We start from the raw sequence: 40,475 nt of genomic DNA, 5'->3' as shown, positions 1-40,475 counted from the left end.
CAGGTCGCCGTGTGTCACCCAGATGTTTCGCCCATCGGCCGTGGTGTGAATCGCGTCCTCCACCACTTCAATGCCACCAAACTGGTGTCCGATGAAGCCACGGGCAAACTCATCGTGGTTGCCTGGCACGTAGACGATGCGACAGCCTTTGCGCGCCCGGCGCAGCAGCTTCTGTATGACGTCGTTGTGTGATTGTGGCCAATACCACCGGCGACGCAATTGCCAGCCGTCCACAATGTCGCCCACCAGGTACAGGTAGTCACTGGGATGGTGTCTCATGAAGTCCAGCAGCGCACTGGCCTGACAACCGGGGGTTCCCAGATGCAGATCCGAGATGAAGATGGCCCGGTATCGCTTGCCTGCCAGGTCATCGTCAGCATCATCGGTGGCGGCGGGGATCATGCCACCGACCCACGGACCCATGGCATCGAAGGCCGCCCGCATCACGTCCCCAAAAAGTGCTTGCGGTAACGGGGAGGCAAATCATTGATGCGCATCATCATGGGAAGGTCTGCGCTATTGAAATCCGGGTCCCAGGCCGGGGCACCCAGAATCTTGGCGCCCAGACGCAGATAACCTTTGATCAACGGGGGGGGCTCCACTTTCAGGCTGCCGTCCAATTGGTCAACTGGCAGCGGCAGGCGCGGGTGCACGTGATGTTCGATTGGCGCGAGGTGGCTGGCCTTGAGCTGGTGCCAGATGCTGGCCGCCACGTCACCGCTGACGATGCCGTTGTGCAGCATGGGGATGCTGGCGCAGCCAATCATCGTGTCGAGCTTGTTGCGCACCATGAACTCAGCCAAGGCGCCCCACAAGGCCATGATCACCCCGCCGTGGCGATAGTCCGGGTGCACACAGCTGCGTCCCAGTTCGACCATGCGCTCGCGCAGGCTGCGCAGACGGGTGAGGTCGAACTCCAGATCGCTGTATGTGCTGCCCACGCGCCGGGCCTGTGCCGGTGTCAGAAGGCGGTACGTCCCGACAACCTCCTTCGTGATTTCATCGCGCACCAGCAGGTGCTCGCAGTAGTTGTCAAACAGGTCAACGTCGTGGCCGGGCGACATCGTATCCAGCCGGGCGCCCATTTCCTGGGCAAAGACTCTGAACCTGAGGCGCTGCGCCTGGCGGACCTCGTCTGTGTGTTTGGCCCACGACACGGAAAGACCACCTTTCTCTATCGGACGGGCTGGTACTTGAATCGGGTTGTCGAAATGTGGGTGCGGCCGGTGAAGCAAGCCTCGCGGCAACGACAAAGGGGACAAGGCGAAGGTGGGGTTTGGCAGTTCTTTCATTTCGTTCTCCTTTGTTGCGTTAGTGAATATTGGCGGCCTTTCGTGACGGCTCCGTGGCAGCTTCATGGCATTTCAGTGACAGATGAATAACCCCACAGCGCTGAGCACCCGGTAAAGGCACCGCCTGCGCCTGCGATTCGACTACCACAGGTACGAAACTTCCGCCTCCGCGTCAATCTTGCTAGACTGGCAGCAGATGGCCCCAACCTACCGTCAATACCGCTTACGCCAATGGTCAGTTGGGGTCGGCGTCTTTCTGCTTAGCGGTGTCATTGCTGCAGTTTTGATATGGAACTCGGAAGAGCAGGATCTGACTGAAGCCCGAGCCCGTGCCGCTGATCTGGCGTCAGATCACGCCCAGACACTGCAACGGGGTATCGAGCGCGCCCTGTCCGCGACCTATGCGATGGCCGCCCTGGTCCGACAGGGTCACGGAAATATCGTGGGTTTTGAAGCCGTCGCCACTGAAATGCTGCCCTTCTATCCAGGCATCGCGGCACTGGGGCTGGCGCCGGACGGCATCATTCGAAACGTGGTGCCACTGGCCGGCAATGAAAAAAGCCTTGGCTTTGACCAGTTGAGAGACATCACCCAGAACAGGGAAGCCATAAAGGCACGTGATACGGGCGAGTTGACACTGGCAGGACCCTTCGAGCTTGCGCAAGGTGGCCTGGGCGTGGTTGGCCGCCTGCCCATTTTTCTGGATGACGCGCAGGGACGCGCCGTCTTTTGGGGATTCACGTACGTGACTCTGCGGTTTCCAGAAGCCCTGGCCTATGCGCGCCTGCCGGTCTTGACCGAGCGCGGCTACGCTTACGAACTCTGGCGAACCGTACCCGATACCGGGGCGCGACAAGTCATTGAGGCATCCGCCAATTCGACACTCGATTCGCCGGTAGAGCGCCGGTTGAAACTTCCCAACGGCGAATGGACACTGAGCGTTGCGCCCATCCAGGGCTGGGGCGATTCAAGCCGCGTCTGGGTCAAGGCCGTCTTTGGATTTTTGATCAGCCTGCTGATGGCCTATCTGGCCTGGCTGTTGCATGAGATGAGAATGCGCGACGCGAGACTGGAAGTGCAGGTCAACGAGCGCACTGCAGAGATCCTGGCGGCGCAAAGACACCTCGAAGCCACCATGGGCGCCATTCCGGATCCGCTCTTTGAATTGGGACTGGACGGTCGCTATTACAGCGCACACTCGCCGCGGGCAGAATTGCTGGCACAGCCTGCCCAGGATCTGGTTGGCAAAATCATAACGGAGGTGCTGCCGCCGGATGCTTCCAAAGTCGTCCTGTCGGCCTTGCAGGAAGCCAATGAAAAAACATGGTCAATAGGCAAACAGTTCGCACTGCCGCTGGCCATTGGGACGCACTGGTTTGAATTGTCGGTTTCACGCAAGTCGGCGGCGTCTGTCGAAGACCCCCGCTTTCTGGTGTTGTGCCGGGACATCACACAGAACAAGCACGCTGAGGAAAAAATCCAGTGGATGGCCCACTTTGATTCACTCACGGGCCTGCCGAATCGGGTGTTGCTGACGGATCGAGCCAACCTGGCCCTGAGCGCTGCACAGCGCAACGGCACTTCGCTGACGCTCATGTTTCTGGACCTGGACCATTTTAAAAATGTGAACGACTCACTCGGGCACCGGGTGGGCGATGAATTGCTCGTCGCGCTGGCCGGGCGCCTCAAGACGGTCGTGCGCGACCAGGACACTGTTTCGCGCCTGGGTGGGGACGAATTCATCCTGGTGCTGCCCGACACGGATGCGGTGGGGGCCGCGCACGTCGCCGACAAGTTGCTGCATTCGGCTTTGGTGCCCTTCGAGCTTGAACAGCATGAACTGACGGTGACGCCCAGCATCGGGATTGCCATGTTTCCCACAGATGGCGCCGACTTTGACACGCTGTCCCGGTGTGCCGATGCCGCCATGTACCGCGCCAAACAGGACGGGCGTAACAACTACCGCTTCTTCACCGCGGAAATGCAGGAACGTTCCGACCGCACCCTGACGCTGGAAAACGCGCTGCGCCGGGCTCTGGAGCGCGACCAGTTGCAGTTGCATTACCAGCCACAGATCTCGCTGGCCGATGGCTCCGTCATTGGCGCAGAGACTCTGCTGCGATGGAATCATCCCGAGTTGGGTAGCGTCTCCCCCGCCGAATTCATTCCCGTGGCCGAAACCAGCGGTCTGATTCTGCCGATCGGCGAGTGGGTGCTGCGAACGGCGGTGCAACAGCTCAAGGTCTGGATGGCCGCCGGGATGGTGCCCATCACTGTTTCTGTCAACCTGTCGTCTGTGCAGTTCCGCCATGCCGATCTGCCCGAGCTGGTGACCACGATCCTTGACGAAGCGCGGCTGCCGCCCAATCTGCTGGAGCTTGAACTGACCGAAGGTGTCGCGATGACAGACCCGCTGGGTGCCATTGCGGTAATGAACAACCTGCACGAGCGTGGCATACGCATGTCGATTGACGACTTTGGCACGGGTTACTCGTCGCTGAGCTACCTGAAAAAGTTTCAGGTGTACAAAATCAAGATCGATCAGTCCTTCGTTCGTGACATCACCATAGACCCCGACGACAAGGCCATTGTGGGCGCCATTATCAGCATGGCAACGAGCCTGGGCATGCAAACCATAGCCGAAGGCGTGGAGACCGAAGGGCAACTCGAGTTTCTGCGGGCAAAAGGCTGTACCGAGGTCCAAGGCTACTATTTCAGCAGGCCGCTGCCGCCCGCGCAGTTTGAGGACTACATGCAAAGAAAATCACTGGAAATCTGAACGATGGAAACGAACTTCGCTGACGCCCTCAACCATGGCTGCATCTGCCGCACACTGGACCCACACAACCTGCAGCAGCAGCTGGAAAGCGATCCGGGGCTGACCGGGTTGGCGCAGTCCATCGCCCAGACCCGCCCCAACCTCTTTTCCTCCACCGTTGTCTTCCTGTCCAGCGGCACCTTTGATGCCATCGTGGCCACTGTCGCAGCGATTGAACGCGTGATGGCACTCCCTGCCTACCAGTCCACAGCACTGGCGCGCGCGCCTGCCATTGCGCAACACGAGTTTGGTCCGGCAGGGGTCTACATGGGTTACGACTTCCATGTGACCGCCGAAGGCCCGCAGCTGATAGAAATCAACACCAACGCCGGCGGCGCGCTGCTGAACGCGGTGTTGGCGCGGGCCCAGAAGGCGTGCTGCGAATCGATGAGCCAGGCCATTGCCGCTTACACCCCGCTGGAGGCTTTTGAGAAGATCTTCTTTGACATGTTCAAGGCGGAGTGGCGCGCCCAGCGGGGCGACCAGCCTCTGCGCTCCATCGTCATTGTGGACGAGGACCCGCAGGCGCAGTATCTTGCACCGGAGTTTGAGCTGTACCGGCACATGTTTTTGCAGCGTGGCCTGAGCGCGTCTATTGCCGACCCGCGGGCGCTTGAATGGCGTGACGGCAACCTGTGGCACGACAAAACGGTCGTCGACATGGTCTACAACCGGTTGACTGACTTCTATTTCGCTGAACCGGCGCACCAAGCCTTGCGCGAGGCCTATCTCGCCGGTGCAGTGGTCGTCACACCCCATCCTCGTGCGCATGCATTGATGGCCGACAAGCGTAATCTGGTGACGCTGAGTGATGACGAACTGTTGGCATCATGGGGCGTCAGCGCGTCGGACCGGCATTTGTTGACTTCCGCCGTGCCCCCCACGCAGCTGGTTACGCCCCAGCGCGCAGATGCCCTGTGGGCTCAGCGCCGCCAGCTATTTTTCAAGCCAGTCGGCGGCTATGGCGCCAAGGCGGTGTATCGCGGTGACAAGCTGACGCGCCGGGTTTGGGACGAGATTCTTGCGGGCGAGTTCATTGCCCAGACGCTGGTGCCTCCCGGCCAGCGCATGGTGGTGGTGGATGGCGTGCAGACGGATCTGAAGTTCGACGTGCGCGCCTACACCTATGCCGGACAGGTTCAGTTGCTGGCAGCCCGCACCTACCAAGGTCAGACCACCAATTTCCGCACGCCGGGCGGCGGCTTCTCACCGGTTGTGGTGGTGCCAAAACTCGGGGAGATTTCGAGTCTCTTTTCCAGCATTGACAGCACCGCCCATGTCTGCTGACAGGCTCGCCATTTCCTTGCGCCTGTCGCAGTTCCGGCAGAAAAATCGAGACAAATTTACAATTTTTCACCGAATGGTCATGTCCAGCTGACACTGATCGCGCAGACTTTTTATCCATCTTTCTGACAAAGGAATTCACCATGTCCTGCCGAATCATTCGCACCATAAGCAGTGCAACATTTGCCATTGCACTATGCGCAGGATCCCAGGCGTTTGCCGCCGACCCGGGTACTGACGCCATGCAGGAAGCCTATGCCCCCTACCGCGTAGCCCTCTTCAAGACCAATGGAAAATCCCAAGCTGAAGCGCAACAGGCGGCAACCCAGGCGCAACGGGCTTGGAACCAATTGATGGAGCAGTTTGGAGCCAAGCCACCGGCGCCCTATGACCGTGATCCGGCGTTTGCCAAATCATTGACTGAAGTCGCCAGGATCTACACCAAGGCATCCGACGAGATCGGCGCCAACCAGCTCACCGCAGCCCACGAAACGCTGGAAAAAGCCCGGGACATCATGGCGGATATGCGTCGTCGCAACCAAGTCATCGTATACAGCGATCACATGAATGCTTACCACGCCGAGATGGAGCGTTTACTGATTGACGGAAGCCAAGCGCTGTCACAGCCCAATGGCATGCTGCAGGTGACAGCAATGGTTGGTGCACTGAATTATCTGGCTACGAAATTGTCCACAGAGGCACCGGCCAGTTTGAGGCAGGACGAGGAGTTTCGAAGTCTTCTCAAGGCAGTCAACAAGTCAGTCAGCGATCTGCAGACAGCGTTGTTCGCCCAGGATCCGGTGGCGGTCAAAGACGCTATGAGAAAGATCAAGTCGCCGTACAGCAAGCTCTTCCTGAACTTTGGTTGAAACACGCCTCATTGGACGCACTTGCCATGCGCAGGGTTACGTTGATTGCGGCCGCTGTTTGTAGGCATCTCGGACTCCTTCTTGGAGAAGCAATATGGTTTCCGCGAAATGGTGTCGCCTTCAGCCAGATGCCTATGCCTGCGTGCTTGCCCTCGGGGTCTGGATGGTGCGGGTGAGGCCCGGTATATCCTGGCCATGAAGCCTCATGCATCAAGCGCGTTCAGAAGCTGCAGGCCATGCAATATGAGCGCCGCGCAGCCCCAACCCGGTCGGTCTCCATTAGTTGGATAGCGGCGGCCCGGTCGGGCCGTCGCGGGACTTGGCATTTTCCGCCTTCGTCCTATTGCATCAGGGTTTTGTCTTGAGTTGCAGAGTCAGCCCGCCTTTGCTGCGTGCATCAGCAATCTCTGCCGTCACCTGCCTGGCATCACTTGAACCAGGTTCAAGCACCTTGAGTACCATTTCCCAATGAGCCACGGCCTGAGCATAGTCGGCGCGCCGATAGGCGGCAGCACCGGCCATCATCAGGGCCATGGGATGGGTGGGGTTCAAGGCAAGCGCCTTGTTCACCAGCGCCAACGGACGACCTTCGAGATTGTTGCCTGCACGTATGGCCAGCACGTCGGCATACTGGGTTAACAAGTCGGGGTTACCCTCCACCAGTGTCCCCGCCTTGACGTAGGCCTGTTCCGACTCGGCCAGACGGCCCTGCACCTTGTAGGCCCGAGCCAGCCGGGCCCAGCCCGCGAGATCCTCCGGATTGGCCTTGAGACGCTCCGCCAAACGCTCGACCATCTGTTTGATTTTTTCCGCGGTCATTGGACCCGCTGTGGCTGCGTCGGCTGGCAGCGATGTGGCTTTCGCAGAGGCGGGCATTCCTGCCTTGGCGCGAGCTTCTGCAATGTCGACTTCCACTTGCTGGGCATCGGGCGAACCGGGCTCCAGCACTGCCCGTAGTTTTTCCCACTGTGCCACCGCACCCGCGAAGTCATCGCGGCGGTAGGCGGCCACGCCGGACATCATCAGCCCCATGGGATGCTGCGGGTTCAGCGCCAGAGCCTTGTTGATCAAATCCAGTGGTTTACCTTCCAGACTGTCTCCGGCACGGGCCGCCAGCAAGTCGGCATAGTCGGCCAGCAAGTCCGGGTCGCTTTCCAGCAAAGGTCCGACTTCGGCGAACGCTTGCTCCGCCTCCTGCAGGCGTCCCATCACTTTGTAGGAACGCGCCAGCATAGCCCAGCCTTTGGGGTTGTCAGGATTTGCCTTGAGGCGTGCCGCCAGACCGTCTACCATTGTCGCGACCTTGTCAGCCTCCGGTTTTTGCGCACTGACCGGTTCAATGGCTTGAGGTGCTCCCAACCACCAGTACATACCTGCCGCCCCCAGTGGCAACAGCCACACAATCACCGCCGCGGTGCGTCGGGCGGTCCAGAAAACGGCGCCGCTCTTCAACGGCGCCGGTAGCAGCTCTTCGGTGTCGTCCAGCAGACGCAACTGCAATTCATCCCGCGTGGCTTCATAGTCCGCAGGACTGATGACGTCGCGGGCCAGGTCTCGCTCTAGCGCCTTCAGTTGGTCGCGGTAGATGGCCGCGTTCAGTCGCTGGCTGGATACACCGGCCTGCGGTGCGGGACGCAGCAGCGGACGCACCACCCAGGCCAGCACCAGCAGCGTCAACAGCGCTGCGATTGCAATAAAAACAGTCATGAGGGGAGTTCCGTATCTTTGAGAAGAGACTGGGCTTTCTCGCGTTGGGCCGCATCAAGTACTTTCGGCGCAGCGCCACGCTGGCTGCCGCGCACCATGCGCACCAGCACCACCAATGCGCCGATCAGCAACAAGAAAGGGCCAAACCACAGCATCCAGGTAATGGGTTTGACGGGCGGGCGGTAACGCACAAAGTCGCCATAGCGACTGACCATGAAGTCCATGATTTCCGCGTCGGTTTTTCCGGCCTTGATGAGAGTGCGAATTTCACGCCGCAAGTCCATCGCCAGATCAGCCCGCGACCCGGCCAGCGACTCGTTCTGGCAGACCAGACAGCGCAGTTCTTCTGAAATGACGATCAGGCGCTGCTCTACCACTGGGTCTTCGGCCAATGACGTGGCCTCGCCCGCGTAGGACCATATGGCGCACTGCAACGCCAGAAAAAGTGCTAGCCAGTACTTCATTTTTGCAGCTCCCGTATCAGCGGCAGGATTTTTTCCTTCAGGGCTTCCTCGGTCACCGGGCCAATCTGCTTGTAACGAATCACGCCGGCCTTGTCGATCAGAAAGGTTTCGGGCACGCCATAGACACCGTAGTCAATGCCGATGCGCCCATCTTTGTCCGTCACCGAAAGATCGTAGGGATCGCCAAAGCGGGCCAGCCATGTCAAGCCGTCCGCCGCCTGATCCTTGTAGTCCAGCCCGACAATGGGCAGCGTCTTGGTCTTGGCGAATTCCATCAGAATGGGATGTTCCAGCCGACAGGCTACGCACCAGGACGCCCAGGTATTCAGCAGCCAGACCTTGCCAAGCATGTCTCTCGCTGAAAACTGCTGCCCGGGCGCATGCAGTAGCGGTGCGGTGAATGCCGGCGCCCCCTTGCCGATCAAAGGTGACGGGATTTCGTGCGGGTCACGGGTCAGGCCAATGGCCAGAAACACCACCAGCACGATAAAAATCCCCAAGGGGATCAGGGCCTTCTTCATGCGACAACACCCTTTGCTACACCTGCCCGGGCGCTTGCAGCGATCTTTTTGCGATAGCGCCGGTCCAGCGCGGCAATCGCACCGCCCAAGGCCATCAGCAGGCAGCCCCCCCAGATCCAGCTGACAAAAGGTTTGTGATAGACCCGCATCGCCCAGGCAGGGCTGGCACCGCCCTCAAGCCGCTCACCCAAGGACACGTATACGTCGCGGGTCAAGCTCGTGTCAATGGCCGCTTCGGTCATGGGCATGGTGGATGAAAAATAGGTTCGTTTTTCCGGGTGCATGGTTCTGAGAACCCGGCCGTCGCGGATCAACTCCACGTCGCCCACATCGGCGTTGTAGTTTGGTCCCTGCGCTTCACGGATGCCCGTCAAACGGAAGGTGTAGCCCCCCACTGACACGGTATCCCCCAGCGCCATGCGCACGTCTTTCTCAGTCTCGTAACCCTTGACCATGGTGATGCCGACCACGCACACCGCAATACCGATATGCGCCACGTGCATGCCCCAGAACGACATCGGTGTGGATTTCCAGTTGACCGTGTCCTTGAGCTGGCGGTAAATCTGCAGCAGGGACGCCAGCACAATCCAGAATACCAGCGTCAGGCCCAAGGCCACCAGCGTCGACCAGGCCCCGGCCAACAGCGTTGCGCCGCAGCCCAACAGCACTGCGAGTATGGCCACGGGTCGCAATTTTTTCGCCAGTTCCGCCACACTGTCGCTTTTCCAGCGCGCCCAGGAACCAATGACCATGAACAGCAGCACCGGCACCATGATGGGCGCAAACACCGAGTTGAAATAGGGTGGGCCCACCGACAGCTTGCCCAGGTTGAGCGCGTCCACAATCAGCGGGTACAAGGTGCCCAGCAGCACGGTGGCAGCGGCCGTAGCCAGCAACATATTGTTGACCAGCAGAAAAGTCTCGCGCGACACCAGTGCGAACGCGCCGCCCGAGCGCACTTTGCTGGCGCGCATGGCAAACAGGGTCAACGAGCCCCCCACCACGACAGTCAGGAACAGCAGGATGAACACGCCGCGCTTGGGGTCGATCGCAAACGCGTGGACCGAGGTCAGCACGCCGGAGCGCACCAGGAAAGTCCCCAGCAAGCTCAGCGAAAACGCGGTGATGGCCAGCACGATGGTCCAGTTTCTGAACAGTCCGCGTTTTTCCGTGACTGCGAGCGAATGGATCAGCGCGGTGCCCACCAGCCAGGGCAGGAAGGAGGCGTTTTCCACCGGGTCCCAAAACCACCAGCCGCCCCAGCCCAGTTCGTAATAAGCCCACCACGAACCCAGTGCAATGCCCAGCGTCAGGAAGATCCACGCCGCCGTGGCCCAGGGCCGCGACCAACGCGCCCAGGCGGCGTCAAGACGGCCATTGAGCAGGGCCGCAATGGAAAAGGCAAACGGCACGGCCATGCCGACATAGCCCATGTACAGCATGGGCGGGTGAAACACCAGACCGGGGTCTTGCAGCAACGGGTTCAGGTCGCGGCCGTCGGCCGGAATATCGCTCAGGCGCAGGAACGGGTTGGAGGTGATCAGCATGAACAGCAGGAAACCGACCGCCACCAGCCCCAGAATGCCCAGCACCCGCGACACCATGGCATCCGGCAACTGCCGGGAAAAAATGGACACCGCCAGCATCCATGAGCTGAGCATCATCAACCACAGCAACAGCGAGCCCTCGTGCCCGCCCCAGACCCCGGCAATGCGGTACAGCCCCGGCAGCTTGGAGTTGGAGTGTTGCGCCACGTACGATACCGAGAAGTCGTTGGTATAAAAAGCGTAGGTGAGGCAGCCAAAGGAAAAAGCCGTCAGCAGCCACAGCGCCTGTGCGCCAGGCCGGGCCAGCGCCATCCAGTCGCCGCGCCCCTGCTGACCGCCCACGACGCTCAATACGCCCAGGGCCAACGCCACAAACAGGGCAAGGATCAGGGAAAAATGACCAATTTCGGGAATCATGGGGTAGATCTCATTTGGGATATTTCACTTCAGGGTCTTGATTGTCTTCTGGGCTTGGGCTTGGTCCATGGCATGCTGGGCCTCGGGCGGCATGTAGTTTTCGTCGTGCTTGGCCAGCACCTCGCTGGCCATAAATCGGCCATCGGCGCCGAGCTTGCCTTGGGCTACGACGCCCTTACCCTCGCGAAACAAGTCAGGCAGGATGCCGGTGTAGGACACGGGAACTTCCTTTGCTGTATCGGTCACCACAAACGCGACCGTCAGGTTTTCTCTATGGACAGTTCCCGCCTTGACCATGCCGCCAATGCGAAAGGTCCTGTTGACGGGCGCCTCGCCCGACGCCACCTGACTCGGCGTGAAGAAAAAGACCAGATTACTCTGGAAGGCGTTCAGTACCAAGTAGGTTGCCAAGCCCAATGCGGCCAGCCCCCCAGCAATGAGGGCGGCGCGTTTGTGTCGAGGTTTCATGAAGAGTTTCTTTCGGACAACAGTTCGTTGCGGAGATTGCGTAGAAGCTCAGTCCGTTGGCTGCGAATCAGCAGCGTCTCAAGCACCATCACCGCTGCGGTCAGCCCAAAGCTGCCCCAGACATAGAAGGCGTAACCGCCCATGGCAAAAAAATCGGAAACACTATTCCACTGCATGTTTCACCCACTCCGTATGACGTTCACGTTCGAGAATGATGTTGCGTACTCGCGCCAAAGCCACCGCAATCGTGTACATCCAGAAAGCCGCCACCATGGTCAACATGCCCAACAACATGGGAGTGGCCATGGACGGCGCGCTATTCAAAGATACCGAGGCACCTTGGTGCAAGGTGTTCCACCACTTGACCGAGAAGTAAATGATAGGCACGTTCACGACGCCCACCAGCGCCAACACGGCACAGGCCTTGTCGGCGCGGCGCGGGTCGTCAATGCTGGATTGCAGCGCCAGGAAGCCCAGGTACAGAAACAGCAGGATCAACTCGGAGGTCAGGCGCGCATCCCACACCCACCAGGCGCCCCACATCGGCTTGCCCCACAAGGCCCCCGTCACGAGCGAAAGAAAAGCAAACAGGGCGCCGGTGGGGGCCAGCGCCGAAGCCATCATGCCGGACAGCCGGGTATTGAAGGCCAGACCCAGGCCCGCCCAGGCCGCCATGACCAAATAAATGAACATTGACATCTGTGACGCCGGCACGTGAACAAAAATGATGCGGTAGCCTTGACCCTGCTGGGCGTCCGTGGGGGCCACAAAAAATGAAATCCAAAGGCCCACCGCCATCAGCACCGCCGCCACCGCGGCAAACCCGGGCCATAGGCGGCCGGCCAGGAAATAGAAGCTTTGGGGCGAGGCAAACTTGAACCAGTGAATCACGCGTGTAGTCATTCCAGGGAAATCCTCAAGGCGGCCGACGTGGCCAAGGGCGCAAAAAAAGCCGAGAGCACGAGCAGCGCCGCCAGCAGCGATAGGTGGCCACCGGCACCCAAGCCTGCCGCATCGGCTTCCACCGCACCGGCGCCAAATATCAGCACTGGAATATACAAGGGCAGGATTAAAAGCGACAGCAATACCCCTGCGCCGCGCACACCCAGGGTCAGGGCCGCGCCGATGCTGCCGATCAGGCTCAGGCTGGGTGTCCCCAGCAACAAGGACATCATCAGAATGCCCAGGCCCCGCCCCTCCAGTCCAAACTGCAAACCCAAGAGGGGTGCCATCAGCACCAGTGGCAAGCCGGATAGCAGAAAGTGCGACAGCGCCTTAGCCAACACCAACAAGCCCAGCGGCGTGCTGGACAGAGCCATCTGCTCCAGCGAGCCATCGGCATAGTCGGTGGCAAACAGGCGCTGCAAGGAGAGCATGGCCGCTAGCAAAGCACTGACCCACAGGACGCCCGGAGCCATCCGCAGCAGCAGCGCCGATTCGGGCCCAATACCCAGCGGGAACAGACTGGCGATGACGACAAAGAATACCAGCGGCGTAAGCACTTCGCCTTTTTGCCGCAGCGCCAGCGACACCTCGCGCCGCAGCACCGCCCGCATGACGCCTGCAATTCCAATTGGCAGGAGTTCCAGCTGTTTCATGCGCGCAACTCCAGCACCTGGGCCGGCACAGACCCAATGGGCACTAGTTGATGGCTGGTCAGCACCGCCAGCCCGCCCTGGGCCAGATGCACCGCAATCAGGTCGGCCAGCATGCGAACCCCGGCCTCGTCCATGGCGACAAAGGGTTCGTCGAGCACCCACAGCCGGGCCTGGCTCAAAGCCAGCCGGGACAGGGCAACGCGGCGCTTTTGTCCCTGCGACAAATGCCGCACCAATTGTTGGCCGCGGCCGTGCCCGCCCAGGCCAAAGCGCGCCAGCACCGCCTGCGTTTGCGCGGTGTCGGGGGCGAAGCCGCCCAAGGCGGCGGCAAACGCCAGGTTCTCCGTGACGGTCATGGATTCCTGCAGGGCATTGAGGTGGCCCAAATAGCACAGGTCCTGACGATAGGCCTCGCGCTGCGCATGGATGGGCATGCCATTCCAGCAGATGTCACCCGATTCGATCGGCGCCAGACCGCACACCATGCGCAACAAACTGGTCTTGCCTGCGCCATTGGCCCCGGCCACATACAGCCAGCGCCCGGCCTCCAAAACGCAGTCGATATCCTCAAACAGTTGCCGCCCACCCCTGCCACAACCGAGCTTGGAAAAAGACAGTGTTGGCGCAGTTTTCAAGGGATGGCATCGCAAATTGGGGAGGGTTGATCTTACGATACGCGCATGCTGCGACACGCAATCGCCCTTGATCGCGAAAGGCGGCAAAGTCATCGCATCTATTCGTGCTGGCCCGCCTGCCAGACCATGGCAGCTGCCGCCGGGTGTGGCAGACAAAGAATATTGGGGGACGTCTTTGTCTTTGATTCAGGGCATGTCATGCAAACAACCGGTGGCATTTCTGAATTCCCTGTCAATCGTTGATATACCTCAAGGTGGATGAGGCCCACAGGGACCAGGATTACACGTTCTAAGAATTGAGCTAGCACAATGGCGTTACTTTATCGATTGGTTATTTTTTTTCTGACCTTGCCAGTGTTAATTTTCAGCGACCAGTTGCTCGCGGAAACATCGACATCACGCGTGAAAACAACAACAAAAGAAAATCGCGCGAGCAGCAGCGGTACGCCACAATCGCCCAGCCTGAAATGCGTGGACTGTCATGCGGAGATCAAAGGCACAAGAGCCCGACCCGAACACGATCACGGAAAGTGCGAATCTTGCCATACGGGTGGCACAAGCCATCTGCAGGCGATGCTAAAGGCGGCACCAGCGAAAGGCTCAATCTCAATCCCGGAAAGCAAGACGTGTTTGAGTTGCCATGGCAATGACAAGCAGTTGATGAACTGGCATTTCGGCGCGCATGGCAAGGCGGATGGGACTTGCAAGGATTGCCATTCAATTCACAGTTCACCAACAGGTGAACGCCCGAACATGACATCCAACAAAACCGACAAAACATCGACGCTGTGCATCAGCTGCCATCAGGATGTCAAGTCGCAGTTCAACATGGCATCGCATCACCCGGTGAAAGAGGGGGGCATGTCATGCACGAGTTGTCACGACCCGCATGGCGGCAATCAAACCGTGCTGAAAAGCAAAAATGAGCAATGTCTCTCTTGTCACCAGGCGCTCCGTGGGCCCAAGGTTTTTGAGCACGCGCCGGTCGCAGAAGACTGTATGAGTTGTCACTCCCCGCACGGATCAACGAATCGCAGATTACTGACCGTGGCACAACCCGCGGCTTGTCTGCAGTGCCATGCCATCGCCCAAGGCAAGCACGGATACGGTACCGCCGTTGAGCCTACAGCGACATCCGGAACCAGAACGACAGGAGGCGCTGTGCTCAGGAGTTGCACCAACTGCCACAGTGCAATACACGGCAGCCATCAAGATCCTCTTTTGCGCCACTGAGAGAGGGAGTCGCCATGAAACAGTTTTCCCGGAATAGACTTTCCATTGCGTTCAGCCTCGCCTTCTCTGGCAGTACCTGCTACGGCGAGTCGCCGGCGTCACCGCCGGTTCAGAGCGAGGTCGGCGCAGCCGAAAGTGGCGATGCGGGTACCGGAGGCATCACGCTGCAAGGCTTGATAACGCCAAAGCTTGGTTACTTCAGCACTTCTGGTGGCGCCGGTGCTGGCAAGACGCACTTCCTCGAGCGCTACGACTACCGCGAGAATACTTTTGGCAACAATACACGCGACGGCCTGATTGCCGACATCGACTTCAGCCTGCTTTACTCTGATGATCTCCATGATTTGTTGCTGCTGGAACGCGAGGGGTTTGGCGGCAACAATCAGCGTACTCGCCTTGCGGGGAATACTGACTTGGTGAAATTCAAAGCCCACTACTCTGTTTTCACCACAGCGACTGGTGGCATTGACTATCTGTATAACCCGGACGTGGTGCCAGGTGGAACGGACCCAAACTATAAGGCGGCCGGCGTTACCGGTGAGTCGCAGCACGTTGGTTATTTTCACAACGATAGCCTTGGCACCACGGCTTACAAAGTAACCCGGACGAATTATGGTGTCAGCATGGCTCTTAAGCCGGTGGCCTTTGAGGGACGGGGCTCAGTTGAACTCAGTTATAACGGTTACCAGCGCGATGGCAATCAGGTGACAAACTATGTTCTGCCTCAGTCAGTTATCTCGGGTAGCCAGAGCGAAGCGAATCAGTGGCGCGGTTACAGCAAAGCAATCAATGAGCAAGACAGGAATCTGGCCTTCAGCCTGACGTATATTCCTCGGGAAAGCTGGCTTGTTGACTATGAGTTCAGTGTCGACAAATTCGAGAACAATGCCTCACCGGTCACGCTCAGTACGCTCAGCCAATGGACCGGAATTCCCATTGGAAGACGCAACCCCCATTTCAATGGGAGTGCCGACCTGCCGTTTCACTTTGACGCCGATTCGACCCAGCTCACCAACAGCCTGCGCTTGAGCAAACAGTTTGACGACTCCGCCGTTTTGGGTGCGGGTGTGAGCGTGTCACGCTTGCAGCAGGACAACTTCACCGGGCCACAGTTGACATCGGGCTATGACACGGGAAAGATAGGCACAGACAGCGCCTACCTGACTGGCAAATTCAATGTGTCCCAGTATGTCGGATTGGAGGCTTTTTGGCGATACAGCAAGCGGGAGAACGGCTCGTCCTATCCCGTTACCGGCTTTTATGCGCCAGTATCTGTCCGTTCTGAGGAGCGCATGGTGGCGCCCCGCATCAACAATGTTGAAACGAAGACCTATGGCCTGGAGGCCAGGCTTTACCCGAGCCTCCTGAAGACCCGCTGGACGGCCGGCTGGACGCATGTGGATACCGATCGCGACCTGACCTACGGTGTGGTGCCGGTGGTGCCTGCTGAAATGTCGCTCTATGGTGTACGCAGCAGTTCCGACGAGGTCTTTGTCAAGCTGGTTGCCCGTCCAGCGAAGGGGTGGTCAATTCGTGTGACGCCATCCTATCTCTGGTCCAATCAGACTGGGCTGGTGACGGAGCCGGAAGAAGCGCTGAAACTGAGAACGCAGCTCACCTATACCAAACCGGAATTGAATGAACTCCTTGTAAGTGGTTACTACAACTACACGGACAAAAAGAATGGCTTGCTGGGTCATTCTGACTTCAACGTGACAGGAGCTGGCGGCGCTGGTGTCTCAGGCGCTACCCAAGCCGGTGTTTTCGGCTCCCCCAAAATGCAACAGGTCCGCAACACCTTCCAGTCCGGAGGGATAAATCTGAGTCTGGTCCCCGCAGAGGATGTGAAAGCAAATTTCGGCTACGACTGGAACCAGACGGACATCAGCACTTACTACTTCTCAAGCAACCGGCTCCGCTACCATTACCTTTCCGTGCCGGGAAGCAACATTCTCACATCCACGGATGTCCTGGCGCTGGATCGAGCAAAGAGCAAGATCGATACCCATAGTCTGTCCGCCAATGTCGAGAAGCAATGGAGCCAATATTTGCTCGCAGCCAACTACAGCCTGAGCTGGTCCAAAGGCCAGACCGGTGGCGGTCTGGCAGGGCAGACGCTGCCCGCCGTGGACGATGCGGTAGACAACTTGCTGCACTCTCTGTCACTGGGCATGGAGTATCGCGTGAAGAAGAATGTGTCCGTTTTCGGCGGCTTGGTCGTTGACTACTACAAAGACAATGTGTACGGGGAGTTGAGTGGTGGTCGCAAAACCTTGGTGGCGGGTTTGAGCTATCGACTCTAAGGTTGATGCCGCGCAGTAGCGTTCACTGGCGAACAGCACTTCTGGATGCAACTCATCACCGCGGCGCATAGGCCCATCCCAGCGGGCCACCTGCCGGATTGATTGTCGAGCGTCCAAGAATATGCCCTAGCACTTATGCTCATTTAGCGGGGAGTTTCGAACTCAGCCGGGCGTGAGCGATCGTCGGCGTTATCAAGCGCGTTGTTGATATGGATCATGTCCTTACGCATGTTATGGCTGAAACTTCAACTTGAGTATTGTTGTATTCGAATTCAAGGAGAACGGTAATGAGGCGCTACATCCAGGCCATGGCATTCATGGCGTTTTGCATCCTTTTCGGTGGTTCGGCAGTAGCGGCCCAGGACCACTCAAGTCTTGTCAAAGGGCCGTTCACGACTGGACCCGAGGTCACCAAGACCTGTCTTGGGTGCCACGAGCAACAGGGCAAGGACTTCATGAAAACGCGGCACTGGACTTGGAGCGTGCATCAGGAGATCCCGGGCAGAGGCAAGGTTGACTTGGGCAAGAAGAACGCGGTGAACAATTTTTGTCTCGCGCTACCGACCAACAATCAACGCTGTACCAGTTGCCATGCAGGTTATGGGTGGAAGGACGCCACCTTCGACTTCAACAAGGCCGAGAACGTCGACTGCCTGGTCTGCCACGACACCACCGGCAGCTACAAAAAACTCCCGGCAGCAGCCGGCCATCCGGCCTATCAGGACACCGAGTTCCCGCCCAAGTCCGGCAAAATCTGGAAGGCGCTTGATCTCGAAAAAATTGCCAAAAGTGTCGGACCGACCAGCCGCGCGACCTGTGGTTCGTGCCACTTCTACGGCGGCGGCGGTGACCATATCAAGCATGGCGATCTCGACACGTCGCTGGTAGCACCCAAGCGTTCAGCTGATGTGCACATGGCCGTCGACGGAGCAAACATGAACTGCAGTTCCTGCCACAGGGCGGAAAAGCATGCGATTCCCGGCAAGGCGCTCTCGGTCTCGGCTACGGGTAGCGGTACCACGCTCAGCTGCAACGACTGTCACGCTGGTACGCCGCATAAGCAGAACGTCATGTTGAACCGGCACGCTGAGAAAGTCGCATGCCAAACTTGCCATGTATCAACTTTTTCACGCACGTTGCCGACCATGGTCTGGTGGGACTGGTCGACCGCTGGCAAGGACACTCCGGTCACAAAAGACCAGTACGGCCAGCCGCTTTACGACAAGCAGAAGGGCGACTTCAAATGGGCGAAAGACGTGAAACCGACTTATATGTGGTTCAACGGCTCGGTTGATCGTTATCTCCTCGGTGACAAGATGGATCCGTCCAAGGTCACACACCTGAGTTACCCGCGTGGTGACCGTAAGGATAAGACGGCGCAGATTACGCCGTTCAAAGTGATGGAAGGCAAACAGCCGTACGATTCCGTCCGCAACGTTTTTGCGGTGCCGAATCTGTGGGCTGGATATTGGGCGCATTGGGACTGGAACAAAGCCATTACCGATGGCATGAAAGAAGCGGGTCAAGACTACAGCGGTCAATATGGCTTCGCACCTACCGACATGCACTGGAAAGTGAACCACATGGTTGGGCCAAAAGCAGAGGCGCTGAAGTGCAATGACTGCCATGCCAAGGACGGCAGGATGGACTGGAAGGCGCTAGGTTATGCCGGCGATCCCCGGTCAGGAAAGAAATAAACGCCTGGGACAATCGGAGCCATGTGCGCGGGCGAAAGCGCCCTCGCTCTGGTTCGCTGGATCATTGACGGGGCCAAGTGATGTGCCCGGAGCGCGGGCTCAACGCCCCGGCAAATCGCTGTGTGACACCTCGAAGCCATCGGCCACGTAGGCGGGGCCTTTCATCAGCCACACGATGACACAGCCAATACTCACCGTGACCGCCAGGGTCCAGATGAAGATCACCAAGCCGATCATCACAAAATCAAACAGTTGAATGTGTCGCGCCAACTCGGCAGCGCTGCCCGCCGTGATGAAAAAACGCGCGGCCACCGACATCAGGCCAGGCAGCAATGTACCCGCCACGCACACCGTCGGCATCAGGCGCAGCACTCGCCACTCCAAGCCATAGGGAGTCTGCTGGAATCCGGGGAGTTTTCGAAGCCAGTTCATTCGATCCATTTTAGGGTGACAGCGGATTTCTTGCTGCCTTCAACGCGCGCAGCGCCACCAGCGCCACGACCACCCAGAACACGAGCCGGAGCGCCAGTGCGCCCACGGTGCGCATCTCATAGGCTCCGCCACCCATGACATGCAGGCCGAAGGCTGCTGCCACCAGCGCTGTGGCCAGGGCCAGCAAGCTGGCCGCGCGTGCCGCCCAGCGCCGACCCTGCCAGAGTCCGACGCCAGTCAGCACATAGGCAAAGCCCGCGCAAAAGTTGAACCACAACACAAAGCCCACGGCATTGCCGACGCTGGCGCGCGCCTGCGCATCACCGAACAGCGCGCGGCCACCACTGACGACCGTGAGTGCACCGAAGACAATGGCCACGACGGCCAGGACTTTGAGGATTCGGTGGGTGTTCATGCGAGGTCTCTCCAAAATCGATGTGTGCGAAAAACCGGACGCTAGAGGCTGAGGCCCTGACCGGCTTCCTCATAGGTGCGCCCGTCACGAATGTGATAGATGCGCTTGAAGGTCGGGATGATCTTTTCGTCGTGCGTCACCACGATGATGGCAGTGCGGTACTGCTGCGCCATCTGGTTGAGGATGCGCATCACGCCGAGTGCGCGTTCGCTGTCCAGCGGGGCCGTGGGCTCATCCGCCAGGATCACGGGGGGCTGGTTGGCCAGCGCCCGCGCGATCGCCACGCGCTGCTGTTCGCCGCCCGACAGTTGCGACGGCTCGGCCCTGGCGCGGTGGCCGACATCGAGGGCATCCAGCAACTCACGGGCGCGCGCCCGCGCCTTCGCGTTCGGCTGGCCCGCCAGCATGGGCAGCAGGGCCACGTTGTCGGTCACGTCCAGAAACGGAATCAGGTACGGTGCCTGGAACACAAAACCGATGCTGTCGCGCCGCAGGGCACGCAAATCGGCAATCTTCCAGCCGTTGTCATAGATCGACTCGCTGCCCAGCGTCATGCGCCCCGAGGTGGGCTCAATGACGGCGCCCAAGCATTTGAGCAGCGTGCTTTTGCCCGAACCAGAGGGGCCGATCAGGCCGACCACCTCGCCTGGCGCCACGCTCATGTTCACATCCTTGAGCGCATCGACCGCGGCATCGCCTTCGCCATAGCGCTTGCTCAAACCTTCGATCCGGATTCCCAGTTCACTCATGAGGCCACCCTATCCAATCGCCGCGGCCGGATCGACGCGCAGCGCCACACGGATGGCGAGCGTACTGGCCAACGCGCAGATGATCATGACCGCGACAAAGCCGCGCAACGCATCGCCGGTTTCCAGCAGGACGTATTTTGGAAAGATGGGCGCCCAGATGGTGGCGGCAACCTTGCCGACGATGAAGCCGATCAGCCCGAGGCCCAGCGCCTGCTGCAGGATCATGCTGGCAATAGTGCGATTGCGCGTGCCGATGAGCTTGAGCACCGCAATCTCGCGCAGCTTGCCCAGGGTCATGGTGTAGATGATGAAGGCGACGATGGCCGCGCTCACGATGGCCAGGATGACGAGGAACATGCCGATCTGCTTCGCGGACGTGGCAATCAGCTTGGCCACCAGGATGTCTTCCATCTGCGCGCGCGTGAACACCTGAAGGTGCTTCCAGCGGCGGATCGGTTCGGCCACCTGCTCAGCCTCAAACCCGGGCTCGATCTGCACCAGCACCGCGTTGACATTGTGGTTGCTGCTTTGCGAGGCCTGAACGGCCTCCAGCAGGCCGGGCACGCCCGGGCGATTCAGTGCGGGGTTGGCGGCGGTGCGGGCACGGTCATTTTGAATAGCGTCGTTGTCCTTCAGGAACTGCGCCTCCTGCGCGTCGGCCAGCGGAATGAAGACCATGGGGTCGCCGCCTGAGGACACCATGCGTTGCGTGAGGCCGACCACGCTGTAGTCATGCCGGCGAATCTTGATGACGTCGCCGACCGAGAAGCCCGTTTTCACGTCGGCCACAGCCTCGTAATGGTTGCGTGTGATGTGACGGCCCGCAATCAGATAGCCCGGCTCGCCGGGCTGGCCCGGCTCCACGCCCACCACCATGGCACGCACGTCGGTGGCGTCGCGGCGCACCTGCATCGTGAGGTAGGTCACATTGGCAGCGCGCGCCACGCCTGGCATGCCCAGCAGTGACCGGTACACGTCATCGCGCAGGCTCGATGCTTCAGCGTACGGACCCTGGGTGTCTTTCTGCACTACCCAGAGGTTGGCGCCACTGTTGTTCAGCAACATGACCGCGTCGTCCACCATGCCACGGTACACGCCGGCCATGGTCAACGTGACGCCGATCAACAGGCCCAAACCGATGCCCGTGAAGACGAACTTGCTCCACGAATGCAGGATGTCGCGGCCGGCCAGGCTGATCATGGCTTGCCCGGTGCGAGGCTTTGCACTACCTGGATGCGGCTGCGCGCATCGATTTCCTTCTCGCTGTAGACCACAACCCGGTTGTCGGGCTTCAAACCATCCAGCACCTGCACCTGTCCGTCCAGGCTGACCTGGCCCAGACGCAGCGGCGCGAAGCGCAGGCCCCCGTCATCCTGCACCCAGACCCCCGTCTGACCCGCTTGCCGTCTGATGGCGGCATTGGGCAGCAACAGGGAACCCGGCGTAGCGGGCAGTTTGAGAGTGACCTCGGCCAGCTCACCCACCGAAAGGCCCGCTGGTTGCGCGTCAAATGCGATCTGTGCCACGCGCTCCTCCGTCACGCTATCGCCCTGCAGCTCCACGCGGACCACCTTGCCGCGCAGCGTGGTGGCGGCGCTGGAACGCAGCACGATGTCGGCGGCCAGTCCGGGCGCCAGACCGGCCGAGCGGCCCTGGTCGAAGCGCGCCTTCACCCACAGGCTGGCGGGATCGACCAGCTTGAGCACTGGCTGCCCGGCCACAACGGTGGAGCCGGGCTCGGCGTCGCGCGACAGGACCACGCCGTCCTGCGCGGCCACCAAGCGTGCGTTCTGACGCTGCTGCACCAGACCGGCACGTTCAGCTTTGAGCCGCAAAAGGTCTTGCTGCGCAGCCGACAGGTTGGCCTTCGCTGCGCGGTTCCCGGCTTCGGCCGACGTCTGCTCCTGCACTTTGGCTTCTACAGCGCCGGGACTGACAAAGTTTTGCCGACCCAACTCGACGTAGCGCCGTGCATTGATGGCGGCCAGTTCCCGGCGGGCTGCCGCATCGGCCGTTTGTGCATCAGCGGCGGCGATACCACTGCTGGCCCGCGCCATGGAGGCGTCCAGCGCAGCCAAGCGGTTGTCCAGGTCAACGGGATCCATTTCGGCGAGCAGCTGGCCCGCCTTGACCGTGTCACCCGCGTCCACCAGCACCCGCAACACGCGACCGGCGGCGGTCGGCCCAATCAGGTAGCTGCGGCGCGCCTCCACCGTGCCAATCCCGAACAGGGCGGGCGTGATCGAGCCCTCAAACGCCTGCACCACCGTCACCCGCGCGGGCGCCAGCGGCCCGGCACGGCGGATGACAAACACGATGGCGACCAGCAGCAGCACGCCCAGCAGGCCGAGCACGAGCACTTTGGAGGATGGGGCTTTGAGCTTCATGATGGGCTGCGGATACCGCACAGGTAAAGGTGAAAGACGCGTGGCGCTTCCGCGCGCATGGTGGCGATGTGCCCGCTCAGCATCGACTGCATGACCAGGCCCTGCACGATGCCGACGAAAAGCGTGGCAGCGGCAGGCGCATCCAGGTCAGCCGCTGCGTCGCCACGCTGCACCGCCGACTTCAGCAGGCCCAACAGCAACTGGCGATAGCCTTGCATGAGGCCGCGCACCTGCTGTTTGAGAGGTGAGTCCGCCGCCTGCTGCAGTTCATGAAAGATGACGCGCGGCACACCGGGATAGGTCACGACGAAATCCACGTGCGCATCGAACACGCGACGAAGGGCATCCACGGGAGTGGTCGCCTGCTGCGCCGCGTCATTCAGCGATTGCAGCAGGTGCTCGGCCACCCATGCCATAGCGGCCAGCCAGATCGCCTCTTTCGAGGCAAAGTGCTTGAACAACGCCCCCTGGCTCAAGCCCACGGCGCTGGCCAGATCGGTGGTGGTGATGGACGCAGGGCTGCCGTCTTGCGCCAGACGCAGTGCCGCGGCCACGATCTCAGCCTGGCGTGTTTCAGTCGGAAGACGGGTGGCTACGAGTTGCACAGACATTCTTTTGAGTTGGTAAGTGTTTAATTACTTCCCATGTTAATCGACATCTTCTTGCCCGTCAAATGCGTGCGTCAAGTCACCGCTACCACGGCGATGCCGACAGATGCGTCAGGAGCGACACCCAAGGTTTTCCCCATTCATTCGCCTGTGATCGTGGCTATGATCGTCTGCCCAAAGCAACACGCCAGACGAGACCCGCCCCATGCCCACCTTCAGCACCCTGCGCATCGACAAAGACTCCACCCATCCCCGCATCGCGCGTCTGCTGCTCAACCGGCCCGAACGGCTCAATGCCATCAATGAAGAGATGCCGCGCGAGATTCGCGCGGCCATCGACTGGGCGGCCGCCGAGGACGAGGTGCACGTCATCATCGTGGAAGGCGCGGGCAAAGGATTTTGCGGTGGCTACGACCTGACCCAGTTCGGCGAGGGCCAGCTGGAGCATCCGTGCCAACAGGAAAAGACACCGTGGGACCCGATGGCCGACTACCGCTACATGAAGCAAAACACGGAAGATTTCATGAGCCTGTGGCGCAGCCCCAAGCCGACCATTGCCAAGGTGCACGGCTATGCGGCGGCCGGTGGCAGCGACATTGCCCTGTGCTGCGACCTGCTGGTGATGGCCGACGACGCGCGCATCGGCTACATGCCCACCCGCGTGTGGGGCTGCCCCACCACGGCCATGTGGACTTACCGCCTGGGCGCCACACGTGCCAAGCAGCTGATGTTCACCGGTGACACCATCGACGGCAAAAAGGCCGCTGAATGGGGTCTGGCCAACGAGAGCGTCCCCGCCGACCAGCTGGAAGCCGCCACCATGGCGCTGGCCCAGCGCATTGCCGGTGTGCCAAACTCGCACCTGGCGATGCACAAGATGGTGGTCAACCAGGTGATGCTGACCATGGGCCTGGAGCAGACCCAGATGATGGCGACCGTCTTTGATGGCATTACCCGGCACAACCCCGAGGGCATGTGGTTTCGCCGTTATGCACAGCAGGAAGGGTTCAAGGCGGCAGTCCAGTGGCGCGACAGCGGCCAACCCATTCCTGAAGGCGATGAGGCGCGGGAAATGATTCGTCAAATGGAAAAGAACCGGAAAAACAATGACTGAAGGGTCGACCCATGCTTAACTTCTTGCCCCCTTTGTTGGTGGGCCTGATAGCGACACTGCTGATGGCGCTCAATGCGCTGTTCTGGGTGCCCATCCTGCTGCTGGTTTCCCTGGTGAAATTGATCATTCCCATCAAAAAGATGCGCTTGGTGATCGACCCGATTCTGCTGCGCATCGCCGAAGCCTGGATTGCCGGCAACAGCGGCTGGATGCGGCTCACCCAACGCGTCACCTGGGATGTGCAGGGTATTGAAGGGCTCAACTACCGCAGCTGGTACCTGGTGAACTGCAATCACCAGTCCTGGGTGGACATTCTGGTGCTGCAGCACCTGTTCAACCGGCGTATTCCGCTGCTCAAGTTTTTTCTCAAGCAGCAACTGATCTGGGTGCCCATCATGGGGCTCGCCTGGTGGGCGCTGGAATTTCCATTCATGCGCCGTCACAGCGAAGAGTTCCTGAAAAAACACCCCGAGATGCGGGGCAAGGACCAGGAGACCACACGCAAGGCCTGCGAGAAGTTTGCGCTGATTCCCACCAGCGTGATGAATTTCCTGGAAGGCACGCGCTTCACGCCGGCCAAACACCAGCGGCAACAATCACCCTACAAGCACCTGCTCAAACCGAAGGCGGGTGGCATCGCGCTGGCGCTCAACGCCATGGGCGACAAATTTCAGGCCATTCTGGATGTGACCATTGTTTACCCGGACGGTGCACCGGACTTCTGGCAGTTCCTCACCGGCAAGCTCAAGCGCGTCATCGTCCGGGTGCGATCGTTGCCGGTTCCCGCGCACCTGGCGCAAGGCGATTACGCCGGCGACCCGGCCGTGCGCGAGGCCTACCAGAAATGGGTGCATCAGATGTGGCTGGACAAGGACGCGCAGATTGAGGCACTAATTCGGCCTTTAGCCCCCGCAGATATTGCGTAAGAAGCTATTAAATAGATAGCAAAAACATCGCAGCATGGCGCATTGATGGACGCCTCCAAGTATCTTGTGTCGAGTTCACCCTACGCTCGACGCAATCTAGCTACCATTCTTCGTCGCAGCTAGCGGGAGAGAGACATGGAATCCGACTCCCCGGCCCTTCAGTCCACCGGAAATGGCAACACTTCCCCCCAACCTGAGAGCGGCTTGTTTGACAATTGCCAAACCAAGGCCAGAGCCGGGTGCCTGCTGCCCTGCACCTCGGTAGAAGCGCTCAAAAACGAGGGGGCGTTCGGCAGCGGCAATGCCGGGCCCATCATCTTCAACTGACAGCGCAAGGCCGCCACCATTACCGTTCAGCGCGACGGCCACTTGACCTCCATCGTTCACGTAGCGCAAGGCGTTATTGAGCAGGTTCTCCAGAATCGACTGCAGCGCCGGCACGTCAATCCTCGTCATCAAGGAGTCGGGGGCCTCAAGCGCCATGTCGATTCCGCGCGCAAAGGCATTCGGTGCGGCCTGGGCAATGATTTGCCGCACCAATTGCGCTGCATCGATCCACTTGGGTGCAGGCCGCTGCGCATCATCCAGCGATGCGAGTTCGAGCAACTGCTGGGTGAGGTGCGAAGCCCGTGCAATCGCATGCTCCAGGTGGGCTTGCGCACTCTCACGGTCCAGGCGATTGCTGGCACCCGACAAAGCATGCGCCTGGGCAACGATCACGGCCATGGGTGTTCGAAGTTCATGGGCCGCATCTTGCACAAAGGCACGTTCGCGCGCAGCATTCTGGCGCAGCTGCATCAGCATGGCATCCAGCGCGTTCACCAGGGGTTTGAGTTCGCGGTGCCGGGCCTCGAAGTCCACCGGATTGAGATCATTGGCATCGCGCCTGGCGATACGCGCGGCCAGTTGCTGCAGGGGGCGCAGGCCGTATCGCACCGAAAGCCAAACCGGCAGCAGCACAAAAGGCAGGGCTAACAACAGGTAGGGCAGCAAAAAACGACTGTTGTACGCCAGCAAGTCGGCGTCGCTGCGCTTGGGTTCTGCGATACGCAGTGTCCAGCGCGCGGTATCGCCCTGGTACACGAGGTAGGGCTGCCCTTGCAGCGCCTGCTCCACCAGTTGCCCCGGTATGCTGTTCAGTATCTGCCTACCCAGCGCCGCAGACGCATAGATCCGTTGTTTGTCGCGGTCCAGCAGTTCAAACAACACACTTCCCGGCAATCTGCCAAATTCACGGCGGCGGATGTTGGTCCAGGTGGCGGTCGCAGCGACCACCGAGCCGGCTTGTGCGCGGTCATCCACATCTGACAGGGCGACGGTCACCGCATTGCCAAAGTATTGCAGACCCGAGTTGTTGGCCATTGTTTGCTTGGCCTGAAAGTATTGGTACCCCAACAGCACGGCCCACACGAGAAAAAACGCGAGCAGCACTGACGAGATACTGCGCCGCACCAAGGTCGGCTCGACCACCACTGCGTGGACCCGTTTCAGCAATTGGCTCATGACGTCAGCATGTAACCCACACCGCGCACGGTGCAGATGCGTTCAGCTCCAATCTTGCGGCGCAGGTTGGAGACATGCACCTCAATGGCACTGAAGTTCACCGGCTCACCCAGCGGATCGAGTTTTTGCGCCAGCACGCCCTTGGCCACGACCGCGCCAGGTTCGCGCGCCAGTTCGAGTAGCAACTGGAACTCACGCCCGGACAGGTCGATCTGCTCGCCGCAAAGCTGGGCCTGGTGTCGGCGGGGTTCGATCACCAGGTCCCCCAGCGTCCAGGTTTCGCTCGCCTGGCGCGCGCAGCGGCGCAGCACGGCGCGAATGCGCGATATCAGCTCCGCGATGGCAAAGGGTTTCACCACAAAGTCATCGGCACCGCCATCAAGGCCTGCCAGGCGGTGGTCCACCGCAGAGCGCGCGGTGATGACAATGATGGGCACCTGAATGCCCTCCCGCCGCCAGCGTGCCAACAGATCAAAACCACTGCCATCGGGCAATGTCAGGTCCAGCAACACGCAGTCCACCAGGCTGGCCTCGACAGTGCGGGGGGCATCACCTGCCCGCCGACGCCATTCGCTGGTCAGCCCCTCGACCTTGAGTGCAGACTGCAATGCTCGCCCCAAGTCAAGGTCGTCTTCAATAAGCAAGATGTGCATCAAAGGATTGTGCCCGCTGAAACCTGTGTCAACCTGAAAGACCCGTTCCCGCGTCGCCCACAACACGCGATCTTTGGGATCGCTTAAGGTTCGGTGCCGCACAATTCCATTCATTGCTCCAACGCGTGGGGGCATTTTTTCGAAAGATGCAACCATGAGATCGAAGATATGAAAAACATGTGGAGCAATTTCAGCGGAAAGGCCCTGCGTGGCTGCGTCGGCGCAGTAGCAGGGCTGTGGCTGAGCTGCACGGCGGCGCAACAACTGACGTTTGGCTCCGATCCCACGCTACTGGCCAAAACCGCGCTGGGCGAGGAGCAGGGTTCGGTGGCCGTCGGGGTATGGCGGGACGGGCAAGCCACGTACGCCTTCCGGCAGAATGGCGCCGCGGATCGAGACTCGGCGAGCGCACCTTCGGCTGTCCAAGCCCAGCAGTTGTACGAAATCGGATCCATCAGCAAGGTCTTCACTGGCCTGCTGCTGGCGCAAGCAGTCGAGAAAGGCGACCTGACGCTGGAAGACAAGCTGGGCGCGCTGCTGCAGGGCAAGGCCACATTGACCTCACCCGAGGTGGCATCCATCACGCTGCGGCAACTCATCACGCACAGCGCCTGCGTGCCGCGCCTGCCACCGGATTTCTCAGAGAACTATGTGGAGGACAACCCTTATGCCACTTATGACCGACGTCGACTCTGGTTTGCGTTGTCCAGCCTGAAACTGAAGACTTCACCGCCCTGCGCAGCCGCGTACAGCAATTTCGGCTTGGGTATGGTCGGTGAAATTTTGTCTGAACGCTATGGCAAGCCCTGGCATGTACTGGTACGCGAGAACATCACGTCACCCCTGGGCATGTCTGACACGGTGCAACTGCTGGGCGATAAGGCCGCCCGTATGGCGCAGGGCTTCAACAATAAAACTCCAACTTCACTATGGGACTTCCAGGCCCTTGCGGGTGCCGGTGCTTTGCGCTCCACTGCGGCAGATATGCTTATCTTCAGTCGCGCCATCATGGCCGGCCCCAGTGGACCGCTTGGCCCCGCCGTGGAGCGCCTGCTAACACCACTGGGGCGCTACCAGAGCGGCCAGATTGGCTACGCGGTGATGATGCGTGGCCCGGCTGAACGGCGAACTTTTTTCCACGGGGGCGGCACCGGAGGTTATCGCACGTTATGGATGGTTGCGCCTGACACCCAGGAAGCAGTGGTAGCTTTCACCAGCAATGCGCACGCACAGGCGAACAAGATTCTTGTGAGTCTCACCGCGACCCGCTATCCGGTCGTAGCGACCACCACTGTACTTGGCCCTGATCAGTTGGCCGAGTACGCTGGGGTGTTCCGCATCGACGAGGCGACGGCCTTCACTTTCGTGCTGCAGGATGGCGCGCTCTATCGCCGCATCACCGGCGGTGGTTTTCGGCCCCTGCTGCCAGCAGGGCCAAATACCTTCACTGACGCCGAGTTGGGCGTGCAGTACGTGTTCACTCGTCAGGCCGGCGTCGTGACGGGGGTGGACTACACCCACGGCGGTGGCAGCATGTCGGGCACTCGCACCAACGAGCCGGTGCCGGCCGCCGCCGTGGTGCCCATCGAGCAGCAACAGGCCTACGTCGGTCGCTTCCACCTTGCGCGACTACTGCGCCGCAATCTGGACTTTGACGTGAAGGCCGAGGGTGGCCAGCTGGCCGTTCGGTCCCGGGATTGGCCGCGCCAGCCAGTCTTCCCGATGGCAGGCCAACCCGACCGATTCACCTATGAGAAGGGAATAGCGCAGCTGCAGTTTGAACGCGACGCCAGCGGCAAGGTGGTGGCATTGGTCCTTCATGAAGGCGGTGCAATGCGCATGCAACGCCAACCAGAGTGAGTCACCAGACTGTAGTCTTTGCGCTGAGTTAATGAACTTGCCACGCGGCGCATACTGTCAGCTGTTGGCCTCAGGTCATTCGTAACGCCAGCACCCCATCGATTGCCATGAGCAAAATCAGGCTCTAGCCCTCGCAGATATTGCGTAACCAGCTATTAATTAGATAGCAACTCACCGCGTTCAGCGCATATGCTTGAACATCTTGGCGTTGAACATCTCGGTGATGCGCAGGCGTCGCGGGCCGGGGATCAGTTCAAACGACTCACCCGCGCTCAAATGCCCTGGCTGGTCCACCGCCAGATAAAACCCGCAGCAGGCGTTTTGCGCCATGGCCTTGACGGCGCCGTTGTAGCCCATGGCCGCGTTGAACTTGTAGCAGGGCTCGCGTGGCTGCGTCACCCGCAGTTCACAGCCGCTGAATCTAAGCACATCGCCGACCCACACATCCGTTTCCAGCACGCCTTGCAGCGTCAGGTTTTCACCCATTGAGCCAAACGGCAGGGCATCGTCAATATCGGTTAGCCCGGCCTGGGCACGAGCCTCGCGCCAGAACGGGTAGTGTTCAGCCGGGTAGGCATACACCGCTTTATCCAGGCCGCCATGCACCGACAAATCAGCCTGCTCATCCCCGGCCAGGCCCAGGGGCATGACCGAAACCGCGCCAGAAACAGGCAGCTTGTGAATCGCCGTCAGGATGGAGCGCCCATTGATTTGAACGCGACGTGCTTGTGCAATTTGGATACTGAGAAGTGTGGGCATGGCAATGAGAGTTGGCAGGGCTATTTTGCCTCCCGCCGCCATCGCCGTTTGGATCGCCTCGTTTCGAAGTCTCATGGGTCATGGGTGCCCGGCTCGCAAATGCTGTCGAGAATCTTTACAACATCGATTCAAAATACGCCAAAGGCGACTTCACTTCCACTAGGACGGAAGGCTAACTCGTTGAAATGTGTCGGGATTATTTTATTTTCCGAATTTGGGCGTGATTTATGCGTATGGCCTCGCATGCGCTGGAATCGCCATGCCGAATGCGATTCTCAGCCTCTGGTTGTGGGTTAAGTCAGACCAGTGTGGAGTTCCCCTGATCCCTTCAAGGAGTCCCCATGTCGAAACTCACTCGCCTGACCGCGACGCTTTTTTTGACCGCCAGCGTCACTGCTGCCATTGCAGCGCCCACCGTCGTTTTTCAAACGAATTTTGAGGGACCATTGCCCACCGAACTCTCGCCGGGCACAGCGGTGCAGACGGCTGTACAGGGTTACGCCGGATTGGGCTCAACAGGCAATCAGTTCGGCGGCAATTTTCTGCGCAGTGAGACTGGCAACACGGTGACGTTGCAGTTGAACAATCTACCTACCCACAACACCATCAGCCTGGAGTTCCTGTTTGCCGCCATTGATTCGCTCGACGGCACGGGCACGTTCCCTCAAGGTGATTTTTTCAAAATTGTGTTCGATGGCGTGACCCTGTTCAGTGAATCATTTGCCAATGCCGATCTGTCATACCAGATCCAGAGTTACGCCCCACCTGCTGGGGTCACGTTGGCACGCCTGGTCAATCTCGGTTTTTCCCAGGGCTTCTACTACTCAGACAGCGCCTATAACTTGGGCGCTGACCCACGCTTTGCCAATTTTGCACACACCGGCTCTACAGCGAAAATCGATTTCTACATCTTTGGTCCGGGCAACCAGAGTCTTTCTGACGAGTCATGGGCCATGGACAACTTGCGTGTAAGCGTCGTAACCACCGGCAACGGCAATGTCATTCCCGAGCCCGGCTCGCTGGCCTTACTGGGCTTGGGCCTGTCCAGTTTGGCCATCTTGCGCCGCCGCCAGTTGACCCGTTAGCGCACGGCAAACCCACATCGCCCTGGGCGGCTTATTTGCCGCCCAACCCCATCGCCCGGGTAATCACTTCTTTCATGATTTCGTTGGTGCCGCCGTAGATGCGCTGCACGCGCGCGTCGGCGTAGGCGCGGGTAATCGGGTATTCCCACATGTAGCCATAGCCGCCAAACAGTTGCACGCACTCGTCCATCACCTTGCATTGCAGGTCGCTGCACCAGTACTTGGCCATGCTGGCCGTTGCCGTGTCGAGGGTGTTGGTCATGAGCAGCTCGGTGCATTTGTCCACAAACACGCGCGCCACCTGCACCTCGGTTTGCAGCTCGGCCAGCGTGAAGCGCGTGTTCTGGAAGGCCGCGACGGGCTGGCCAAACACCTTGCGCTCCTTCACATAGTCCACCGTCCAGTCGATGGCGGCCTGCGACGCGGCGATCGCCCCAATGGCGATCTGCAGGCGCTCCCAGGGCAGCTGTTCCATCAGGCAGATGAAGCCCCGGTTTTCGTGCGCCGGGCCACCCAGCAGGTTGTCGGCCAGGACGCGCACATTGTCGAAAAACAGCTCGGACGTGTCCTGCGCCTTGAGGCCCAGTTTTTTCAGCCGCTTGCCCACTGAAAAACCAGGCATGCCGCGCTCCACCAGCAGCAGGCTGGTGCCCTTGGCGCCCGCTGCCGGATTGGTCTTGGCCACGACGATCACCAGATCCGCGTGCCAGCCATTGGTGATGAAAGTCTTGCTGCCGTTGAGGAGGTAGCTGCCATCGGGCTGCTGGATGGCCGTGGCCTTGATGCCCTGCAGGTCCGAGCCCGCCGCCGGTTCGCTCATGGCGATGGCGCCAATCATCTCGCCGCTGGCCAGTTTGGGCAGGTATTTTTTCTTCTGATCTTCAGTGCCGTAATGCAGGATGTAGGGCGCCACGATCTCGCTGTGCAGCGAGTAGCCAATGCCGGAGAAGCCGCCGCGGCTGAGCTCCTCCATCTGCACCACGGAGTACAGCTTGTCGGCGCCGACGCCACCGTATTCCTCAGGCATGGCCATGCACAGAAAGCCGTTTTCGCCGGCCTTGTTCCACACCGCACGGTCCACATAGCCCTGCTCTTCCCAATCGGCATGGAAAGGGGCAATTTCCTTCTCCATGAAACGGCGGAAACTGTCACGAAAGGCTTCGTGATCAGGTGTAAAAAGCGTTCTCTGGATCATGGTCTCGCCCGGTTAAAAAGAATTAGAGTAATTATACAAAGCAACTGCTTTGCGAAAAGAATATACTGCACACCGACATTTCGCAGCGCACTATTTTTTGAACCCGTCCCTCGATTGGAGCTCCCATGACTGAAGCATTTGTGTACGACGCCATCCGCACCCCGCGCGGCAAGGGCAAAAAGGACGGGAGCCTCTACGAGGTCAAACCCATCAATCTGCTGGCCGGCGTGCTGACCGAGCTGCAGCGCCGCAATGACTTCGATACCTCCAAGGTCGACGACGTCGTCATGGGCGTGGTGTCTCCCGTGGGTGAACAGGGCTCGGTTATTGCCAAAGTGGCCGCCCTCAAGGCCGGTTGGGACTTCACCTGCTCCGGCGTGCAGATCAACCGTTTTTGCGCTTCGGGCCTGGAAGCCGTCAACATGGCAGCGCAAAAAGTGCGCTCCGGCTGGGAAGACCTGGTGGTGGCCGGCGGTGTCGAGAGCATGAGCCGCGTGCCGATTGGCTCGGACGGCGGTGCCTGGGCCATGGACCCGGAAACCAACTCGGCCACCGCCTTTGTGCCGCAGGGCATTGGCGCCGATTTGATCGCCACGCTGGAAGGCTTTTCGCGCCAGGATGTGGATGCGTTTGCGCTGGAGTCGCAGAAGCGCGCCACCCATGCCCGAGCCAGCGGCTACTTTGACCGTTCGGTGGTTCCCGTGACGGATTTCCTGGGCCAGGTCATTCTGGCGCAGGACGAGTTCATCAAGCCGCAGAGCACCATGGAAGGGCTTGGCTCACTCAAGTCGGCCTTCGAACAGATGGGCGGCATGGGCTTCGACCAGGTGGCCCTCACCCGCTACCCGCAGGTGGAGCGCATCAACCATGTGCACCACGCCGGCAACTCAAGCGGCATTGTCGACGGCGCGGCCGCGGTGTTGATTGGCTCGGAGGCGGCCGGCAAGATCCACGGCTTCACGCCACGCGCACGTATCGTCTCGGCAGCACTGAGCGGCGCCGACCCCACCATCATGCTGACCGGCCCCATGCCGGCCGCGCGCAAGGCGCTGGCCAAGGCCGGCCTGACGATTGACCAGATTGACCTGTTTGAAGTGAACGAAGCCTTTGCCGCGGTGGTGATGCGCTTCATGAAGGAGATGAAGGTGCCGCACGACAAGGTCAACGTCAACGGCGGTGCCATTGCCATGGGTCATCCGCTGGGCGCCACCGGCGCCATGATTTTGAGCACCCTGATTGACGAGCTGCACCGCCGCAATCTGCGCTACGGCCTGGCCACGCTGTGCGTGGGCGGCGGCATGGGGATTGCCACCATCGTTGAAAGAATTTAACGAAATCAGGCTCTAGCCCTCGTATTCATTGCGCAATACGCTCCTAATTTCATAGCAAAACACCCATGAAAACCATCAAATACGAACTGCAAGACGGCATTGCCACCATCACCTTTGACGAACCCAATTCGCCAGTCAACACCATGTGCCTGCAGTGGCAGGAAGACATGTCGGCGCTGGCGGCACAGGTTCTGAAGGACAAGGACGCCATCAAGGGCATCATCCTGGCGTCCGCCAAATCCACCTTCTTTGCCGGCGCGGACCTCAAGGCCGCGATGCGCCTGACGCCGTCTGACGCCAACGCCATCTTCACGGAGATCGAGCTGGTCAAGAAGAACTTCCGCACCCTGGAAACCCTGGGCAAACCGGTGGTGAGCTGCCTCAACGGCACGGCCCTGGGCGGCGGCTGGGAAGTGGCGCTGATCGGCCACTACCGCATCGCGGTGGATGACCGCAAGATCCAGTTCGGCCTGCCCGAAGTGACGCTGGGCCTGCTGCCCGGCGCCAGCGGTGTAACCAAGATGACGCGCCACTTGGGCCTGATGGGCGCGCAGCCCTACCTGGTGGAAGGCAAAACCTTCTCGCCCAAGGAAGCCAAGGGCTTGGGACTGGTACATGAGCTGGTCACACCCTCCGACAACGCGGCGGACCAGATGCGCACCAGCGCCCTGGCCTGGATTGCCGCCAACCCGAATGCCCAGCACCCCTGGGAAGTCAAAGGCTACAAGGTACCGGGTGGCCTGCCCTCCAACCCCGCAGTCGCCAACATGCTGGTGGTGGCCCCCGCCATGATCAAGAAGCAGACCCGCGGCCTGTACCCTGCCCCCGAGGCCATCATGGCCTGCATGGTGGAAGGGCTGCAGGTGGACCTGCCCACCGCCCTGCGCATTGAAAGCCGCTACCTCGCCAAGCTCATGACCGGCATCAACGCCCGCGCCATGATCAACACGTTCTTCTTCAACCTGAACGCCATCAAGAGCGGTCAGTCGCGCCCCGGGAGCGCTGCGCGCTTCAAACCCGCCAAGGTCGGCTTGCTCGGTGCCGGCATGATGGGCGCAGGCATTGCCTTCGCGCAGGCCAGCAAAGGTATCGCGACCGTGCTCAAAGATGTCAGCCAGGACAAGGCCGACGCCGGCAAGGCCTACAGCGCCAAGCTGACCCAGGCGCGCGTGGACAAAGGACGCATGAGCGCCGACGACCAGAAGCAGGTGCTGGAGCGCATTCTCGCCACCGACAAGGTGGCGGACCTCGCCGGTTGCGATCTGATCATCGAGGCCGTGTTTGAAAACCGCGAACTCAAGGCCAAAGTCACCAAGGAAGCCGAACCGATGCTGGCACCCGGTGGCTTCTTTGCGTCCAACACCTCCACCCTGCCTATCGGCGGTCTGGCCACGGCCAGTGCGGCGCCCGAGAAGTTCATCGGCATCCACTTCTTCAGCCCGGTGGACAAGATGAAGCTGGTGGAGATCATTCGCGGCAAGCAAACCAACGACGAAACCGTGGCCCGTGCCTTTGACTACGTGCAGGCCATCGGCAAGATCCCGATTGTGGTGAACGACTCGCGCGGCTTCTTTACCAGCCGCGTGTTTGGCACCTTCGTCATGGAGGGTGCGGCCATGCTGGGCGAAGGCATTCCAGCCGCCGCCATCGAAAACGCCGGCATCCAGTGCGGCATGCCGGTGGGCCCGCTGGCCGTGCTGGATGAAACGGCGCTGACCCTGAGCCTGCACGTGATGGAGCAGACCCGTGCCGACTTCGAGGCCGAAGGCAAGACCTATGTCGCCACCCCTGGCGAACTGCTGGTGGCCGACATGGTGAAAAAGCACAATCGGCCCGGTCGCGCCGGTGGCGCGGGCTTCTACGAGTACCCGACCGACAAGAGCGTCAAGAAATTCCTCTGGCCAGAGCTCAAACCGCTGTTCGAAAAAGCCGATGTGCAGTGGAACATCACCGACCTGAAAGACCGCCTGCTCTATCGCCAGGCCGTCGAGACCGCGCGTTGCCTGAGCGAGAACGTGCTCACCACCGTGAACGACGCCAACATCGGCTCCATCTTCGGCATTGGCTTTCCGGCCTGGACCGGTGGCGCCATGCAGTTCATCTACGGCATAGGCATTGACAACTTCGAGAAGCGCGCCGCTGAGCTTGCGCAAAAGTTCGGCCCCGGTTTCGTCTTGACGGAAGACGTGAAGGCGGCCATCCGTCGGCACGCACCTGTCTATTGAAGCTCTGCCTTGCGGATTGAGCCATTCAGCGGGCGGGCGCCAGGCCCCTAGCCACGAACCGGTAGGCACCACCCATGTTGTCACGACTGCTTCGCCGCCTGCTGTTGGGCCAGTTCCTGGTCGGTGCCCTGCTGGGCTGGCTGATTGCCAGACAGACGGGCGTCTCATCCTGGCTGGCGGCGGTTACGGCTTTGCTGCTGCCACTGATGACGACGATGCTGGTGAGCATGGCGACCGGCATCATGTCGCGGGCGCCGGGTGCCAATGCCCTGTGGTGGCGTTCGCTGTTCGGCGAATACTGGGCATGGCTGCGGTTTGGCCTGCGTCAGCTGCCTTGGGCCAAGGCCTCACCGCAAGTGAGACTGGCGACCGCCGACCCTTCCTCTGATGGCTCTCGCATACCGGTCGTGCTCGTGCATGGCTACCTGTGCAACCACCGGGTCTGGGATGTCATGGCCAATCGGCTGCGCCGCGCCGGGCACCCGGTGTTGGGGGTTGATCTGGAGCCTTTGTTCACCTCCATCGACCTGTATGCGCCCCTCATCGAGAAGGCCGTGGCGGAACTGTGCCGCCAGACCGGTTCAGAAAAAGTCGCCCTCATCGGCCATAGCATGGGCGGGCTGGCCATCCGGGCCTGGATGCGCACCTACGGCACCAGCCGCGTGGCCCGCGTCATCACCCTCGGCACACCCCACGTCGGCACGCAGATCGCCTCCCGCGTCAAGACCGACAACGGAAAACAGATGCTCTTGCGCAGCGCCTGGCTGCAGGAACTGGCGGCGAGCGAGACCGCATCGACCCGCAGCCTGATGCGCATTGCCATCACCCCGCAGGACAACATCGTCTATTCCCAGCGCGAACAGGTGCTCGAAGGCGTTCCGGTCACCGTGTTCGACGGTCTCGGTCACCTTGAACTATGTTTCAACGGTGCAGTCGCCGCCTGGGTATTGCAGCAACTTGAAGACCCGACCCTTTCCTGAAACAATCTGTCCAGCCCTTACCTTTGCAGGAGCCCCCATGTCACGCATGAAAAAGTTGAAAGCGTCGATGACCCAATTTCCCGACGTCGAGGCGCCATCCATGTGGCTATTGGCGCTGGAGCATCGCGCGCTCTGGGAATTCTGGGCCGGTGTCGCCAGCTTCAAACCGCTGCAACTGGTGGCACCGCGCGGGGATGGCCATCCGGTGCTGGTCATTCCCGGCCTCGGTGCCGCAGACTCGTCAACCGCCCTGTTGCGCCAGTTTCTGGATGATCTGGGTTATGCCACTTACCCATGGGGCTTGGGACGAAACAAGGGAATGAAAGAGGAGAGCGCGCAGTTGATGCAGGAGCGGCTGAAGCTCATCTTCGATGAGCACGGACAAAAAGTCAGCATCATCGGTCAGAGCCTGGGCGGCGTGTTTGCCCGTGAACTGGGCCGGTTCTGTCCGGACATGGTGCGTCAGGTCATCACGCTGGGCTCACCTTTCACCGGTCATCCACTCGCCTCCACCGGCACACATCTGTACGAGTGGCTGTCAGGCGACCGCTTTGAAGACCTGGACTTCAACCAGCATCTGGAAATGCGCGTCAAGCCACCAGTACCCACCACATCGATCTACAGCAAACTCGATGGCGTCGTGGCGTGGGAATGCTCCATCGAAGAGGGCCAGCCCGGGGGCGAGAGCATTAATCTGCGTGGCAACAGCCACATCGGCATGGGCAGCAGCCCGAACGCCCTATACCTGATTGCGGATCGTCTGGCGCAGCCTGAAAGTGACTGGAAACCGTTCGAGGCCAAAGGGGTAGCTCGGCTCTTCTATGGATCGCAAGACCATGTCCCCAAGGAACGCCGCCAGCATGCCAGAGCCTGAGATTGTTCTGCGCGACCCCCAGCCCGGTGACATGGGCTGGGTGGTGCAGCAGCACGGCGAAATCTATGCGCGCGAATACGGCTGGAATACCGAGTTCGAAGCCCTGGTGGCCAGCATCGTGGCGCAATATCTGCGCAAGCGTCAACCCGATTGGGAACGCTGCTGGATCGCCGAGCGCAATGGTGAGCGGGTGGGTTCGGTATTTCTGGTGCGCAAATCAAAAACCGTGGCCCAGCTCCGCATGCTGATCCTGACGCCCCAGGCCCGCGGCCTGGGTCTGGGCGCCCGCCTGACCGACGAATGCATCGCCTTTGCGCGCAGCAAAGGCTACAGAAAAATAGTGCTGTGGACCAACAGCTGCCTGGACGCAGCGCGTGGCATCTATGCCAGAAGAGGTTTCCAGCTCATCAAAAGCGAGCCCTATCAGGGCTTTGGGCAAAACCTGGTCGGTGAGACTTGGGCATTGAAGCTTTGACTCTCCCGCTGTTGCAGCCGCCCCTTGCCACGCGTTGATCGCGTCAGGCGTCCCCGATAATCGGACCATGACGAATCCTGATACGCCAGTGTCCAAAGCCCAGCCCGTCTCCACGGACGCAGTCCACCCCCGCCCTGAATCCTTGACTGACCTGTTCTGGTCATTTACGTGGCTGGCGCTGCAAGGTTTTGGTGGCGTGCTGGCCGTCGTGCAGCGCGAACTGGTCGAAAAGAAGAAATGGCTGACCCGCGAGGAGTTCGTGGAAGACTGGGCCGTGGCGCAAATACTGCCTGGACCCAATGTGGTCAACCTCTCGCTGATGATTGGCGACCGCTACTTCGGGCTGCGTGGCGCGCTGGTGGCATTGGCTGGCATGCTGGCCTTTCCGATGCTGATCGTGCTGGTGGTGGCGACCATCTTTGCCGGCATTTCCGATTCGCCGGGCGTGCAGGGTGCGCTGCGCGGCATGGGCGCCGTGGCAGCGGGCCTGATCACGGCCACCGGGCTCAAACTCGCAGGCGCCTTGAAAGCAAATGTAATGGGAGCCTCCGTCTGCTGGGCGTTTGCAGCTATTACTTTTGTAGCAATCGCCCTGCTGCGCGTCCCTTTGGCGTGGGTGCTAGTGAGCGTGGGTGGGCTCGCCTGTGTCTGGGCTTACCGGCAGCTGGCCCGGGTGCGCACTGTGGAGTCGTCCGAGTGAGCCTGACCCTGACGGTGGCCGACTGGCTGGCGCTGTTGACTCATTTTCTCTCGCTGTCCTTGCTGGCGGTCGGCGGCGCCATCACGACGGCCCCCGACATGCACCGCTATCTGGTGGACGAACGGCACTGGCTGAGCGATGGTCAATTCACCTCCTCTGTCGCGCTGGCGCAGGCGGCGCCGGGGCCCAACGTGCTGTTTGTCGCCCTGCTGGGCTGGAATGTAGGCATGAATGCCGGGGGCGGCATGGGTGGTGGTGTGGCTGCCTGGGCCTACGCCCTGCTCGGCGTCAGCATTGCCATGATCGGCATCATGCTGCCCAGCACCACCCTCACCTTCGCTGCCGCCCGCTGGGGCCATCAAAACCGGGAACTGCGGGCCGTGCGCGCCTTCAAGCAGGGCATGGCACCCATCGTGATTGCGCTGCTCATTGCCACTGGCTGGATTCTGGCCTCCAGCCATGGCCGCCCGCTGCAACACTGGCCCTTGTGGCTACTTGCCGGCCTGTGCGCCCTGCTGGTGTGGCGCACCCGGCTGCATCTGCTGTGGCTGCTGGGCGCTGGCGCGCTGCTGGGCTGGTTGGGCTGGGTCTAGCTTGTGCTGCTGCACCAGGGTGAATAACTCCTGCGGCGGCAATGGACGGCTGAACAAAAATCCCTGCATCAGGTCGCAGCCCGCACCCCGCAGGAAATCACGCTGAGCAGCCGTTTCCACGCCTTCACCCACCGTCTGCATTCGCAGATTGCGCGCCAGTCCAATGATGCTGTGCACGATGGACGCACTGTCCGGGTGATGCGTCACATCCTGCACAAAAGACCGGTCGATCTTCAGCTGGTCGATGGGGAAACGTTGCAGATACGCCAGCGACGAGTAGCCCGTACCAAAATCGTCGATGGCCAGTCGAATGCCAAGCGCCTTCAGCTCGTGCAGACGCGCGATCGCGAGTTCCGCGTTCTGCATGACAAGGCTTTCGGTAATCTCGAGGATCAGGGTCTCCGGCGGCAGACCCGAGTCGCGGAGCGCTTCGGCGACGATCTTGACGAGGCCAGGCTGATGCACCTGGCGAGACGAAACATTGACGGCGACGGCGAGCGGCGGATCGCTCGGGTACTGGACTTGCCAACTTCGTACTTGCGCGCAAGCCTCTCGGAGCACCCAACGGCCGATGGGGTGGATGAGTCCGGTCTTTTCAGCAATCGGCACGAAGTCGTTCGGCGCCACCAGCCCACGTGTTGGGTGTTGCCATCGAACGAGCGCTTCCACGCCCGCAATCTTCTGCGAACTGAGGATCACGCTGGGCTGGTAGTGCACGACGAGTTCATCGCGTTCGACGGCGCGCTGGAGTTCCCCGG

General features: G+C 60.5%; 38 protein-coding genes and 1 pseudogene. 17 read left to right on the top strand and 22 right to left on the bottom strand.

Annotated elements, in window-relative coordinates; genetic code table 11:
* The coding region (locus tag Q7T10_RS10510) for a UDP-2,3-diacylglucosamine diphosphatase (RefSeq protein ID WP_304747959.1) at positions 1–444 on the bottom strand (444 nt) is incomplete at its 3' end.
* On the bottom strand, positions 444–1,292 hold the full coding sequence (locus Q7T10_RS10505) for a GNAT family N-acetyltransferase (protein WP_304747957.1): 849 nt from the start codon (positions 1,290–1,292) through the stop codon (positions 444–446). The genes Q7T10_RS10510 and Q7T10_RS10505, both read right to left, overlap by 1 nt.
* Positions 1,293–1,488: 196 nt before the next feature.
* Between Q7T10_RS10505 and Q7T10_RS10500 the strand changes: the two genes are divergently transcribed.
* The 3 genes from Q7T10_RS10500 (at position 1,489) to Q7T10_RS10490 (ending at position 6,263) form a co-directional block, all read left to right on the top strand.
* Positions 1,489–4,071, top strand: a complete 2,583-nt coding sequence (locus tag Q7T10_RS10500) for an EAL domain-containing protein (protein ID WP_304747956.1) — start codon at positions 1,489–1,491, stop codon at positions 4,069–4,071.
* Positions 4,072–4,074: 3 nt separating this feature from the next.
* On the top strand, positions 4,075–5,397 hold the full coding sequence (locus Q7T10_RS10495) for a hypothetical protein (protein WP_304747954.1): 1,323 nt from the start codon (positions 4,075–4,077) through the stop codon (positions 5,395–5,397).
* 140 nt (positions 5,398–5,537) lie between these two features.
* Positions 5,538–6,263, top strand: coding sequence for a hypothetical protein (locus Q7T10_RS10490; protein ID WP_304747952.1), 726 nt, complete (start codon positions 5,538–5,540; stop codon positions 6,261–6,263).
* Between the two features lie 348 nt (positions 6,264–6,611).
* On the opposite strand, the gene ccmI is transcribed toward Q7T10_RS10490, so the two are convergent.
* From ccmI to ccmA, 9 genes are read right to left on the bottom strand one after another with little or no spacing between them, the layout of a single operon-like run.
* Positions 6,612–7,970: a c-type cytochrome biogenesis protein CcmI gene (gene ccmI, locus Q7T10_RS10485; protein ID WP_304747950.1), complete on the bottom strand. Its 1,359-nt coding sequence runs from the start codon at positions 7,968–7,970 to the stop codon at positions 6,612–6,614.
* On the bottom strand, positions 7,967–8,434 hold the full coding sequence (locus tag Q7T10_RS10480) for a cytochrome c-type biogenesis protein (RefSeq protein WP_304747948.1): 468 nt from the start codon (positions 8,432–8,434) through the stop codon (positions 7,967–7,969). The genes ccmI and Q7T10_RS10480 overlap by 4 nt, the downstream gene beginning before the upstream one ends.
* A complete protein-coding gene (locus Q7T10_RS10475; RefSeq protein ID WP_304747946.1) occupies positions 8,431–8,955 on the bottom strand; it encodes a DsbE family thiol:disulfide interchange protein in 525 nt (174 codons plus the stop codon). Before Q7T10_RS10475 ends, Q7T10_RS10480 begins: the two co-directional genes overlap by 4 nt.
* Complete coding sequence (locus tag Q7T10_RS10470) at positions 8,952–10,919, bottom strand: heme lyase CcmF/NrfE family subunit (protein WP_304747944.1); 1,968 nt, start codon at positions 10,917–10,919, stop codon at positions 8,952–8,954. Before Q7T10_RS10470 ends, Q7T10_RS10475 begins: the two co-directional genes overlap by 4 nt.
* 24 nt (positions 10,920–10,943) lie before the next feature.
* On the bottom strand, positions 10,944–11,387 hold the full coding sequence (gene ccmE / locus Q7T10_RS10465; protein ID WP_304747942.1) for a cytochrome c maturation protein CcmE: 444 nt from the start codon (positions 11,385–11,387) through the stop codon (positions 10,944–10,946).
* Positions 11,384–11,563 (bottom strand): heme exporter protein CcmD, encoded by a 180-nt coding sequence (ccmD, locus tag Q7T10_RS10460; RefSeq protein ID WP_304747941.1) that lies wholly within the window; start codon positions 11,561–11,563, stop codon positions 11,384–11,386. Before ccmD ends, ccmE begins: the two co-directional genes overlap by 4 nt.
* Positions 11,550–12,290: a heme ABC transporter permease gene (locus tag Q7T10_RS10455; protein ID WP_304747940.1), complete on the bottom strand. Its 741-nt coding sequence runs from the start codon at positions 12,288–12,290 to the stop codon at positions 11,550–11,552. The genes ccmD and Q7T10_RS10455 overlap by 14 nt, the downstream gene beginning before the upstream one ends.
* On the bottom strand, positions 12,287–12,985 hold the full coding sequence (gene ccmB / locus Q7T10_RS10450) for a heme exporter protein CcmB (RefSeq protein WP_304747939.1): 699 nt from the start codon (positions 12,983–12,985) through the stop codon (positions 12,287–12,289). Before ccmB ends, Q7T10_RS10455 begins: the two co-directional genes overlap by 4 nt.
* Complete coding sequence (gene ccmA, locus Q7T10_RS10445) at positions 12,982–13,620, bottom strand: cytochrome c biogenesis heme-transporting ATPase CcmA (RefSeq protein ID WP_304747938.1); 639 nt, start codon at positions 13,618–13,620, stop codon at positions 12,982–12,984. The genes ccmB and ccmA overlap by 4 nt, the downstream gene beginning before the upstream one ends.
* 309 nt (positions 13,621–13,929) lie before the next feature.
* On the opposite strand from ccmA, the gene Q7T10_RS10440 reads away from it, so the two are divergent.
* The 3 genes from Q7T10_RS10440 to Q7T10_RS10430 all read left to right on the top strand — a co-directional run bounded on the left by Q7T10_RS10440 (position 13,930) and on the right by Q7T10_RS10430 (position 18,853).
* On the top strand, positions 13,930–14,853 hold the full coding sequence (locus tag Q7T10_RS10440) for a cytochrome c3 family protein (protein WP_304747936.1): 924 nt from the start codon (positions 13,930–13,932) through the stop codon (positions 14,851–14,853).
* Between the two features lie 14 nt (positions 14,854–14,867).
* On the top strand, positions 14,868–17,156 hold the full coding sequence (locus tag Q7T10_RS10435) for a hypothetical protein (protein WP_304747934.1): 2,289 nt from the start codon (positions 14,868–14,870) through the stop codon (positions 17,154–17,156).
* 287 nt (positions 17,157–17,443) lie between these two features.
* The gene (locus Q7T10_RS10430; RefSeq protein WP_304747932.1) at positions 17,444–18,853 is read left to right on the top strand and encodes a tetrathionate reductase family octaheme c-type cytochrome; all 1,410 of its coding nucleotides are present in this window, start codon (positions 17,444–17,446) and stop codon (positions 18,851–18,853) included.
* 99 nt (positions 18,854–18,952) lie between these two features.
* On the opposite strand, the gene Q7T10_RS10425 is transcribed toward Q7T10_RS10430, so the two are convergent.
* From Q7T10_RS10425 to Q7T10_RS10400, 6 genes are read right to left on the bottom strand one after another with little or no spacing between them, the layout of a single operon-like run.
* On the bottom strand, positions 18,953–19,285 hold the full coding sequence (locus Q7T10_RS10425; protein WP_304747930.1) for a hypothetical protein: 333 nt from the start codon (positions 19,283–19,285) through the stop codon (positions 18,953–18,955).
* A gap of 10 nt (positions 19,286–19,295) precedes the next feature.
* Complete coding sequence (locus Q7T10_RS10420) at positions 19,296–19,700, bottom strand: hypothetical protein (protein ID WP_304747928.1); 405 nt, start codon at positions 19,698–19,700, stop codon at positions 19,296–19,298.
* A 41-nt stretch (positions 19,701–19,741) separates the two neighbouring features.
* A complete protein-coding gene (locus tag Q7T10_RS10415) occupies positions 19,742–20,449 on the bottom strand; it encodes an ABC transporter ATP-binding protein (protein ID WP_304747926.1) in 708 nt (235 codons plus the stop codon).
* A 9-nt stretch (positions 20,450–20,458) separates the two neighbouring features.
* Positions 20,459–21,649 carry an ABC transporter permease gene (locus Q7T10_RS10410; RefSeq protein WP_304747924.1) on the bottom strand — a complete coding sequence of 397 codons (1,191 nt, stop codon included), beginning with the start codon at positions 21,647–21,649 and terminating at the stop codon, positions 20,459–20,461.
* Entirely contained in the window at positions 21,646–22,836 is a 1,191-nt protein-coding gene (locus Q7T10_RS10405; RefSeq protein ID WP_304747922.1) for an efflux RND transporter periplasmic adaptor subunit, read from the bottom strand. Before Q7T10_RS10405 ends, Q7T10_RS10410 begins: the two co-directional genes overlap by 4 nt.
* Entirely contained in the window at positions 22,833–23,441 is a 609-nt protein-coding gene (locus Q7T10_RS10400) for a TetR/AcrR family transcriptional regulator (protein WP_304747920.1), read from the bottom strand. Before Q7T10_RS10400 ends, Q7T10_RS10405 begins: the two co-directional genes overlap by 4 nt.
* 208 nt (positions 23,442–23,649) lie before the next feature.
* Here Q7T10_RS10400 and Q7T10_RS10395 point away from each other — a divergent pair, with 208 nt between their 5' ends.
* Entirely contained in the window at positions 23,650–24,558 is a 909-nt protein-coding gene (locus Q7T10_RS10395) for a crotonase/enoyl-CoA hydratase family protein (protein ID WP_304747918.1), read from the top strand.
* A gap of 11 nt (positions 24,559–24,569) precedes the next feature.
* Positions 24,570–25,484: an acyltransferase gene (locus Q7T10_RS10390; protein ID WP_304747916.1), complete on the top strand. Its 915-nt coding sequence runs from the start codon at positions 24,570–24,572 to the stop codon at positions 25,482–25,484.
* A 96-nt stretch (positions 25,485–25,580) separates the two neighbouring features.
* Here Q7T10_RS10390 and Q7T10_RS10385 read toward each other — a convergent pair whose 3' ends face one another.
* Positions 25,581–26,987 (bottom strand): HAMP domain-containing sensor histidine kinase, encoded by a 1,407-nt coding sequence (locus Q7T10_RS10385; RefSeq protein WP_304747914.1) that lies wholly within the window; start codon positions 26,985–26,987, stop codon positions 25,581–25,583.
* Positions 26,984–27,640, bottom strand: coding sequence for a response regulator transcription factor (locus Q7T10_RS10380; protein ID WP_304747912.1), 657 nt, complete (start codon positions 27,638–27,640; stop codon positions 26,984–26,986). The genes Q7T10_RS10385 and Q7T10_RS10380 overlap by 4 nt, the downstream gene beginning before the upstream one ends.
* A gap of 168 nt (positions 27,641–27,808) precedes the next feature.
* On the opposite strand from Q7T10_RS10380, the gene Q7T10_RS10375 reads away from it, so the two are divergent.
* Positions 27,809–29,500, top strand: a complete 1,692-nt coding sequence (locus tag Q7T10_RS10375; RefSeq protein WP_304747911.1) for a serine hydrolase — start codon at positions 27,809–27,811, stop codon at positions 29,498–29,500.
* 180 nt (positions 29,501–29,680) lie between these two features.
* Here Q7T10_RS10375 and Q7T10_RS10370 read toward each other — a convergent pair whose 3' ends face one another.
* Positions 29,681–30,334, bottom strand: a complete 654-nt coding sequence (locus tag Q7T10_RS10370; RefSeq protein WP_370653755.1) for an MOSC domain-containing protein — start codon at positions 30,332–30,334, stop codon at positions 29,681–29,683.
* 266 nt (positions 30,335–30,600) lie between these two features.
* Here Q7T10_RS10370 and Q7T10_RS10365 point away from each other — a divergent pair, with 266 nt between their 5' ends.
* A complete protein-coding gene (locus Q7T10_RS10365; RefSeq protein WP_304747909.1) occupies positions 30,601–31,344 on the top strand; it encodes a PEP-CTERM sorting domain-containing protein in 744 nt (247 codons plus the stop codon).
* Between the two features lie 31 nt (positions 31,345–31,375).
* Here Q7T10_RS10365 and Q7T10_RS10360 read toward each other — a convergent pair whose 3' ends face one another.
* Positions 31,376–32,539, bottom strand: a complete 1,164-nt coding sequence (locus Q7T10_RS10360) for an acyl-CoA dehydrogenase family protein (RefSeq protein ID WP_304747908.1) — start codon at positions 32,537–32,539, stop codon at positions 31,376–31,378.
* Between the two features lie 125 nt (positions 32,540–32,664).
* Between Q7T10_RS10360 and Q7T10_RS10355 the strand changes: the two genes are divergently transcribed.
* The 7 genes and pseudogenes from Q7T10_RS10355 to Q7T10_RS10325 all read left to right on the top strand — a co-directional run bounded on the left by Q7T10_RS10355 (position 32,665) and on the right by Q7T10_RS10325 (position 39,717).
* Positions 32,665–33,870, top strand: coding sequence for an acetyl-CoA C-acetyltransferase (locus Q7T10_RS10355; protein ID WP_304747906.1), 1,206 nt, complete (start codon positions 32,665–32,667; stop codon positions 33,868–33,870).
* Positions 33,871–33,935: 65 nt separating this feature from the next.
* Positions 33,936–36,095, top strand: a complete 2,160-nt coding sequence (locus Q7T10_RS10350) for a 3-hydroxyacyl-CoA dehydrogenase NAD-binding domain-containing protein (RefSeq protein ID WP_304747904.1) — start codon at positions 33,936–33,938, stop codon at positions 36,093–36,095.
* Positions 36,096–36,169: 74 nt separating this feature from the next.
* Positions 36,170–37,075 (top strand): triacylglycerol lipase, encoded by a 906-nt coding sequence (locus Q7T10_RS10345; protein ID WP_304747903.1) that lies wholly within the window; start codon positions 36,170–36,172, stop codon positions 37,073–37,075.
* A gap of 37 nt (positions 37,076–37,112) precedes the next feature.
* Complete coding sequence (locus Q7T10_RS10340; RefSeq protein WP_304747902.1) at positions 37,113–37,949, top strand: triacylglycerol lipase; 837 nt, start codon at positions 37,113–37,115, stop codon at positions 37,947–37,949.
* Position 37,950: 1 nt separating this feature from the next.
* Positions 37,951–38,424, top strand: a pseudogene (locus Q7T10_RS10335) (GNAT family N-acetyltransferase); the annotation flags it as partial.
* A gap of 67 nt (positions 38,425–38,491) precedes the next feature.
* Positions 38,492–39,124 (top strand): chromate transporter, encoded by a 633-nt coding sequence (locus Q7T10_RS10330; RefSeq protein WP_304747901.1) that lies wholly within the window; start codon positions 38,492–38,494, stop codon positions 39,122–39,124.
* Positions 39,121–39,717, top strand: a complete 597-nt coding sequence (locus tag Q7T10_RS10325) for a chromate transporter (protein ID WP_304747900.1) — start codon at positions 39,121–39,123, stop codon at positions 39,715–39,717. The genes Q7T10_RS10330 and Q7T10_RS10325 overlap by 4 nt, the downstream gene beginning before the upstream one ends.
* On the opposite strand, the gene Q7T10_RS10320 is transcribed toward Q7T10_RS10325, so the two are convergent.
* Positions 39,616–40,475, bottom strand: an 860-nt coding sequence (locus Q7T10_RS10320) for a bifunctional diguanylate cyclase/phosphodiesterase (protein ID WP_304747898.1), incomplete at its 5' end; no start/stop codon positions are given. The genes Q7T10_RS10325 and Q7T10_RS10320 overlap by 102 nt on opposite strands.

Origin of the sequence: Rhodoferax sp. (assembly GCF_030646845.1) — a bacterium.
GTDB lineage: Bacteria > Pseudomonadota > Gammaproteobacteria > Burkholderiales > Burkholderiaceae_C > Rhodoferax.
This window is presented reverse-complemented; position numbering and strand designations above follow the sequence as displayed.

Excerpts from the sequence above, each read along its gene's own strand:
- Q7T10_RS10505 (WP_304747957.1), bottom strand. The coding sequence starts at position 1,292 with ATGAAAGAACTGCCAAACCCCACCTTCGCCTTGTCCCCTTTGTCGTTG.
- Q7T10_RS10500 (WP_304747956.1), top strand. The coding sequence starts at position 1,489 with ATGGCCCCAACCTACCGTCAATACCGCTTACGCCAATGGTCAGTTGGG.
- Q7T10_RS10495 (WP_304747954.1), top strand. The coding sequence starts at position 4,075 with ATGGAAACGAACTTCGCTGACGCCCTCAACCATGGCTGCATCTGCCGC.
- Q7T10_RS10490 (WP_304747952.1), top strand. The coding sequence starts at position 5,538 with ATGTCCTGCCGAATCATTCGCACCATAAGCAGTGCAACATTTGCCATT.
- ccmI (WP_304747950.1), bottom strand. The coding sequence starts at position 7,970 with ATGACTGTTTTTATTGCAATCGCAGCGCTGTTGACGCTGCTGGTGCTG.
- Q7T10_RS10480 (WP_304747948.1), bottom strand. The coding sequence starts at position 8,434 with ATGAAGTACTGGCTAGCACTTTTTCTGGCGTTGCAGTGCGCCATATGG.
- Q7T10_RS10475 (WP_304747946.1), bottom strand. The coding sequence starts at position 8,955 with ATGAAGAAGGCCCTGATCCCCTTGGGGATTTTTATCGTGCTGGTGGTG.
- Q7T10_RS10470 (WP_304747944.1), bottom strand. The coding sequence starts at position 10,919 with ATGATTCCCGAAATTGGTCATTTTTCCCTGATCCTTGCCCTGTTTGTG.
- ccmE (WP_304747942.1), bottom strand. The coding sequence starts at position 11,387 with ATGAAACCTCGACACAAACGCGCCGCCCTCATTGCTGGGGGGCTGGCC.
- ccmD (WP_304747941.1), bottom strand. The coding sequence starts at position 11,563 with ATGCAGTGGAATAGTGTTTCCGATTTTTTTGCCATGGGCGGTTACGCC.
- Q7T10_RS10455 (WP_304747940.1), bottom strand. The coding sequence starts at position 12,290 with ATGACTACACGCGTGATTCACTGGTTCAAGTTTGCCTCGCCCCAAAGC.
- ccmB (WP_304747939.1), bottom strand. The coding sequence starts at position 12,985 with ATGAAACAGCTGGAACTCCTGCCAATTGGAATTGCAGGCGTCATGCGG.
- Q7T10_RS10440 (WP_304747936.1), top strand. The coding sequence starts at position 13,930 with ATGGCGTTACTTTATCGATTGGTTATTTTTTTTCTGACCTTGCCAGTG.
- Q7T10_RS10435 (WP_304747934.1), top strand. The coding sequence starts at position 14,868 with ATGAAACAGTTTTCCCGGAATAGACTTTCCATTGCGTTCAGCCTCGCC.
- Q7T10_RS10430 (WP_304747932.1), top strand. The coding sequence starts at position 17,444 with ATGAGGCGCTACATCCAGGCCATGGCATTCATGGCGTTTTGCATCCTT.
- Q7T10_RS10425 (WP_304747930.1), bottom strand. The coding sequence starts at position 19,285 with ATGAACTGGCTTCGAAAACTCCCCGGATTCCAGCAGACTCCCTATGGC.
- Q7T10_RS10420 (WP_304747928.1), bottom strand. The coding sequence starts at position 19,700 with ATGAACACCCACCGAATCCTCAAAGTCCTGGCCGTCGTGGCCATTGTC.
- Q7T10_RS10415 (WP_304747926.1), bottom strand. The coding sequence starts at position 20,449 with ATGAGTGAACTGGGAATCCGGATCGAAGGTTTGAGCAAGCGCTATGGC.
- Q7T10_RS10410 (WP_304747924.1), bottom strand. The coding sequence starts at position 21,649 with ATGATCAGCCTGGCCGGCCGCGACATCCTGCATTCGTGGAGCAAGTTC.
- Q7T10_RS10405 (WP_304747922.1), bottom strand. The coding sequence starts at position 22,836 with ATGAAGCTCAAAGCCCCATCCTCCAAAGTGCTCGTGCTCGGCCTGCTG.
- Q7T10_RS10395 (WP_304747918.1), top strand. The coding sequence starts at position 23,650 with ATGCCCACCTTCAGCACCCTGCGCATCGACAAAGACTCCACCCATCCC.
- Q7T10_RS10390 (WP_304747916.1), top strand. The coding sequence starts at position 24,570 with ATGCTTAACTTCTTGCCCCCTTTGTTGGTGGGCCTGATAGCGACACTG.
- Q7T10_RS10385 (WP_304747914.1), bottom strand. The coding sequence starts at position 26,987 with ATGAGCCAATTGCTGAAACGGGTCCACGCAGTGGTGGTCGAGCCGACC.
- Q7T10_RS10380 (WP_304747912.1), bottom strand. The coding sequence starts at position 27,640 with ATGCACATCTTGCTTATTGAAGACGACCTTGACTTGGGGCGAGCATTG.
- Q7T10_RS10375 (WP_304747911.1), top strand. The coding sequence starts at position 27,809 with ATGAAAAACATGTGGAGCAATTTCAGCGGAAAGGCCCTGCGTGGCTGC.
- Q7T10_RS10370 (WP_370653755.1), bottom strand. The coding sequence starts at position 30,334 with ATGAGACTTCGAAACGAGGCGATCCAAACGGCGATGGCGGCGGGAGGC.
- Q7T10_RS10365 (WP_304747909.1), top strand. The coding sequence starts at position 30,601 with ATGTCGAAACTCACTCGCCTGACCGCGACGCTTTTTTTGACCGCCAGC.
- Q7T10_RS10360 (WP_304747908.1), bottom strand. The coding sequence starts at position 32,539 with ATGATCCAGAGAACGCTTTTTACACCTGATCACGAAGCCTTTCGTGAC.
- Q7T10_RS10355 (WP_304747906.1), top strand. The coding sequence starts at position 32,665 with ATGACTGAAGCATTTGTGTACGACGCCATCCGCACCCCGCGCGGCAAG.
- Q7T10_RS10350 (WP_304747904.1), top strand. The coding sequence starts at position 33,936 with ATGAAAACCATCAAATACGAACTGCAAGACGGCATTGCCACCATCACC.
- Q7T10_RS10345 (WP_304747903.1), top strand. The coding sequence starts at position 36,170 with ATGTTGTCACGACTGCTTCGCCGCCTGCTGTTGGGCCAGTTCCTGGTC.
- Q7T10_RS10340 (WP_304747902.1), top strand. The coding sequence starts at position 37,113 with ATGTCACGCATGAAAAAGTTGAAAGCGTCGATGACCCAATTTCCCGAC.
- Q7T10_RS10330 (WP_304747901.1), top strand. The coding sequence starts at position 38,492 with ATGACGAATCCTGATACGCCAGTGTCCAAAGCCCAGCCCGTCTCCACG.